This is a genomic window from Gemmatimonadales bacterium, assembly GCA_035502185.1.
GTDB lineage: Bacteria > Gemmatimonadota > Gemmatimonadetes > Gemmatimonadales > JACORV01 > Fen-1245.
In genome coordinates this window covers 1-57671 of record DATJUT010000067.1, presented here as the reverse complement: position 1 = coordinate 57671, position 57671 = coordinate 1, and the positions used below count along the sequence as shown (strand labels likewise).

The following is a 57671-nucleotide window of genomic DNA, read 5'->3' as shown; positions in this document are numbered from 1 at the left end:
TCGTCGTCGCCGACGCTGTTGGCGGGGAAGAGCCCGAATACGGCGCGCGCGTGCACGCGCCGCTCGGCGGCGACGCGCTCGAGCAGGCGCCGGGCGTCGTCGAACAGCCGTCGCGCCTCGGTTCCCTTCACCGGATCGTCGAGAATGTCGGGATACCGGCCGCGCAGCTCCCAGGCGGCGAAGAACGGCGTCCAGTCCACCGTCGCCACCAGATCCTCCACAGGGATGTCGTCCAGGCAGCGCACGCCCTCGACCGCGGGCTGCGGCGGGGCGTAGCCGTCCCACCGAAGCGGCAGCTTGTTGCGACGGGCCTCGGCGAGGCCCACCAGGCGCCCGTCGGCCCTCCGCGCCTCGTGCTCGCGGCGCAGGCGGCCGTATTCGCCGCGCACCCCCGCCACGAACTCCGCGCGCCGCTCCGGACTGAGGAGGTTGGCCACCACGCCCACGCTCCGCGACGCGTCGGCCACGTGCACGGTGGGGCCGTGGTACGCGGGCTCGATGCGCACCGCCGTATGGACCCGTGAGGTGGTGGCGCCGCCGATCAGCAGCGGGATGGTGAAGCCCTCCCGCTGCATCGCGCCGGCCACGTGGACCATCTCGTCCAGCGAGGGCGTGATGAGGCCGCTGAGGCCGACGGCGTCGGCGTTCACGCGGCGCGCGGTCTCGAGGATCGTGGCGGCGGGGGCCATCACCCCGAGGTCCACCACCTCGTAGTTGTTGCACCGCAGCACCACGCCCACGATGTTCTTGCCGATGTCGTGGACGTCGCCCTTCACGGTGGCGAGCACGATGGTGCCGTTGGTGCGCGGCGCGCCGCCGCCGGCCGCGCGCTCCCGCTCGATGAAGGGCACCAGGTACGCCACCGCCTTCTTCATCACGCGGGCGCTCTTGACGACCTGGGGCAGGAACATCTTGCCGGCGCCGAACAGGTCGCCCACCACGTTCATCCCGTCCATCAGCGGCCCTTCGATCACCTCGATGGCGCGGGCGCGGCCCCGGCGCGCCTCCTCGGTGTCCGCCTCGACGTGGTCGAGGATCCCCTCCACCAGCGCGTGGGCGAGCCGCCGCTCCACCGGCCAGCTGCGCCACTCCTCGGTGCGCGCCGCCTTCGGGGCGCCCGCCGCGTGCTCGGCGAGGGCGATCAGCCGCTCGGTGGCGTCGTCGCGGCGGTTGAACAGCACGTCCTCGACGGCCTCCAGCAGGTCCTTGGGAATGTCGTCGTAGACCGCGAGCTGGCTCGGGTTCACGATCCCGAGGTCCATGCCGGCGCGGCGCGCGTGGAACAGGAAGGCCGAGTGCATGGCGTGGCGCACGGCGGGGTTGCCGCGGAAGCTGAACGAGAGGTTGCTCACCCCGCCCGACACCAGAGCGCGGGGCAGTGTCTCCTTGATGGTGCGGCAGGCCCGCAGGTAGTCGACGGCGTAGCTGGCGTGCTCGGCCATCCCCGTTCCGACGGGGAAGACGTTCGGGTCGAGGATGACGTCCTCGGGCGGGAAGCCCGCCCGGTCGGTGAGCAGCCGGTAGGCCCGCGTGAGGATCTCCACCCGGCGCTCGTACGTGTCCGCCTGGCCGCGCTCGTCGAAGGCCATCACGACCACCGCGGCGCCGTAGCGCTGCACCAGCCGCGCGTGCGCGAGGAACGCCTCCTCGCCCTCCTTGAGGCTGATCGAGTTGACGATGCCCTTGCCCTGAAGGCACTTCAGCCCGGCCTCGATCACCTCCCAGCGGGACGAGTCGATCATCAGCGGGACCTTGCTGATCCCGGGCTCGCCCGCGACCAGGTTGACGAAGGTCCGCATCGCGGCGACCGAGTCCAGGAGCGCCTCGTCCATGTTGACGTCGATCACCTGGGCGCCGTTCTCCACCTGCTCCCGCGCGATCTTCAACCCGGCCTCGTAGTCGCCGCGCTTGACGCACTCGGCGAACCTGGCGGAGCCGGTGACGTTGGTGCGCTCGCCCACGTTCACGAACAGGGTGTCCGGGCCGATGGTGAGCGGCTCGAGGCCGGCCAGCCGGGTGTGGGGCGGAACCGGGGACACGCGGCGCGGCGGCAGGCCGGCGACCGCGCCGGCGATGGCCGCGATGTGCGCGGGCGTGGTGCCACAGCAGCCGCCCACGATGTTGAGGAGCCCGCTCGCCGCGAACTCTCCGAGCAGCTCCGCCATCTCGGCCGGCCCCTGGTCGTACTGCCCGAACGGGTTCGGCAGTCCCGCGTTCGGGTGGCAGCTCACCGGGACGTCGGCGATCCGTGCCAGCTCCTCGACGTAGGGCCGCAGGTCGCGCGCTCCCAGCGCGCAGTTGAGCCCGACGGCGAACAGGCCGGCGTGGCGGATCGAGTTCCAGAACGCCTCGACGGTCTGGCCCGAGAGGGTGCGACCGCTCCGGTCGGTGATGGTGCCGGAGACCATCACGGGCACGTCGAGCCCGCGCCGCTCGAGCAGGGCGCGGATGGCGAACAGCGCGGCCTTGCAGTTCAGCGTGTCGAAGACGGTCTCGACCATCAGCAGGTCGACCCCGCCCTCGAGCAGCGCCTCGGCCTGCTCGCCGTAGGCGGCGGCCAGCTGGTCGAAGTCGACCGCGCGGTAGCCCGGGTTGTTGACGTCGGGGGAGAGCGACGCGGTGCGATTGGTGGGCCCCAGGATGCCGGCCACGAAGCGCGGCCGGTCCGGCCGGCGGGCGGTGAACTCGTCGGCCACGCGGCGCGCGACCGTCGCGGCGGCGACGTTGAGCTCGCGCACCAGGTCCACGGTGCGGTAGTCCGCCTGCGCGATCGCGTTCGCGGTGAACGTGTTGGTCTCGGCGATGTCGGCGCCGGCCTCGAAGTAGGCGCGGTGGATCGCCTCGACCACGTCCGGCCGGGTGAGCGACAGGAGGTCGAGGTTGCCCTGGAGGGGCACCGGGTGCGAGCGCAGGCGCGCACCGCGGACGTCGTCCTCGCCCAGGCCGCGGCCCTGGATCATGGTGCCCATCGCGCCGTCGAGCACCAGGATCCGCGCCGCAAGGGCGCGCTGCAGCTGTTCGCGTCGGTCCGCTGTCCCCACTCCGGAGTCTCCACAATCGAAAAGCCCGGCGGCGCCGAAAGCAGGCACCACCAGGCCGGCTTTTTAGCGGAATGTTTAACGTGGCCGCAATACGCCGCAAATCGCCACGAGGTTCGGTTGTAGGGGCAACTTAACCAGGCCACCGCCGGCCGCGCCACCCTCCCACCGGCGCTGGCCCGCCCGGACGCACGCCACGGCCGGCGGGCCGCAGGCCCGGAACGGGCCGGCTAGGCGGTCAGCAGGCGGAGGGCGGCGTCCGCGCCGATCCCTTCGGCGAGGATCGTCTTGCGCCTGGCGGCGGCGCCGGCGGCCACCGTCACCGCCGTCCGCGGCAGCCCGAGCGTCCGGGCCAGGAACCGGGTGAGCTCCTCGTTCGCGGCTCCCTCGACCGGGGGGGCGGCGACGCGGATCCGCAACCGGTCCCCGGCGACGCCGGCCACCTGGCTGCGGGAGGCGCGGGGCGTGACGACGACGGCGATGCTCAGGCCGCGGGCGGTTTCCCGCAGCCACGGCGTCACCACGCGCGCAGCACCCAGTCCCGCACGAGCTGGAGCAGGAACCACGCGACCAGCGGCGTGAGGTCGAACCTGCCCAGAGGCGGCACGATGCGGCGCAGGGGCGCGAGCAGCCACTCGGTGAGGAAGACGAACGGGCGCATCCAGCGGCTGTAGCGGGACGCTCCGATCCAGGAGCCCACGACCCGCACCGCCAGGGCCAGGATGACGACGTTGAACGCCCAGTACACCGCCAGTCGCGCGGCGTAGCCGGGGCCGAGGCTGGCGGCCGCCGCCAGCGACCGGGCCTGGCCGGCGGCCCACGCGACGGCGGCGATCACCACGATGCCGCCGCCGACCGCGATCGCGATCAGCCACCACGGCGCCGATTGCGGATTGCCGCCGGTGAGCAGGATGCGGCGCTCGATCGGGGCGAGCAGCGGATCGGTGAAGGCGCGGATCGCGCGGGCGGTGCGGCCGAACGGGTTGATGGCGCGTGCCTGCACGGCCAGGGCGCCGAAGCCGCCGAGCACGGCGGCGGCGGCGGCCGCGAACACGACGTAGCGAAGCAGCACGGCGAGGTCGATCACGGCGTGGCGCCGGCGCGGCTCGGCGTGCGGGTCAGCTGACCCGCATCGTCTTGCGCTTCATGAAGTCCATGAGGATGAACTGGCCGAGGGTCATCGTGTTGGTGAAGTACGCCTTTCCCCGGCAGATCTCGGAGACCTTCTTGACGAAGTCCACCAGCATCCGGTCGCGCGCCAGCATGAAGGTGTTGATCATGATGTTGCTGCGCTTGCACAGGGCGACCTCGCGGAAGGTGGCCTGCAAGATTCTCGGATCCAGCCCCATCGAGTTCACGTAAACGCGGCCGTCCGGCAGGGTGAGGGCCGACGGCTTGCCGTCGGTGATCATGATGATCTGGCGCATGTCCTTGCGCTGGGCCAGCAGCAGCCGGCGCGCGAGCTTGAGGCCCTCGGCCGTGTTGGTGTGGTACGGCCCGACCTGGGCGTGCGCCAGCTTGGCGAGCGGGATCTCCTCCGCCGAGTCGTGGAACAGCACCACCCGCAGCGTGTCGCCCGGGAACTGGGTGCGGATCAGGTGGGTGAGGGCGAGCGCGACCTTCTTGGCCGGGGTGAAGCGATCCTCCCCGTACAGGATCATCGAGTGGGAGCAGTCGAGCATCAGCACGGTGGCGGCGCTGGAGCGGTACTCCGCCTGGTGCACCATCAGGTCCCGGTACTCGAGGTCGAGGGGCACGCCGAGTCCCTCGCGCTCGATGGCCGACAGCAGGGTCGCGATGACGTCGAGGTTCATCGTGTCGCCGTACTCGTACGGCCGGCTCACGCCCTCGGCTTCGACGCCGGTGGCGAGGTACGGCGTCTCGTGGCTGCCGTAGCTCGACCGGCCGATGCTGCCGAGCAGGTTGCGGAGTGCGCGATAACCCAGGAAGTCGATGCCCTTCTCGGTGAGGTTGAAGTGCACCTGCTGCGCGGCCGAGCGCGCCTGGCCCTCCGTCCCCTCGACCAGCTCCTGGCCGCCGGGCATGCGCGGCGCCTCGGCGACGCTGAGATAGCCCTGCTCGATGAGGCGCTGCACGATGGCGTCCAGCAGCTCGGCGAGCTGGCGCTCCAGCTCCGCGTCGCGATCCGCGTCGCCCGTGCTCTCGCCGCGCAGGACCTTGAGCATGTCCGGCGTCAGCATGCCGGAGTTCTTCAGCGCCTCGAGGATGGCGTCGTGGAGCGCGGCGAGGGAGCGGTCGCCCTGCTCCTCGCCGCCCTCGCCCCACAGGCGCTCGCCCGCGCCGCCCGCGAATCCGGACTGGAGCAGGAAGTCGGCGAGCTGGTCGAGCAGGTCCTGAAGATTGACCGCATCGGCCAGCTGGTCGATGTACTTGGAGAAGGTCGTGTAGCGCACGGGGCTCCCCGTAAGCTCGTCGGGGCCCCACATTCCGGCAATGCCCGCACCACGCGCCTCGCCGTTCGGAGCTCTCCGCCACCGCAACTTCCGGCTGTTCTTCTTCGGTCAGGGCACGAGCCTGGTGGGCACCTGGATGCAGATTGTCGCCCAGGGCTGGCTGGTGCTCGAGCTCACCAACTCTCCGTTCTACGTCGGCCTGGTGAGCGCCCTGGGCTCGCTGCCCATCATGCTCGTGTCGCTGCCGGCCGGCGTGTTCGTGGACCGCGTGAACAAGCGCCGGCTGGTGGTGCTCACCCAGACGCTGTCGCTGCTACAGGCCCTGGTGCTGGCGATCCTGATCTGGACGCACCGCATCGCGCTGTGGCAGGTGGCGGCGATCGCCGTCTTCCTCGGCACCGTCAACGCCTTCGACACGCCGGCGCGCCAGGCGTTCGTGATCGAGATGGTGGGCCGGGAGGACCTGGGGACCGCCATCGCCCTGAACTCGTCGGCCTTCAACGCCGCGCGCGTCGTGGGGCCCTCGTTGGCCGGGATACTGATCGGCGCCGTGGGCCTGGGCTGGTGCTACTTCCTGAACGCGGTGTCGTACGTGGCCGTGATCTGGGGCCTGCTGAAGATGCGCCTGGCGCCGTTCGTTCGTCCCGATCATTCGGGCGACGGGTGGGCGCAGTTCCGCGAGGGTGCGCGCTTCGTGAGGCGCGACCGGCGCGTTCTGGCCCTGGTGGGCATGATGGCGGTCGTCAGCGTCTTCGGCTTCCCGTTCCTGGTGTTGATGCCGGTCTTCGCGCGCGACGTGCTCCGGGTGGGGCCGTCGGGGCTGGGGTTCATGTCCGCCTCGGTCGGTGTCGGCGCCGTGATCGCGGCCCTCGGCCTCGCCATGTTCGGGCCGCGGGTGGGCAAGGGGCGCATCCTGATGTGGACCGGGCCGATCTACGGCGCCGCGCTCGTGTCGTTCGCGGCGGCGCCCGCGTTCGCCCTGGCCCTGCCGGCGCTGGCCTTGGCCGGCGCGGCGATGATCCTCAACAACGCGGTGACCAACACGCTGCTGCAGACCATCGTGCCCGACGCCCTGCGCGGGCGAGTGATGGGATTCTACGCGTTCGTGTTCCTCGGGATGGCGCCGTTCGGGGCGTTCCAGGCGGGGTGGCTGGCCGAGCACCTCGGCGCGCCCATGGCCGTCGCCGTGGGCGGCCTGGTCTGCGGGCTGTCCTCGCTGGTGATCTGGCGGCGGGTACCGGAGGTGCCGCTGCTGAAGTGATCAGGGCTCGGATGGCAATGGGCAGGTCAGTTGCCGGTCGCCAGGGGGAAGTGGTTACCAGTCGTGAGCAATCAGGGGCCAGTCCAGAGGTCAGTACTGACAACGGGACTGGCCCCTCACGTCTCGCGCCCTGGACCACTGGAGACTCGCCGTCTGGCAACTGCCCCGCCCACCGCGTTCCTTCTGCCGCTTACTCCATGCCCCTGCGCCGTGCCGCGTCGGCGATGATCTCCGCCGCGCCCTCGTAGCCCAGCCACGCGGTGTTGACGACCAGGTGGTAGTTGGCCGCCTCGTCCCGCCGGCGCCCGTACCAGTGCTCCAGGTACCGCTCGCGGGCGGCATCGACGCTGTGGATCTGCCGGGCCGCCTCCTCGCCGGTGACGTGCATCCGTTCGACGATGGTGCGGATGCGCGTCTCCCGCGGCGCCACGACGTAAACGTGCAGGACGTCCGCCGCCTCGCCGGCGGTGGCGAGGTAGGCCGTGGCGCCGCGCCCGACCAGGACGACGCGCCCGTGGGCCGCGGCCTCGGCGATGACCCGCTCGGTGATGCGATGCAGCTGGTCCTCGTCGGGCTCGGCCTGGGAGGCCGCGGCCTGAACGAACATCTCGGGCGCGGAGATCGCGAGCGTCCGCCCGAGGCGCTCGATCAGGGAGGGTGAGCGCTCCTCGCGCGCCGCGACGGCCTCGGCCGGCAGGCCCGCCCGCCGCGCCACCTCCCCCACGAACTCGTTGTCGATGACCGTCCACCCCAGGCGCTCGGCGACCCGCCGGGCGACCAGGGAGCCGCCGGAGCCGTACTGGCGCGTGACGGTGACGACGGCCATCCGCCGCTCAGCGCCCCCGCAGGCTGTTGCGGAGCGCGTTGATGTCGAGAATCGGCACGCCGCCCGTGGTCGGCACGAGGATCACCAGGTTGTTCGAGTTCTTCATGTCGTGCAGCACCTCCAGGTACTGCTTGGTCAGCTGCTCGGCGGTGAGCGTCTGGTTCAGGAGCCGCTGCTGCTCCGACTGCAGCCGGGCCACCTCGACCCGGTGGCGCTCGGTCTCGATCTGCTGCTCCTGGGCGATCTTGTTGTTGATCGCCTGCACCACCTGCTCGGGCGGCTCGAGGTTGCGCAGGAAGAACGCGGTCACCTGCGCGATGCGGAACGGCGGGCCCCCGGCCCGGGGCTGGGTGACCAGCGCCGAGTCCACGAGGGCCTCCATCGTCTGGGCGATCAGCGTGCGCTTGCTGATGTCGTTGATGGAGTACTGCACCATCCCGTCGCGGACCCCCTTGCGGATGGCGTTGCGCACCGCGCTGTGGATCTGCGCCTCGGCGCCGATCTCGGTGAAGATGCGCGGCGCCTGCTGGGGGTCGATCTGCCAGCGAAGGCCCGCGTCCACCTTCATCGCCATCTGCTCGCTCGACAGCGCGTCCATCGTCTCCCGCTCATCGCCGCCGACCTCCGGGAACTGCTCCTCGCGCGTGGAGAAGCGCTCGACCGAGGACCAGGGCGTGACCAGCCGGATTCCGGGCAGGAGCGGCTTGGGATCGACCGTGCCGAAGGCGTGGCGGACGCCGACTTCGCCGGGCTGGATCACCACCAGGCCCGAGCCTAGGACCAGCAGGGCCCCCAGCACGAGGAAGCCGATGGCCGCGGCGCGCAGGATTCCGCCGATGGGACGCGGGCCCTGGCTCTTGGTGGCGGCGGATGCGGTGGTGACGAGGAAGGAGACGGCGAGGAACACGAGACCGAGGACCAGCTCGCCCACGGAGGGCTCCAGGTGGCAGACGGCTCGAAGATACGGGCCGCGACCGGAGCGCGACAGGACGGGCGGGCGCCCCGGCGCGGCCCGCGGCCGGCCCGTCCGCGGCTAGGCGAAGGGGCTGCCGGGGCCCGACTTGGGGAAGGGTGGCTGCCGCTCGGGGCGGACGCGCGTGTAGCCCGCGTCCTCGCTGCGCGCGATGCGCCGCTCCGCCGCCAGGCCCTCCAGCACCAGCTCGCACGCGGCGACGGTCGTCGCCGGGTCCTTGCGCCGGGCCAGCCCCACCCGGTCCACCAGGTCCAGCAGGCCCGGCACGACGCCGAACCCCTTGAGCAGCGCGTCCGACCGCTCGTCGTGCGAGACCTTGAGGGCGCCGCCCTCGTCGAACCAGTGCACGATGTCGTCCACGTTGGCGCCCCCGGCGCGGTCGCCGAACGTGGCCCCGGCCGCGCGACGGATCAGCTCCCGCGCGATGACGTCGGCGCCCTGCAGCTCGCCCTCGTACTCCAGCTCCAGCTTGCCCGTGATGGCCGGCACCGCGGCGTACACGTCGGACACCCGCGGCACGATGGTCTTCTCCTTGTTGACCGTCGAGCGCCGCTCCGCGTTGGAGACGACGTTCTCGAGCACCGAGATGGGGAGCCGCTGGCTCACCCCGGAGCGCTTGTCCACGCGCTTGTCGCCGCGCGCCTCGAAGGCCACCCGCTCCACCAGCTCCGCGATGAAGTCGGGGACCATCACCGGCCGGCCGCCGCGCTCGAGCCACGCCTCCTGGTCCGTGATCGCCATCCCCAGCTCGAGGGTGCGCGGGTAGTGGGTGGTGATCTCGGAGCCGACCCGGTCCTTCAGCGGCGTGATGATCTTGCCGCGCGCCGTGTAGTCCTCCGGGTTCGCCGTGAACACCAGCGCCACGTCCAGCGAGAGGCGGATCGGGTAGCCTTTGATCTGGACGTCGCCCTCCTGCATGATGTTGAACAGGCCGACCTGGATCTTCGCCGCGAGGTCCGGCAGCTCGTTGATGGCGAACACCCCGCGGTTGGCCCGCGGCAACAGCCCGTAGTGGATCGTCAACTCGTCGGACAGCAGGTGCCCGCCTCGCGCGGCCTTGATCGGATCCACGTCGCCGATGATGTCCGCGATCGTCACGTCGGGCGTCGCGAGCTTCTCCACGTAGCGCTGGGCGCGCGACACCCACGCCACCGGCGCGCGGTCGCCGTGCTCCTCCACCAGCAGCCGCCCGTACTTGGAGATGGGGGCGAACGGGTTGTCGTTGACCTCGCTGCCTTCGAGAATCGGCACCTCCTCGTCCAGCAGGGCGATCAGCCCGCGCACGATGCGCGACTTGGCCTGGCCGCGGAGGCCGAGCAGGATGAAGTTGTGCCGCGACAGCACCGCGTTCACCAGCTGCGGCACCACCGAGTCGTCGTAGCCCACGATGCCCGGGAAGATCGGCTGCTCCGACTCCAGGCGGCACAACAGATTCGCCCGCATCTCGTCCTTGACGGTGCGGGTCCGGCGCTCCGGGGCGCCCCACTCGGACTGCGCCAGTTCACCCAGCGTGCTTGGCTTGCTCATATCCGGGATATTGGTACCCTGACCGTCCCCATTCAAGGCCCGCGGGAGAACCGCCTCGGCGTCGGGGCCGCGGTTCGCTGCGCGGGCGGCCCGCGGCGCCACCCGGGCGGCGCTCGTCGCGCCCCGGGATCCGGTGGAAACACCGCGGCCTCGGGGCAGGTATTCGGGACGCATCCGCTGCGCGCTGCGCGCCGCCCGGCGAAGGCGCCGAGAGTCGGCCGTCGGCGCGGTGCGGCGCGCGCGACCGGCGCCCCGGTAAGCCCCTGTGGCACAACCGCTTGCGGGGAGGCGGGCGGATCGCGTCCGCGGCGTGATTTCCCTGCCCGCGCCGCGGAGATGGGGACCGGCTTACCCTTGACAGTCTGCGGGCGTTGGGTAGCTTAGGCGCCGGTTGAGGCCGGCGGCAGCGGCGCACGGACCTCGTTATGTGTTCCGCTGAGAGATATTTCTAGTTTAAAGGAGATTCGATGAAGCGCTTGTTCCTGGCAGTTGCGGTGCTCGGGCTCATGGCGTGCGCGAAGAAGGAAGCGGCGCCCCCGGCCGAAACGCAGACTCCGGCCGCTGCGCCGGCTCCGGCGATGGCCGACACGACGAAGCCCGCCATGGGGGCGGACACGTCGAAGATGGCGGCTCCGGCTGCCGCTCCGGCGCCCGCGCCCGCGAAGAAGGCCGAGGCCCCGATGAAGAAGAAGGGCATGTAAGACTCGCTGCCCTCTTCGCACGAGGACCCGGAGCTCGCTCCGGGTCTTCGTGTTTTCAGGGGTACGGATCGGCCCGCGGCGGCGCGCGGAAGCTGGCGCCGGTGCGCTCGGCGGCGTCGGCCGCCGCGACCGCGGGACGCCATCCGAGCAGGCGCTCGGCGCGCGCGGAGCTGTAGCGGTTGTCGCCGGCCAGGAACTGCACGGCGACGGTGAGCGAGAGCGCGCCCGTAGGCACCAGGGCGCCGATGGTGGCGTCCCACGCACGCGCGGCGGACCACGCCAGGCCGCGGGGGATCCTGAGCCAGCGCGGCGTGACGCCGAGACCGGCGGCGAACCGCTCGACGAACTCGCGCAGGGTCAGCTGGCCGTCGTTGGTGACGTTGAACGGCCCCGTGGCCTCCGGGTGGTCGAGCGCGGCGGCCACGGCGGCGGCGACGTTGCCGGCGTACACCACCGTCATGCGGTTGCCCCCGTCGCCGATGAGCGGCACCCGGCCGCGGCGCAGGGCGCGGGCGATCCCCGGCGAGAAATAGCGATCCCCTTCCCCGTAGAGCACGCACGGCCGGAGCGCGACCGCGCTGAGCCCCGTCTGGCGGGTCACGCTCCACAGCGCCAGCTCCGCCTCGCGCTTCGACCGCGCGTAGCGCTCGCGGGTGAGCGGAGCCTGCGCGAGGTCGAAGCCCTCGTCGTTCCCCGGCCGGTCGATCGACGCGCAGCTGCGGCCGTAGACGGCGACGGACGAGAGGTGGATCATGCGGGCCCGGCCCCGCGCGGCGCTGCGCGCGACCCGTTCCGTGCCGAGCACGTTGACCTCGCGCCACGCGGCCCAACGGCCGCCGGCGAGCACCGTCGCCGCGGCGTGAACCACCGCGTCGCAACCGGCGATCGCGGCGTCCAGGCGCGCGGCGTCCGACAGGTCACCGCGCGCCGGTTCGGCCCCGAGGCGTACCAGCTCGGCGGCGCTCGCCTCGGACCGGGCGAGGGCGCGGACGGCGTCGCCGCGGGCGCGCAGCGCGGCGATCAGGTGGCGCCCCACGAGCCCGGTGCCGCCGGTGACGAAAACCTTCACGGCGCCCCCTCCGTTCCGCGCTCCTCCCAGGGCAGCTCGCGGATCGTCGCGACGGACCCGTCGGGCAGCTCGACTGCCGCGCCCGCCGCGACGCTCCGTCGCACGACGCCGAGCCCCACCCAGGTGTCACGGGCCGCCCACCAGCAGGCGCTGCTGAGGCGGCCGGCGGGCTCACCCTCCGCGACGACCGCCAGCGGCAGCGACGCAGGGTCACGCTCGAGCGCGAGGCCGGCGAGCCAGCGGTTCGGGTGCCCGCGGAAATGGACGCGCGCCACGGTTTCCTGGCCGAGGTAGCAGCCCTTCGTGTAGGAGACGGCGCCGAGGTCGTCGAGTCGCGCTTCCTGCGGCAGCGTGCGGTCGTCGATCTCGGCGCCGAGGCGCGGGAAGCCGGCGAGTATCCGCCGCTCCTCGAGCAGCGCGGGGGAGATGCCGCGGGCTCCGCGAGCCCGCAGCGCCGCGACCAGGGCGCCGGCGTCCGGGGCGGGCACGAGGCACTCGAAGCCGTCGAGTCCGCGTGCGGTCACGCGGCTCACGGCCACGTCCGCGCCGGCCCGTCGCAGCGATGCGGTCCGGCCGGCCTCTTCCGGCAGACCCTCCCCTGCGACCGGTGCCAGCACGTCCCGCGCCGCCGGGCCGTAGACGCCGATCGAGGCCGATGCGGCCGTCACGTCCTCGCAGCGGCACAGGCGAGGCGGCAGGGAGCGCTCGAAGGCGGTCGCCACGTCCGTCGCCGCGGCGCGTGGTGCCTCGACGATCAGGGCGTCGGCGAGGCGGGTGATCCACAGCGGCGCGACGATCATCCCTTTCGGCGTCAGCAGGGCGCCGAAGAGGTGACTGCCGTCGCCGGCCTGCTCCACGTCGCAGGTGACGAGGCCCTGGAGGCAGGTGACGCGCGCGCTGCCCACGAGCCGGTACCTCGCCAGTCCCGGCCGGCGGAGGACCCCGGCGCCGGTGGCCAGCGCCGCGCGATCGGCGGGATCGACGGCGTCCCGACCGACGAGGGGGGCGGGCTCAGGCATGCCCGGATGCCTCGATCTCCCGCAGCAGCGGCGACAGCTCGGCGGGCAGGTGCCCTTCGAACGAGTCCCACACCAGGTCGGCGCCGGCGAGAGTCTCGCGCGCGTGCGAGGTCGTGAGCGCGACGCAGCCCGCACCCAGGGCGCGCGCGGCGGCGAGCCCAGGCGTCGAGTCCTCCACCACGACGGCCCGCACGCGCTCCGGCGGGCTGGCGACGGCGGCCAGCGCGCGGCGGTGTCCTTCCGGGTCCGGCTTGCACCGCGTGACGTCCTCGGCGCTCACCACGCAGGCGACCACGTCGGCCAGGCCCGCGCGCTCGAGGCCGGCGGTGATCTCGCGGCGCAGGGCGCCGCTCACCACGGCGATGCGCGCGGCGGCCGCGGCGGCGCGCACGAACTCGCGCACCCCGGGAACCAGAGGCAGGGCGGCGCGGGCGCCGGCGGCGTAGCGCGCGGCCTTGTCGGCCGCGAGGCGGTCGAGGGCCGGCCGGTCCAGCGGCCGCCCCGAGCGCCGGAACGCCTCGCGAATGCACACGCGGTCGTCGAACCCGAGGTACTCCGTGTAGTACGTGGCCTCGTCGACGTCGATCCCCTCACGCCCGAGGACGTCGCGCAGCGCGGCGAAGTGGATGGGCTCGTCGTCCACGACGACGCCGTTGAAGTCGAGCAGGACGACGTCGGTCACCGGGCGCGCGTCAGTCGCCGTAGGCCAGGTCGAGCAGCTCGACCGGGTGCCGCAGCTCGACCTCCAATCCGGCCAGCAGCGCGCCGGCACCGATCTGCATCAGGCAGCCCGGGTTGCCGGTCGCGACGACGTCGGGTGCGGCGGCGGCGATGGCCCGGAGCTTCCGCTCCAGGACGTCCAGGGAGAGGTGGGGCTGGAGGAGGGAATACACGCCGGCGCTGCCGCAGCACCGCTCGCTGTCCTCCAGCGGCACCAGCTCCAGCCCGGGGATGGCCGCGAGCACGGCCAGCGGCGCTTCCACGACCTTCTGCGCGTGAAACAGGTGGCACGGCGCGTCGTAGGCCACGCGCCGCCGCAGGGGGCCGGCGCGACGGGGACCGCGCTCGGCGAGCACCTCGCTCACGTCGCGCACCCGCGCGGCGAAGGCGTGCGCACGCTCGGCCATCGGGTCGTCGGCCAGCACTTCCCCGTAGGACTTCAGCATCGCCCCGCAGCCGGCGCTGTTGGTGACCACCGGCAGGCCCGGAGCCGCGGCGTCGAACGCGAGCACGTTGGCCCGCGCGAGCGCGCGGGCCGACTGCGCTTCGCCGGCGTGCGCCGCGAGGGCGCCGCAGCAGGCCTGCCCCGGCACCTCCCGCACGCCCACGTCGTTCCTGGCCAGCGTGCGGACCGTCGCCCGGTGCACGTGGCCGAAGAGGCCGTCCATCACGCAGCCCCGGAACAGGGCCACGGCGTCGCCGTGGCCGGACGGCCGCCCGGCAACCGGGGGCCGACGGCCGTTGGAGTGCCCTGGACGGGAGGCCGCGAGCATGGCCAGCGCGAGCACGGCCGGCGGCGGCGCGACCGTCCAGTCCGGGAGGCCGGCCGCATTGCGGGCCGCGCCTCGCGCCAGCAGCTCGGGCATCCGGGTCGCCCGTGCGAGGCGCGCGAGCAGCCACAGGGGCCGCTGTCTGGCCGGGCGCGCCAGCACCCACAGGCCTGCGATCAGCGCCGCGCTCTGGCCGCGGGCGCGGGCGATGCCCGCGCGCGCCGCCTCGAGCGCGGGGCCGTAGACGACGCCCGAAGGGCACACGCTCTCGCAGGCGCGGCATCCCAGACAGCGGTCGAGGTGGCGGTCCAAAGCCGGGTCGTCGGCGGGGATCGCCCCGCTGGCCAGCGCGCGCATCAGCACGATCCGGCCGCGCGGCGAGTCGGCTTCGTCGGCGGTGACCTCGTAGGTGGGACAGGCCGGCAGACAGAACCCGCAGTGGACGCACGCGTCGAGGCCCGCCCACGCGCGCGCGGTCATGCGAGCAGCGGCGCGGCGAGGATCCCGGGCGGGTCGAACGTGGCCTGGAGCGCGCGGGTGATGCGCTCGACGGCCGGAGGGAGCGCGCCCCACACGCCGGCGGCCGTCCGGGTCGCCGGGTCGGCGCGCTCGAGGATCACGGGCCAGCCGTGGCGTGCGGCGTCCGCGCGCAGCCGCGCCATCGCATCGGCGGAGCAGCGCTCGACGCCGAAGCGGACCGTGCCGCGCGGGACGGTGGCGCTCGCGGCGAGCGGTGGGCCGAGGTGGCGCTCCGCCAGCTCCACCGCGCGCATCCACGTCCGCGGCTCGGCCCCGAGCCGCAGCACCACGGGCCACCGCCCCACCTCGACCCTCCACGACGTCCACGGCGCGTCGCCGTCGAGCGAGCGCAGCGCGGGCGAGGCGGCGGCACGAGCGATCCCTTCCAGCTCTTCGGCGACCCCGGGGCCGGGCCCCACGGCGCGTGCGGCCAGCGACCACCCGTCGCCGAAGCCCAGTCGCGCCGACAGCCCGGGGCTCAGCACCTCCAGGGCCGCCGGCGACGCAGCCCGGGCCAGCGCGGCCACGCTCGCGCGCTCCGCCCACGCGGCGCTGCCGCACCAGACGTCGGTGCGGTCGGCCCGCGGACGGGCACGCAGCCTCAGATGCGCCTCCGCGATGATGCCGAACGCGCCGTGGCCCCCGATCACCAGCTTGGCGAGGTCGAAGCCGGCGACGTTCTTCACCACGCGACCGCCGAGGCGCACCACGGTGCCGTCGCCCGCCACGACGGCGAGGCCGAGCACCTGGTCGCGCGCCGGCCCGTAGTGGGCGGCGAGCGGGCCGCCCCCCCCCGAGGCCAGGGCCCCGCCCACGGTGCGCGAGGGAGGCCCCGGCGGGTCGAAGGGCAGCCAGGCGCCGCGCTCGGCGAGGCGGGCGGCGAGCCGATCGAGCGGCGTGCCCGCGCCCACGGTGACCACGAGGTCCGCCGGATCGAAGTCGGAGACCGTGTCGAGGCCGCCGATGGGAAGGGCCCGCGCACCCGGGCGCGGCTCGGTCCACCAGCCGCCGGAGCCGCGCACCGCGAGCGCCGTGCCCTCCGCGGCCGCCGCCCGGACGTCGGCGGCGAGCGCCGCGAGGCCGGCCCGGCCGACTAGGCCGTCGAGCGCTTGCGGCATTCCTCGACCCCCGTGCGCGCGGACGCCGTGAAGGCCCGCGCCTCCTCGATCAACGGTCGCGCGTCCTCCGGCCGCCAGCCGGCGAATCCGCGACGGTCGCCCTTCATCTCGTACAGGGCGAGGAAGCCGCTCGGCAGCTCCGCGCGGATCAGCCGGCCCAGGTCCTCGTGGGTGCGCTGCGTGTGCCACGGCTCGTCGCGCAGCCAGACCCTCACGATCGCCGCCGCCATCACCCCCGGATACGCCTCCTCGATGGCCCGCGCACCGGAGCCGGCCGCGAGGTGCTGAGCGGCCGCCGCCAGCCGCCGCTCCGCGTCGGCCAGCTGCGTATCCATCTGCGACAGCCAGCGAGTCGGGATCGGCGCGGTCACGAGTCGCTCCAGGGCCGCCACTCGCGGCACTGCAGGGCGGGGACGACCTTGCCGGGGTTGGCCAGCTCGGCCGGATCGAAGACCCGTCGCACCGCCGCCATCAGGCCCAGCTCGTCGGCGCCGAACACCAGGGGCATGTAGGCGAGCTTGTCCAGGCCGACGCCGTGCTCTCCGGTGATCGTGCCGCCGGCCGCCACGCAGGCGCGGATGATCTCGTCGCCGGCGGCGTGCACCCGCTCGAGCTGGTCGGGATCGGACGCGTCGAAGCTGAGGTTGGGATGGAGGTTGCCGTCGCCGGCGTGGAAGACGTTGGTGACGCGCAGCCGGTGCCGCCGGCCGATCGCGGCGATCTCCTCCAGCACGTCGGGCAGCGCCGTGCGCGGCACGACGGCGTCCTGCACCACGAGATCGGCGCTGATCCTCCCCATCGCGCCGAACGCCTTCTTCCGCCCCTGCCAGAGCTTCTCCCGCTCCGCGGCGCCGGTGGCGACCCGCACCGTCCGCGCGCCCGACTCCTCGAGCAGGGCGAGGGTGTCGGCGGCGTCCGCCTCGACCGCCGCCGGGCCACCGTCCAGCTCGACCAGCAGCACCGCGGCGGCGTCGACCGGATAGCCGGCGGCGTAGACGCTCGACTCGACCATCTCGATCGCGTTGTGGTCCATCATCTCGAGCGCCGCCGGCACGATGCCCGCGGCGATGATCGCGGTCACCGCCTCGCCCGCGAGCCGCAGGCTCGTGTAGTCGGCGAGCATGGTGCGCACCTGCGCGGGCACGGGCACCAGCCGGACCGCGATCCGGGTGGCGATGCCGAACATCCCCTCGCTGCCGACGAAGACGCCGGCCAGATCCGGGCCCCAGGGCTCGCCGCCCGCGCCGCCCAGCCGCACCGTTTCGCCCGACGGCAGCACGACGTCGAGCCACAGCACGTGGTTGGTCGTGACCCCGTACTTGAGGCAGTGGGGCCCGCCGGCGTTCTCCGCGACGTTGCCGCCGATGGTGCAGGCGGTCTGGCTGGAGGGATCGGGCGCGTACATCAGGCCGAACGGCGCGGCCGCCCGGCTCAGCGTGGCGTTGACGACGCCGGGCTCGACCACGGCGCGCCGGTTGGCGGGATCGATCGCGAGGATGCGCGCCAGCCGGGTCAACGTGACCAGCACGGCCGGGGCCTCGCCCAGGGCTCCGCCGGAGAGGCCCGTGCCGGCGCCGCGCGCGACGAACGGGACGCCGCGCCGCGCCAGGGCCGCGAGGACGGCGCTCACCTCCGGTGCGGAGCCGGGCAGCACCACCAGCGCCGGCGTGCGTCGCAGGGTGGGCAAGCCGTCCGACGCGAAAGTGGCGAGCTCGGCCCGCTCGGTGCGGACGAAGCGCGCGCCGACGATGCCGGACAGCTCTTCGACGAGGCTCGCGTGTTCCATCGGGGTGAGGAGCAATGTAGCTTCCTCGCTCTGGCACCTCTAGCGACCGCGCTGATTCTCGCCGCCCTCCAGGCCATTCACCCTCCCGCACTGGACCTCAAGGTCGGGGGCGTCTGGGTCCCGTGGCGCGCCTACCAGCCGGGGACTCCGGCGGCGGTGGACCCGCTCCTGGCCCGCGCGGTCCGCTGGGAGGACGCGCGGCCCGGACTGCGGGTCGGCAGCTTCGAGGTGCGCGTGTCCGGGGGGCTGCTGGTCAACAGCGTGGCGATCGTCGAGGTCGATCCGGCGCGCTACCGGTTCGCCCTCGCCGCCGCCCGCGGCTTCGCGGCCCGCGCGGCGGACGCATGGATGGCCGACACGGGCGTCGTCGGCGCCGTGAACACCGGTCTGTTCCGCCCGGACGGCACGCCGCAGGGCCTGGTGCTGCTCGACGGCGTGCGGTACGGGCGGCGCGCCGCCTGGCTCGATGCGGCGGTCGTGATCGCGGACGGTCGCCCGCGCGTCGCCGAGCCGCCGGCGCTGGATTCGGTGACCGGGCCGGTGTCGGCGTTCCAGGTGGTCCCCTGGCTGGTGCGCGCCGGTCGCACGGTGCTCGGCGTCAGCTCGGGGCTGCGCCTGTCCCGCACCCACCGCGATCGGCGGCTCACGCTGTGCCTGGCGGGCGACGGCCCGGTGCGGCTGCTGCTCAGCAACTTCGAGGTGTTCGGAGGCAATGCCGGCACCATCCCGGTGGGCCTCACGATCCCCGAGCAGGCGATGATCGCGGCCGCGGCCGGCTGCGCCGACGCCGTGGCGCTCGACGGAGGGATCTCCGCGCAGCTGGCCGTCCGGTTTCCGCAGCGGGTGCGCCGGATGCCGGGCTGGCGCGAGGTGCCTCTGGTGATGTTGATTCGCCCGCGGTAGCATCGAGCTGGCCCGATCCTTCTGGAGGAAGCCAATGACGACACATCGCGCCCTGTGGGTGGCCGCGGGGCTCCTGGTCGGCCTCGCGCCGGCGCTGAGCGCGCAGGTGGAGCTGCGGGCGATCTTCGGCACGTCCCCGTCCGACGTCTGGGTCGTCGGCGAGGCGCCGGCCGCGCTGCACTGGGATGGCCAGGCGTGGAACGAGATGCCGTTCGGCGTCAGCCGGCCCGGCACGCTCCACGGCGTGTGGGCCAGCGGGCCGCGCGACGTGTACGCGGTCGGCGACGGCGGCGCGGTGCTCCACTTCGACGGCGGATCCTGGAGCCGGATGAGCGTCCCGACCAGCCAGCAGCTCGTGGCGGTGGCGGGCCGGGGGGCCGGCGACGTCTACGCGCTGGCGCAGTCGTCCAACGACCGGGAGGCGCCGCAGCTGCTGCATTTCGACGGCCGCACCTGGACGGCCACGCCCCTGCCGCTGCCGTTCCGCGCCAACGCGCTGACGCTGGCGGGCCGGGACGTCGTGGTGGCCGGCGTCGTGTACTACGATCCGCAGCCGAGCGAGCGCCGTCAGGCCGGCGTGGTGGCGCGCTGGAGCGGCGGGCGGTGGGCGACGACCGGCTGGGACGGGCAGAAGGTCGCCGACCCGGTCGCGGGCGCGGCGGGCTGGACCGGGCTGTCGGCCGCCGGCTCCACGCTGCTGCTGTTCGGTCAGCGCGAGGACGGTACCCGGGCGATCGCCATGAGCAGCGGCGGCTCCTGGACGCTGCTCCCGCCGGCGGCCTCCGCGATGTCCCGCACCCAGGTCCGCCTGGTGGCCCTGGCCGGCGACGCGTCCCCCGTCGCGCTGTACGAGGGCGACGGCTTCGCGCGCTATGCGGGCGGGCGTTGGACGGCGGTCTCGGGGCAGGCCGCGATGATGCAGATGATGTACGGGCAGCCCCAGCCGGGCGCGACCGCCGAGCAGCAGCAGCAGGCGGCGGCCCGGCAGCAGCAGCTGATGGCGCAGCTGCAGGCGAATCCGATGATGATGGCGCTGCGGATGCAGGCGTTCGATATGAGCCGCGCAGCGGCCGTGTGGGGCACGTCGGCGGGGGACTTCTACGTGGTGTCGGAGGGCGGACGCATCGTCCACGTCGTCGGGGACCAGGCCACGATCGCCTACGACGCGAGCTGCGCCGATCCGGCGGCGGCCGCGAATCCGATCTGCCAGGCGCTGCAGGCGAAGCAGTAGCGGGGCGCCGTCACCCGGCAGCAACAGGAAGGGCGCGCCGAACCGGGCGCGCCCTTCGTGTCACTGCCGTCTCCCCGCCTTGGGATGCCTTCCCCCGCCTCCCCGGCTACGCCGCCCTCCAGAACCGCATCAGCGCCTGTCCGTCCGGACACTCGCGGAGCTTCTCGAACGCGCGCTCGCGGATCTGGCGGATCCGCTCCCGGGTCACGCCCATCAGCGCCCCGATCTTCTCCAGCGTCATCGCCTCGGAGCCCTGCTCCAGGCCGTAGTAGAGGTACAGGATCTTCCGCTCCCGCGGCGTCAGGTACTTCTTGAACACGCGGTCGATGAACCCGCGCATCAGCTTCGAGTCGGTCGTCTCCTCGATCTCCCCGCCCTCGACGCCGGCGAACCGCTCGCCGAGGGTCGCGGCATCCCGATCGGTCCGGTCCACCGGGGCGTCGAGCGACACTTCCACGGCGGTCATCCGCCGGGCCGTGCGCACGTTGTCCACCGTGTCGCCCAGGGCGCGCGCGACCTCGCCGTCCGTCGGCTCCCGCCCCAGCTCCTGGGCGAGCACCATTTCGGTCCGCGACATCTTGATCAGCTGCGCGTTCTGATTGAGGGGAATCCGCACGCTGCGGGTCTGCTCGGCCAGCGCCTTGAGGACGGCCTGGCGCACCCACCACACCGCGTACGAGATGAACTTTACGCCCTGCTCCGGATCGAACTTCCGCACGGCCTTGAGCAGTCCCTCGTTGCCGATCGCCACCAGCTCCGAGAGATCGAGCCCGTGCCCCTGGTACTTCTTCACGTACGAGATGACGAAGCGCAGGTTCGCCGTGACGAGCCGCTCGGCCGCCGCCGGATCGCCCCGGCGCGCGAGACGCGCCAGCCGGCGCTCCTCCGCCGGGTCGTCGATCAGCGGCAGCTTCTGGATGTCCTGCAGGTACTGGTCGAAGGCTCCCGAGGCGCTCTGACGAAAGAAGCTCTTGGCCTTGCCGTTGTGACGCTCCAGCATGCGGGGCCCCTGTGCGTTCGCGATGGAGTGAGACGAATCGTGCTTCAGGGTGGCGTCGCGGGGCCCATAATAGGGAGCGCCGCCAATCCGTCAAGCGAAAGTTATTATCCACATCACTAAGTTGTTACTCTCGGGCCTGTTGGGACACTGCGTGCACACAATGCTATCGTCAAACATCGATTGATGCCGGCTCTCGCCTCCTAACGCACTGCGGCTGCAGGTGTTAGAACGGCACTGTCTTGATCATGTCGTGAAAATGTTTCTATGCTGGCGCTAGCGGCAGGCCTCGAGGGCGCCACGAACCTGCGCCGGGCTCATCTCCACCGTCCAGGCACCGTCCGCACCGTGCGCCATCCGGCCGATGGCGGCCGGGAGCGCGAAGCGCAGCGCGCCGGCGCGCACTTTCTTGTCCGCGCGCATGGCCTCGAGCAGGTCGTCGCACGCGACCGTCTCCGGCACCGTGGTGGGGAGGTCGAAGTGGCCGAGCAGCTCGAGCACCCTCGCGCGGGTTCCCGGCGAGGCGATCCCGGCCGCCTCGGCGAGCGCAGCCTCGACCGCCATGCCGATGGCGACCGCCTCGCCGTGGAGCAGCGCGTAGCCGCTCGTGGCCTCCACGGCGTGCCCCACCGTGTGCCCGAAGTTCAGCACCTGGCGGCGCCCGCGCTCGGAGGCGTCCGCAGCGACGATCTCGCCCTTGATGCGGATGCTCCGCTCGATGACCGCTTGCAGGGTGTCGAGGGTGCGCGAGAGGCACGCGGCGGCCGCGCGCCCGAGGTCGTCCGCGTAGGCGGCGTCGGCGACGACGCCGTGCTTGACCGCCTCGGCGCAGCCCGCGGCGACCTGGTTCCGCGGCAGCGTGGCGAGCGACTCGACGTCGGCCAGCACCAGGCGCGGCTGGTGGAAGGCGCCGACGAGGTTCTTGCCGGCCGGCAGGTCCACACCGGTCTTGCCGCCGATGGACGCATCGATCATCGCCAGCACGGTGGTAGGGACCTGGACCCAGGGGATGCCACGGTGCAGCGTCGCGGCGACGAACCCGGCGAGGTCTCCCACCACGCCGCCGCCGAGCGCCACGACCGCCGCATCCCGGCCGACGCCCGCCGCCACCATCCGGTCGCACAGGTCCGCCCAGGTCTCGCGGACCTTGTTCCACTCGCCGGCGGGGAAGACGAACGCGCGCGCCGTGAGACCGGCGGCCGCGAGGAGGTCGGCGATCCGCTTGCCGTACAGCGTGTCCACCCGGCTGTCGGTGACGACCGCGTACAGGTGGGCCGGGCATCGCTCGGCGAGCAGCCGGGGCAGGCGGCTCCACACGCCGCAACCGACGACGACCTCGTACGGCGTCCCCTGGTCCGCGGTGAGCGGGATGCGGACGGTCACCACGTGACGTCGGGCCGGCCCGCGCGCGCGTTGGCCTGGCGTGCGAGCACGAACAGCAGATCCGAGAGACGGTTGAGGTAGACGAGGATTTCCGGAGCGACGGGCTGCTCGTGCGCCAGATGGACGGTCGAGCGCTCGGCGCGGCGGCAGACCGTGCGCGCGAGGTGCAGGGCGGCCGCCTTCGGCGAGCCGGCCGGCAGCACGAACTGCTTGAGCGGTGCGAGGTCGCGCTCGGCCTCGTCGATGGCCTGCTCGAGGGCGCGGATCCGCTCGGCGCTCACGGCGAGCTTGGCACGCTGCTCGGGACGGAGCGAGCCGGGGTCGCGCGCGGCCAGGGCGCCGCCGATGGCGAACAGGTCGCGCTGGATCTGCGCCAGCAGCGGGTCCGCGAGCTCGGCGGGCGGGGTGGCGCGCGCGGCGCCGATGGCCGCGTTGGCCTCGTCCACGTCGCCGTAGGCGGCGACCCGCACGTCGTCCTTGGGGACGCGGGTGCCGCCGGCGAGCGAGGTCTCGCCCGCGTCTCCCGTCCTGGTGTAGATCTTCACGCGCGCAAGCTACGGCGGCGGCAGCCCGATCGCCAGCCACCCGCGGGCCGCACGAGCGGACAAGTGATTTCTGCTCAAGCAGTTGACATCATGCCGCAGGTGTACGAAAGTACGACAGTTCGCTCGCGCCGGTCTAGCCACGCGGTTCACGCGCCCTCCAGCCAAGGTCGTCACGCGCACACATGCCTCGGGTGCGGCAGCCAGTCCGTGATCGTCTCGTCGGCCCCTCGCCGGCAGCGTGAGACCGTGGCTCGTGATCGCCGTCGCGGTGCTCGGTGTCCGCGACCTCGCGGCCCAGGCGCAGGCTCCCGAGCGCACGGTCACGTCGGTGCGGTTTCGCGGGAACCACGCGATCGACATCCTCACGCTCGAGGCGGCGATCGCCACCAGCGCGTCGAGCTGGACCTACCGCGTGCCGCTCCTCAAGCACCTCGGGCTCGGCCAGCGGCGGCTGTTCGACGAGCTGGAGTTCCGCCGGGACGTGGTGCGCCTCCAGATCCTGTACCGCCTGCACGGCTTCTTCGAGGCCCGGGTGGACACGTCGGTGACCCGCACGGCCCGCACGGCGGACGTGGTCTTCCGGATCGACGAGGGGCCACCGGTGCTGGTGGATTCGATCGTGGTGCGGGGCGTGGATAGCGTGATGGACACGCACCGGCTGAGCGGGCGGCTGCCGCTGGCCGAGGGGAAGCCGTTCGACCGGGCCGAGTTCGACGCGTCCGCGGACACCGTGGCGCTGGCGCTGGAGAACCGCGGGTACCCGTTCGCCGCGGTGTTCCGCAACTACACGGTGGACCGGGCGGCCCGGACGGCGTCCGTCGAATACCAGGCGGTGCCCGGGCGACGCGCGCGCGTCGGCGACATCGTCATCGGCGGCAACCAGGCGGTGGGCGCCCGCATCATCCAGCGTTCCCTGGCCGTGCGCGACGGCGACTGGTTCAGCCAGGACGCGCTGTACGATTCCCAGCGCAGCCTGTACCAGACCGACCTGTTCCGCTACGTGAGCGTCGGCATCGCGGCCGACTCGGTCGTGGCGGGCGCCGACTCGCTGGTACGGGTGCAGGTGCAGGTGAACGAGGGCCCGCGCTCGCGGCTGCGGGCGGGGGTCGGCTACGGGACCATCGACTGCGTCCGCGCGCAGGCCACGCTGTCGACCGGCAACTTCCTGGGAAACGGGCTGCGGCTGGATCTGGCGGGCAAGGTCTCCAAGCTCGGCGTGGGGTCGCCCACCGACTGGGGGCTGAGCAACTCGATCTGCTCGGCGTTGTCGGGGGACCCGTTCTCGGAGCGGATCAACTACCTCGCGTCGGCGACCTTCACGCAGCCGGCCGTGTTCGGGCGTCGCAGCACGCTCACCCAGACCGACTTCGCCGAGCGCCGGTCGGAGTACAAGGCGTTCGAGCGGAACGGCATCGGCAGCTCGGTCGCGGCGTCGTTCGGGCTGGGGCGCGCCTCGCTCCTGACGGTGTCGTACCGCCTGACCTACGGCAGCACCACGGCCGACACCGCCGTGTACTGCGTGTACTTCGACCGGTGCGAGCAGCAGGCGATCGACGTGCTGAAGGAGCGGCATCGCCAGGCGGCGCTGTCCGTGTCGCTCGAGCGGAACACCGCGAACTCGCCGATCGAGCCGAGCGGCGGCTCGGTGCTCTCGCTCGAGCTGTCACACGCGTCCCCGCTCGTCGGGTCGGAGCAGCTGATCTCCTACAACAAGGCGGTGGCGGAAGGCTCGTGGTACTGGCAGCTGGAGCGCGGCTGGGTCGTGGCGCTGCGCGCGCGCGGCGGGGTGATCCGGCCGGGGGTCGCGTTCGTGGCGGACACGTCCATCCGCTTCGTGCCGCCGGAGGAGCGCTTCTACGCCGGGGGGCCGGCGTCGGTCCGGGGGTTCGGACGCAACGAGATGGGGCCGCTCGTGTACGTGGCGGACACGGTGCTCGTGGACTCCGTCACCGGTGCCAGCGTGCCGGTCAACCTGAGGATCTCGCCGGTCGGCAGCTATGCGATCGGCCTCGCGAACTTCGAGCTGCGCATGCCCTCGCCGGTGTGGCCGAGCCGGCTTCGGCTGGCGGCCTTCGTGGACGCGGGTGAGCTGTGGGACCAGACCTCGGCGGGGTTGATCCCGTCGGGGCTCAAGGTGACGCCGGGCGTCGGCCTGCGGGTGGGCACGCCGCTCGGACCGGTGCGGCTGGACGTCGCCTACAACGACTACCCGCGCCAGCGGGGCCCGCTGTACGAGGTCATCCGCACCTCCAGCGGCGCACCGCAGGAGCTGCGGCTGGTGGAGCCGGACTATCCCGGTCCCCCGCGCGGCACGGCGTTCTTCCAGCGCCTGCAGTTCCAGTTCAGCGTGGGGGAGGCGTACTAGTGGCGCGCCGGGTGCTGTTCCTCGCCGGGGTGGCGGCACTGGGCCTGGTCGTGCTCGGCCTGGCGGCGGCGACGCTGATCCTGGCGTCGGCCCCCGGGCACGCGGTCGCGCGACGGCTGGTGGTGGCCGCGCTCGAGCGCGCGGTGGACGGCCGGGTGCGGATCGGATCGCTCGGCGGGCCGCTGTGGCGGGAGCTGGATGCGCGCGAGATCGAGCTCGCGACGCCGGACGGCCGCCCGGTGATCCGCGCGGCACGCCTCACGGTCCGCTACACGCTGGCGGACCTGGTGCGGCGCCGGTTCGTCCTCACGCACGTCGCGATCGACGCGCCGGCGGTGACGCTCGAAGAGGGCGCCGACGGGCACCTCAACATCGAGCACCTGTTCCGGCTGCTCGGCCCGCGGTCGGGGCCGGCCGGCCGCCGCCCGGTAGTGGACCTGCGGGACGTCAGGCTGAGGCACGGGTCCTTGGTCCTGCGGGAGCGGAACGGGGACGGTGGCACGCGCGTGCGGCAGTTCACCGGCATCCAGATGGACCTGGCGCGGGTGCGTGCGTCGAGCCCCGATACGGCCGGGGTCCTGATCGACATCCGGCACCTGGCGGTCGCGATCTCCGACCCGGCGGCCCTGGTGCGCGACGCCAAGGGGCGCGCCACCGTGGAAGGCGATTCGGTGCGGTTCGATCTCCCGCGCCTTGCGCTGCCGGGCACGGTCGGCACGGCTCAGGGGGTGGTGCGATGGGGCCGGGCGGTGGCGGCCGGCCGGCCCAAGCTGGACCTCGCGGCCAACCTCCGCCGCGCGAGCTTCGCGGATTTCCGCTGGGCGGCGGGGGGGCTGCCCGCCTCCGGCGGCGGCCGGGTGCGCGTGCGGGCCCGGCTGCTGAGGCACGGGAGCGAGTGGAGCTTCGCCGACGCGGACCTGCGCTCGGGGCGGAGCGTCGTGCGCGGCTCCGTGGACCTGGTCGCGCCGCCCTCGGGCTCCGTGCGGCTCGGCAAGCTCAGCGTGGACGCGAAGCCGCTCGACCTGGGGCTGCTGGAGCCGCTGCTCGGCAAGCTCCCCGTCGGGGGCGTGGTGAGCGGACACCTCACGGCCTCGGGGCCGCTGACCGGCCTGACGGTCGGGGCGGACCTGGCCTTCACGGACGAGCGGGTGGCCGGCCACCCCGTCAATCGCGTGGCGGGCTCCGGCCTGGTCGCGCTGGGGGGGCGCGACGGCTTCACCTTCCATCACTTCGCGGTGACCAGCGCGAGCCTGGCCCTGGGGACGATCGAGCGGTTCGCGCCGTCGGTCGGGCTGAAGGGGCAGCTCGGTCTGGTCGGCGACCTCGACGGACCGTGGCGAGCCGCGACGTTCGGCGGCACGCTGTCGCACGACGACGGCCACGGCGACCCGTCGCGGCTCCGCGGAACGATGCGCCTCGGGCTCGCCGACACGCTGCGGGTGGACGCCGACGTGGTGGCGGACTCGGTGTCGCTGGACGACGTCTCGCGGTCGTACCCGGGCGTCGCGCTCGCCGGCACGGTGTCGGGGCGGGTTCGGCTCGCCGGCCCCGTCACGGCGCTCGCGTTCGAGGCCGCACTGGCGGGACCGGGCGGCGCCGTGCAGGCCAGCGGCGAGATCGCGGCGCGCGACTCGGCCGTGCACTTCCGGGGATCGGGCTCGCTGGCGGGGATCGACCTGGCGCGCCGGCTGCCGGGCGGACCCGAGTCGCGCCTCGACGGCACGTGGCGCGCGGACGTCGTGCTCCCATCGGCGAGCGGTCGAGAGCCGGTGACGGGCACGCTGTCCCTCGTGCTCGACAGCAGCGAGGTCGCGGGCATCCCCCTGGATCGGGCGGGCGCGGCGCTGACGTTGACGGCCCAAGGGCTCGAGGTCGACACCGCCTACGCCGAGCAGCGGGACGTCGGCCTGGTGGCGTCGGGATCGCTCGGGCGCCCCGGGGGCTCCGCCGGGCAGCTCCGCGTCGCGTTCCACGCCGATACGCTCGAGAAGATCTGGCCGCTGGTCTCGTGGGCGCGGAAGGCCGCGGGGGATACGACGCCCTTCGGCCTGGGCGGCGCGGGCCGCGTCAGCGGCCGGCTGGTCGGGACGACGGCGGCGTGGGTTGCGCAGGGCGACGTGTCGCTGGACAGCGTCGCGCTGGGGCCGGTGTCGGCCAGGGCCGCGCGCGTGAGGGGCTCGCTGGAGCGGACGGAGCGCGGCTGGGCGTTCGGGTTGCGGGCGGCGGCCGAGACGCTGGCCGTGGACGGCATGCGCTACGACGCGGTCGCGATCTCGGCGGATGGGCCGCTCGACTCGCTGCGGCTGCACGCGGCCGCCGCCTTCGGCCTCGGGTCCTCGGTCGAGGCGGACCTGGCGCTGGCGCTCGACTCGATCGGATGGGCGGCGCGCGTCAGCGCCGGGACACTGGCGCTGCCGCAGCGGGTGTGGCGACTGGCGCGGCCGACCTCGATCACGGCGTCCGCCGACGCCGTGGCCATCGACTCGCTGGAGCTGCGCGCCGAGAGCGGCGGGCTGGTGCGCATCGCGGGACGCCTGCCCCGGGCGCGCCCCGGCGACCTGTCGCTCGAGGCGGACAGCGTGCCGCTGTGGGACCTGTATGCGCTCGCCGAGCTGGACACGACGGGGATCGGCGGGTTGCTGGACGCCAGGGTCCACGTGGTGGGTCCCGCGGCCAGCCCGCGCATCGAGGCGGCGGCGGCGGTGTCCGACGGGCGGTTCGGCGAATTCCACGCGCCCCGCCTCGACGGGTCGGCGAGCTACGCCGACCGGCGGCTCGTCTTCAGCGGCGGCCTGGGCGGCACGGGCGGGCGCGTGGTGACGGCCTCGGGGTCGCTGCCGCTGGACCTGGCCTTGGAATCGGTGGCGCGGCGGCAGCTGCCCGACTCGCTGCGGATCACGGTGCGCGCCGACTCGGTGGACCTGGCGATCCTGGACGCGCTGACCCCCCTGGTGCGCGGCGTGAGCGGCCGGCTGGTGGCGGACGTCTCGATCGACGGCACCTGGGAGCGGCCGGACCTGACGGGCAGCGCCCGCGTCGTCGGCGGGGCGGTGAGCATTCCGGCGCTCGGTGCGCGCTACAGCGGCATCGAAGCGCGGCTCTCGCTGTCCGGCGACCGGCTGCTGGTGGAGGAGGCGCGGCTGCGGGGCGGCGCGGGCACGCTCGCCATCGGCGGTGACGTGCGCTTCGCCGCGCTCACGCACCCGATGCTCGATCTCACGCTCAAGGCCCGCTCGTTCAGCGCCTTCAGCCAGCGCGACTTCGCCGGGTTGACGGCCACCGGCGAGCTCAGGCTGACGGGGCCGGCGGTGGGCGCGACGCTCACCGGGGGCGTGGTGGTGGACGCCGGGTTCCTCGCCTTCGCGGACCTGGTGGAGAAGCGGATCGTCAATCTCGACGACCCGGAGTTCCGCGCCGTGGTGGACTCGAGCCTGGCCCAGGCGACGGGTCTGGGGCCGAGCGTCCAGAACGTGCTGCTCGACAGTCTGAGGATCCGGGATCTCACCGTGGCGATGGGGCCCGACGTGTGGCTGCGGTCGCACGAAGCGAACATCCAGCTGGCGGGCAGCTTCACGGTGGCCAAGGACGTCGAGGTGGGCACCAGCCGCTACCGGTTGGACGGCACGCTGCGGGCGGTGCGGGGCACCTACCGGCTGGTGGTGGGGCCGACGGCGAAGGAGTTCCGGGTCACGCGCGGCACCGTGCGCTTCTTCGGCACGCCCGACCTCAACCCGGTGCTGGACATCGCGGCCGAGCATACGGTGCGGTCCGTGAGCGGCGGCGACCTGGTGGTGCGTGCCGTCATCGGCGGCACGCTGCTCGTGCCCAAGCTCTCGCTGGAGAGCGACGAGCGGCCGCCGCTCTCGGAGACCGAGATCGTCTCCTACCTGCTGTTCGGGCGGCCGACGTTCGACCTGGCCTCCGGCGGAGGGACGGCGACGGGCACGAGCGAGCAGGCGATTTTCCAGGGCGCCATGGCGGGCCTGGCCGGCGCGCTGTCGGGCGAGCTGGAGCAGACGCTGGTCACCAACCTGGGCATCCCGGTCGACTACATTGCGATCCGCCCGGGCGGCGGCACCGTGGGGGACATCTTCAGCAGCACGCGCGTCGAGGCGGGGACGCAGCTCGGGGAGCGCACGTTCCTGACGTTGAACGCGGGCCTGTGCCAGGTGGCGCGGGGACTGTCCTCGCAGGCGCTCGGGGCGAGCGTGGAGCACCGGCTGACCGGGCGGTTCACCATGGAGGCGAGCATCGAGCCGACCGTCGAGGAGTGCCGTCCCGTGGGCTTCCAGATCCGGCCCCCGGCGCCGTACCAGATCGGCTTCGACCTGTTCTGGCAGTGGGGCACGCCGTGACCGACGCCCTGATCGTCACCAATCCGGCGGCGGCCCGGGCGGGCAAGCGGGGCCTGGCCGAGGCACGGCGCCGGCTGGAGGCGCGGGGGTTCCGCGTGGAGGTGGAGACGACGGTCGCGACGGGCGACGGCGAGCGGCTCGCGCGCGCGGCCGCGGCCGGCGGGACGCACGTGGTGATCGCGCACGGGGGCGACGGCACGGTGATGGACGTCGCCGCCGGACTGGTGGGCACCGGGCTGCCACTCGGCCTGCTGCCCGGCGGGACCGGCAACGTCCTCGCCGGGAACCTGGGCATCAGCCGCTCGTTCGTGGCGGCGGCCGAGACGATCGCGGCGGGGACCACGCGCACCATCGACGTGGGCCGGCTCACCACCGGGGCCGGGTCGCGGTACTTCGCGGTCAATTGCGCCGCCGGCTTCGCGGCCGATCTGATGGCGGAGACCGAGCAGCACCACAAGCGGCAGTTCGGCGTCGCCGCCTACGTGGCGCGGGCCTTCGTGATGGCGGCCCACCTGGTGCGCGCCGCCACGCGCGTCGAGGTCGACGGTGCCGTGCACGAGGGACAGGCCGTCACGGTGCTGGTGGCCAACTGCCGGCACATCGTGCCGCGGCTGCTGCCGCTGGCTGGGGACATCGCGCCGGACGACGGGATGCTCGACGTGGCCGTCCTCGACGCCGGCTCGTACGCGGCCGCGCTGCGGCTGGTGTGGCGCCTGGTGCAGCGCCGGCCCGAGGTCGACGCCGGCATCACGTTCTATCGCGGCCGTCGCGTGCGGGTCAGCAGCGAGCCCGAGCTGCCGGTCGAGGCCGACGGCGAGGCGCTCGGGACCACGCCGATGCTCGTGGAGCTCCTGCCGCGCTCGCTGACGGTCTTCGCGCCGCTGCCGCGCCATCTCGCCGGGGCCGGCGATGACCGCTAGCTTGGGCGCGATGACCTCCCCGCTCGCCGGCCGGCGCGTGCTGGTGGTGGACGACGAGCGCGCCATCGCCGCCGCGGTGGTGCGGCGGCTCGAGCAGGACGGCGCCGTCTGCGTTGCGGCCTACTCCGGCACCGAGGGCGCGGAGCGCCTGTCCGGGAGCGCCTTCGACCTGGTGATCACCGACATCGAGATGCCCGGCAAGTCCGGGCTCGATCTCATCACCGACCTGCGCGCGCTGCGCGAGCCTCCCACGGTCATCGTGATGGCTCCCGCCAGCGACGGTGCGGCGGTGGTCGAGGCGCTGGGCCGCGGCGCCGACGGGTACGTGCTCAAGCCCTTCCAGCCGGAGCAGCTCTCGCACGAGGTGGCCCTCGCGGCCGAGCTGCGCACCCTGCGCGCGACGGTGGCCGCGGGCGCGGCGGCGGCGGGGCCGATCCTCACGGTGCTCGGGGAAGTGGTCAATGCCTACGAGCGGGCCGATCCGTTCCGCGCCGGATACTCCGCCCGCACCGGGCGGCTCGCCGCCGCGTTCGGCGAGGCGCTCGGCCTGGACGGGGAGCGCCTGCTGCTGGCCGCCCGGGTGCACGACGTCGGCATGCTCGCCGTGCCGCAGGCCGAGCTGCACTCCGCCGTCACGATGGACCGCGCCGCCCAGCACCTGATCCGCGTGCACCCGACGCTGGGGGCACGCTGGATCGAGCGGCTGGGCGCCGACCGGGCGGTGGTGGCCGCCGTGGCGGCGCACCAGGAGCGCTTCGACGGCAACGGCTACCCGGGCGGACTGGCGGGCGACGACATCCCCGCCCTGGCGCGCACCCTGGGCACCGCCGCCGCCGTCGCCGCGATGTGCGCGCCGCGGCCGTGGCGCGCGCGGCGCGAGCCCGCCGCGGTGCTCGACGAGCTGCGCGCCGGCCGCGAAACCCAGTTCGGCGCCGCCGAGGCCGATGCCGCCGTCGCCGTGCTGCGGCGGTCGCCGGCCTTGCTGGCCTGAGGACGCATGTCCGACTCCGTGATGGTCGTGGACGACGATGCCGACGTGCTCAGGGCCGTGGGCGACTACTTCGAGCGGCTCGGGTACGAGGTGTTCCGCGAGGCGACCGGCGAGGCCGCGATCGAGGCGTTCCCGCGCCAGCGGCCCGACGTGGTGATCCTCGACCTCCGGCTGCCGGGCATGGACGGGCTCCAGGTGCTCGAGGAGCTGCGCCGGGGGGACGCCTCGGTGCTGCTGCTGACGGGCCACGGCGACATCGCGACCGCGGTCCGCGCGATGCAGCTCGGGGCGGAGCACTTCCTCACCAAGCCGGTGGACATGCCGCTGCTCGCGGCCGCCGCGGCGCGCGCCGTCGAGAAGGTGCACCTGCGCCGGCACAACGCCCTGCTGGTCGCCCGGCTGGCGCCGGCGGGCGGCGACGACGTGCTCGGCGTGTCGAAGCCGATGCGCGACCTCGCCCGCCAGCTGGTGCTGCTCGCCGAGTCGGACCGGACCACGGTGCTGATCACGGGCGAGAGCGGCAGCGGCAAGGGCTGGGTGGCGCGGCTGCTGCACCGGCTGTCCGGACGGCGCGACGCGCCGTTCGTGGACGTGAACTGCGCCGGCCTGTCGGCCACGTTCCTCGACTCGGAGCTGTTCGGTCACGAGAAGGGCGCGTTCACCGACGCCAAGGACCGCAAGCAGGGACTGTTCGAGATCGCCGATCGCGGCACGCTGTTCCTGGACGAGATCGCCGAGCTGGCGCCGGAGCTGCAGCCCAAAGTGCTCAAGGCGATCGAGGAGAAGAGCTTCCGGCGGCTGGGCGGCACGCGCGAGATCCAGGTGGACGTGCGCCTGATCGCGGCCACCAACCACGACATCGGCGACGCGGTGCGCCAGGGGCGGTTCCGCGAGGACCTGTACTACCGGCTGAACGTCATCCCGCTGCACCTGCCGCCGCTGCGGGAGCGGGCGCGGGAGGACCGGCTCGCGCTGCTCCGCCGCCTGTTCGGGGAGCTGCGCGCGGAGCTGCCCGAAAGCCCCTCGGACTTCGAGAGCGAGGTGCTCGAGCGCCTGCTCGAGTACGGGTGGCCGGGGAACATCCGCGAGATGCGGAACGTGCTGGAGCGCGCCCTCATCCTGGCCCGCGGCGCCCAGCGCCTCGGGCCGCAGCACCTGCCGGCCGAGGTCGGCCGGCGCCAGGCGCTGCCGCCCGGGCGCGAGGCGGTCTCGCTCGAGGAGGTGGAGCGCCGCCACATCGAGCGGACGCTGCGGCGCCACGGGGGCAATCGCACCCGCGCCGCCGAGGAGCTGGGGATCTCGCGCGCCACGCTGATCAACAAGATCAAGGTCTACGCGCTCGACGTCTGAGGCGCTTGGGGGGAGTCATGCCGGAAGTGGACATGATGGTGTGCCGGTCCTGCGGGAACCAGGAGCGCGCGTCCGAGGGAGCGCCGTGCGACGACTGCGGGACCTTCGTGTGCCTGATCTGCGGGTTCCGCGGCATCACCCTGTGCAAGCCGTGCCGCACCAAGCGCGGGCTGCCGGAGCCCGCGAACCTCCCGCCGCCGACGTCCCCGCAGCCGACCTAGGCCGTTCCCGCCACCTCCAGCACGAGGGCGGCGAACACCTTCGGATCGAGCATCAGCCCGACCAGGGAGCGCAAGTTCGCGATCGCCTCGCGCGGCTCGAGGGTCTGGCGCTCGGCCGTGGCCACGGACAGCTCGTCGTATACGCTCGCCGCGGCGACGATCCGCGAGCCGATGGGGATGTCCTCGCCCCGGCGGCCCTCGGGCACGCCCTTGCCGTCGTAGCGCTCGTGCTGGTAGCGCACGATCTCGGCCACGCCCTTGAGGTGGGCCAGGGGCTGGAGCAGGCGGAGCGCGAGATCCGGGTCGTCCTGCGGCGCGGCGATCTCGTCACTCGGCGGCGCGCTCAGCTCCAGGCCCGGCTCGCGCAGCGCGAGCTTGCCGACGTCGTGTACCCGGCCGGCGGCGCGCACGGCCTCGATCTCCTCGTCGGCCAGGCCGAGGCGCACCGCGATGCGGCCGCTCAGCTCGGCCACGCGCTGCGAGTGGCCCCGGAGATTCGGGTCCTTGCCCTCGAGCGCGTCGACCAGCGCGGCCAGGACGTTGACCGACAGCCGGCTGAGCTGGCGCGACTGCGACACCAGCTCCTTGGTGCGCGCCGCCACCTCGTGGGCCAGCCACTCCTCCAGCCCGCGCCGCTCGAGCTCGAGCTCCCGCTTGCGCAGGGCCGACTGCAGGGCGTGCTGCAGCTCCTCGAGGTCCACCGGCTTGATGAGGTAGTCGGCCGCGCCCAGCTTGAGGCAGGAGATCGCGGCGCGCGGCTCGTCCACCCCGGTGAGCATGATGACCGCGAGGTCGGGGTCGCTCGCCAGCGCCTTCGGCAGCAGCTCCATCCCCGACATCCCCGCCATCCGGATGTCGCACAGCATCGCCGCCAGTCGCTGGGTCGTGAGCAGCTCGAGCGCCTGCTCGGCGTTGTCGGTCTGGAGCACCTGGTGGCCGAGTCGCTCGAGGAACGCCGAGAGGGCGGACCGCAGGGAACGATCGTCCTCGACGATCAGGACGCGGGTCTTTCCCATGGGCGTCACTTCGCGAAGCTATGGCGGCCCGGCTGGAGCGGCAAGGCGGCCGGCCCCGAGCCCGTGTGGCCCCGGGCCCCCGGGCGGCGGGGCGCCGCCCCGCGCTTGACGCTGGCGCGCGCCGCGGGCTAGCGTTCGCCCGCGAACCCCATGACACCCGCCATCACCGACGTCCCCGGCATTCTGGTCGGTCACGCGACCGACGCGCCGGGAGGCACCGGGTGCACCGTCGTGCTCGCGCCTCCCGACGGGATGCCGTGCACGGCGTTCGTGCGCGGGCGCGCCACCGGATCGCGCGAGCTGGACGCATGCCGCCCGGAGTCGCTGGCGGGCCGCGTGGACGCCGTCGTCCTCACCGGCGGCTCCGCGTACGGGCTGGCTGCGGCCGACGGCGTGATGCGGTGGCTGGAGGCGCGGGGCCGGGGCTTCAAGGTCGGCAGCGGCGTGGTGCCGATCGTGCCCGCCGCGGTGGTGTTCGACCTGCTGCCCTTCGGCCGCTTCGACGCACGGCCGACGGCGGAGACGGGCACGGCGTGCTGCGACGCCGCGGGAACGTCCGTGGCCGAGGGCTCGGTCGGCGCCGGCACCGGCGCCACGGTGGGCAAGGCGCTCGGCCTGGAGTGGGCAATGAAGGGTGGCGTCGGCTCGTGGTCGGCGAGCGCCGGCGACGTCGTGGTCGGCGCGCTCGCCGTGGTCAACGCCTTCGGGGACGTGCTCGACGCCTCGGGTCGGGTGCTGGCGGGCGCCCGCCGCTCCGGCGGCGGCTTCGCCGGATCGGCCGAGTATCTGTCCCGCGGGGGCCTTCCGGGAGGCGCGCTCCGCGCGGCCCACCACACCACGCTCGTCGTCGTGGCGACCAACGTCGCCCTCGACCGGTTGGCGCTCGGCGGCGTGGCGCGCGCGGGCGCCGACGCCCTCGCCCGCCGGGTCGTGCCCTCCGGCACCGCCCTCGACGGCGACGTCGTCTTCGCCTGCTCGGTGGGAGCCGTGGCGGCCCCTGCGTTCCAGGTCGAGCAGCTCGCCCGGGCCGCGACGGAGACGGCCGTGGAGCGCGCGGTGCGGGCGGCGCAGGGTCGGGACGGCATCCCGGGGCTGGGGGACGGTGCGGGGGCGGGCGCGGGATAGACGGCGGGACGGAGCGGAGGCGGGCTAGCGCACCGCCCCGGTCACGTCGCCGTCAGCGTCCGCCCGCCGGAACTTGGCCAGCACGATGCCGATCCGGTCCTGCACGGCCCTGGCCCGGTTGATCCGGGGTGGGTCGTTGACGATGATCGAGAACGCGAGCTCTTCGCCGCCGGCCGCCGTCACGTAGCCGGTGAGCGCCGACGCGTCGCTCAACGTCCCCGTCTTGGCGCGCAGCTTCCCTTCCGCCGCGGTGCCTTCCATCCGCCGCCGCAGGCCCTCGCCGGCCACCGGCAGCGAGCCCCAGAACTGGTCCCCCTCGGGAACGCGCCGCTCGTAGGCGAGCAGCTGGACGAGCGAGCGCGGCGTGGCCTCGTCCAGCAGCGAGAGACCGGAACCGTCGCTGACCTGCACGCTCGAGGGCGCGATCCCGACCTCGTCCGAGAGGAAGCGCGCCACGGCGTTGGCGCCGCTCGCGAAGGTGCCGGCCCCGTCCACCGACCGGCCGATCGAGCGGAACACCAGCTCGGCCGAGAGATTGTCGCTGCGGTGGTTGATCATCGTCACCAGCGAGCCGAGAGTCGGGGACACGCGCACCGCGATGGTGCCGCCGAACGGCGGGCCGGCGGGTTCGCGCGTCCACGCCAGCAGCGCCCGGGCGCGCTCCGGTCCCTCGTCGGTGACGCCCCGGGTGGTGCCCTGCACCGTGACGCCGCGCGACGCGAGCAGCTGGCGCAGCAGGCCGGCCGCGAACACCGCCGGCTGGCGCACCACGATCTCGGTGGTCCAGCTGCGGCGGCGCGGCGAGATGGTCCCGCTGAGGGTCACCACGCCGGGGGACGGGCCGCGCCGCACGTCGATCCGGGTGCGGGTGCGGCTCCGGCCCGTGCGCACGAGGGTGGTGAACGTGTAGTAGTCGGTCGGCGGCTCGACGGTGACCCGGGCCGGCGCGCCCGGCCCCGCCCCCGGCTCGACGACGACGCGGATCCGGTTGGCCGCCGCGCCGAGCGCGGACGGCGGGGCCGCGAACGGCTCGTCGAGGTTGTCGGCCGACCACCCCGGTCCCGCGAGCTCGGCGCCGAGGAACGACGCGTCCCCCACCATGTCGCCGCGCACCAGGCGGATGCCGGCGCGCGCCACGCTGTCGGCGAACGGCGCCAGGTCGGCGGTGTCGAGCCCGAAGGTCGGGTCGCCCGTGCCGTAGAGGATCAGGTTGCCGTAGAGGGTGCTGTCCTGGACCGGGCCGTCACCGAACAGCACGGTGACGAACCGGAAGTCCGGGCCCAGGTAGTGCAGCGCGGCGGCCGTGGTGAACAGCTTCGCGTTGGAGGCGGGCAGGAAGCGGCGATCGGCGTGGTACGAGAACAGCGTGTCGCCGCGCGTGAGGCTCACGACCAGCGCCCCCCAGGTCGCGTGCCGCCACAGGTGGCCCCGGAACAGGGGTGCGATCGAAGGAGCGAGGACGCCCTGCGGCTCGTCCTGGCTGCGGGCGATCGCGGGGGGCGCGGCGGCGGTGGCACAGAGGCACAGCGCGACGAGGCGGGTCTGCACGCCGCACCTTAAGCGCGCCGGGGTCTCCCGGTCAACCGGCGAACCTGCGGCGCGGGACCGCGACTACCCGCGCGAGCTTCGGCCCCGGGCCCGGCCGACCACCACCGTGATGTTGTCCGTGCCCCCGCCCTCGAGCGCGAGATCGAGCAGCGAGCGGCACAGCTGCTCCGACGACTCCATGGTCCGCGTCTGTGCCGCGATCTGCGCGTCGGAGACGTGGGTCGTCAGCCCGTCGCTGCACAGCAGCAGGACGCAGCCCCGCTGCCGGATGTCGAATCGGGACACCACCGGACTCGCCTCGTCGCCGCCGATCGAGCTCGCCAGCACCCGGTTGAACGGCGAGGTCGCCGCGCGCTCGGGCTTGAGCACGCCGCTGTCCACCAGCTCCTGGGCGACCGTCTGGTCGCGCGTGACCTGCCGCAGCTCGCCGTCCCAGTAGTAATAGCAGCGGCTGTCGCCCACCTGGACGACGTAGGCCCACGGCCACACCGCGATGGCCAGCGTCAGCGTGGTCGCCATCGCGCGCGCCGGGGCCCCGTCGTCGCCGCGCCGGCCCTCGGACGCGCTGCGGACGGCCGCGTGCGCCTCGAGCGCCGCGGCCCTGAGCGCGGCGTGGAGCTCCGGCTCGTCGGCGGCCCCGGCCGCCTGGTAGCTCCGCAGCGTGGAGGCCACGTAGGACGCGACGGTTTCCGTCGCGAGCTGGCTCGCCCGTCCTCCCGCCACGCCGCCGCCGACGCCGTCGGCCACGAGCATGATCGTCGCCAGGCGCTCGCCCCGCAGCGGCAGCGCGTCGGAGCCGGGCAGACTGGTGCCGTGAATCACGACCTGATGGTGGACGGTGGCCAGGAGGAAGTGATCCTGGTTCTCCTTGCGCACCTTGCCGCGGTGGGTCACACCGAACAGGTCGAGCTCGTGGTCGCGGGGCCGCTCCCCGGGAGCGGGCACGACCGAGACGGTCAGCAGGTCAGCGAGAGCCATGGGTCCCCCAACGGCTGGAGCGGCGCGCGGTGCACCAGGCGCGCCCGACGACGACCCGTCGCTTGCGGGAACGCTGGAACATAGGGGTCCGCGGCGTGCCCTCGCCAGGGCGGATGGACGCGGTCACGACCGGGGCGTGGCCGGCGCCATGCACCGGAACCCGACCAGGGCGAAGGCGGCCGGGCCGGCGACGGCGGGCTGGTAGCCGCGCCAGGTCGCGTCGGCGATGGAGTCGGGCGTGTTGTAGCCGCCGCCCCGGATCACGTACGTGTCGGCGCTGCGGGGGGGCGGCGTGCCACCGGCGTACGCCTTCATCGGCGAGGCCGTCCATTCCCAGGTGTTCCCGATCAGGTCGTGCACGCCCTGCGGAGAATCGCCGAGCGGAAAGCTGCCGACCGGCGCCAGCCGGCCCCGCCCGGCCGACTGGACGTTGGCCGCCCCGGGTATCCTCGCGTCGCCCCACGGGAACCGGCGGGCGAGCGGGCCGCGGGCCGCGGCCTCCCATTCCTCCTCGGTGGGCAGCCGCGCTCCGGGGCCGTGCTTCAAGCCGCAGTACGACATGGCCTGCGGCCACATGACGCCCGTGATCGGGAGGAGCGAGTCCCCGGGGGTCGTGTCCGTCACGGTTCCCCAGACCGCCTGGCCGCCGGACGCGGCGGCGAAGCTCCGGTACGCCCCGACGGTCACTTCGGTCTTGTCGAGATAGAACGGCGGCAGCGTGACCTTGTGGGCGGGACGCGACCAGCGGGGGCCGTCGTCGCGCCCGATGGTGTAGGTGCCGCCCGGCACCAGCGCCATGCCGGCCGGGACGGCGGACCCGGCGGACGGCGGGGGCCGGCGCGCGCCGCGCCCGCGTCCCTGCCACAGGAAGACGACCGCGAGGAGCACCAGGGCCGCCCCGCCCACGAACCCGAGCCGGCTGCGCGCCCGCCGCGCGGCCCGCGCCATCTCGGCCGTGGTGTGGCCGCCGGAGATGGGCGTGGTGCCGCCCAGCGCTCGGACGATCTCGCCCCCGGTCGCGAACCGGCGCGCGGGATCCTGCTGGAGGCAGCGGTTGATGACGTCGGCCAGCGCCGGCGGCGCCTCCGGCCGCGCGCGCTCCACCGGCTCCGCCGCCGTGGCGACGCGCTTCATCAGCACTTCGGTCGGCGTGGTGCCGCTGAACGGCGGCCGGCCCGCCAGCATTTCGTAGCCCACGACGCCGAGCGCGTAGAGGTCGGCGCGGTGGTCGACCTTGTCGCCCACCACCTGCTCCGGGCTCATGTAGGTCGGCGTGCCGACCACCATCCCGGACGCCGTCAGCGAGGAGGTCTCCGCGGTGCGCGCGATGCCGAAGTCGGTCACCAGCGCGCGGCCGCTGTCCCGCTCCAGCAGCACGTTGTGCGGCTTGATGTCGCGGTGGATCACCCCGCGGCGGTGGGCGAGGTCGAGGGCGCTGGCGACCTCGCGGAGGATGCGGGCCGTGTCCTCGACGTCGATCCGCCCCTCGCGCTCGAGCCGGTCCGCGAGGCTCTCGCCGTCCACGTACGCCATCGCCAGGTAGAAGATGTCGTTCGCGTTGCCGATGAAGTGCAGCGGCACGATGTGGGGATGCGTGAGCTGCGCGATGGTCTCGGCTTCGCGCCGGAAGCGCTCCTGCGCCGTGGCCGACAGCAGCAGGTCGGGCGAGAGCACCTTGACCGCCAGCGGCCGCTTGAGCGTGAGGTCGCGGACCAGGTAGACGGCGGCGAACCCTCCCTGGCCGATGGGCCGCTCGACGGCGTACCCCTCCCCCAGGGCCGCCTGGAGGCGGGCGGCGAGGTCGTCCGGGCGCGCCGTCATGGCGCTCAAGTCTGCAGCCGAGGGGTGCCGGAAAGCAAAGGCCCGGGACGAGCCCGGGCCCTTGCCTGACGTGCGCTGCCGGGAATCGCTACTGGCAGTTGCTCACGTGATGGGTGACGAGGTTCAGGTTGCAGGTCTTGTTGTCGATCTTCAGCACCACGTTGCCCTGGTTGTCCGGCGGGAAGTCCACCTCGACGCGCTTGGTCACGTCGGTGGTGGAGGAGCGGGTCGCGCTGGTGAAGGTCGCGTGCACGGACACGTTGCGCACGATCTTGCCCGAGATCGGCCACGGGTTGTCGATCCGCGGCAGATTGTAGGTCACCGCCTCGACCGAGTCGCTGCCCGCCTCCTCGTAGAGGCGCTGCACGCTGGGACCGACGAACGACACGGTGTCGCTGCCAGTCGAGAGGCCGTCGTGCTGGCGCGACGTCTCCGTCGTGCCGGTGTAGATCCGGAACAGGGTGTCGAGCACGGTGCGGCTGATGTTGCCGGTGAAGATCGCGCCGTTCTCGGCCGTGTCGGCCCGGAACCCGGTGAAGGTCACGTGCAGCACGGCGGTGCGGACGGCCGAGGTGCCGCAGGTGGTCCCGGCGCCGGTCGAGTCGTAGCAGTTCCGGGTGCGCGTGTAGCTGATGCTGTCGCCGGAGACGGCCGCGGCGGACGCCTGGATCGGGGCCACCAGGCCGGCGAAGCCCTCGTTGGTCGACAACACCTCGACGTCGAGGGCCACGGCATCGCCCGAGCTGCTGGCGACGTCGGTCGTCAGCGTCGTCTGGTCGACCAGCGACGCCGGCGACGTGCTCTCGCTGCACGCCCCGAGCGCGAGCAGGCCCGCGGCGGCGGCGAGGTGTACGACGGTGCGGCTCTTCATGGTTGCATCCTCCAGCTGTTGACGAAGGGGGCGCCACCGGTGGCGGCGGAGAAGCTGTGTGACGGTGAGACGGCTACGCCGCCGGCCTGTTAACCGGGCCGCGCGGAGGTGTGACGCGGGTCACACCGTCCGGTGCTCGGTGCGCGCGATGATCTCGTCCTGGAGGGCGCGGCCGAGATCGCAGAAGTAGTCGCTGTAGCCTGCGACCCGCACGATCAGGTCGCGGTGCTCGTCGGGATGCGCCTGGGCGGCGCGCAGCGTGTCGGCATCCACCACGTTGAACTGCACGTGATGGCCGCCGAGGCGGAAATAGGTGCGGACCAGCGCGGCGAGGCCACGCCGGCCCGTCTCGCCGGCGAGCAGGGCCGGCGTGAACTTCTGGTTGAGCAGCGTCCCGCCGGTCCGCACCTGGTCCATCTTCGCGACCGAGCGCAGCACGGCGGTCGGCCCGCGGCGGTCGGCACCCTGCACCGGCGAGACGCCTTCGCTCACCGGCGTGCCGGCATGCCGCCCGTCCGGGGTGGCGCCGAGCACCGAGCCGAAATACACGTGGACCGTGGTCGGCAGCAGGTTGATGTGGTACGTGCCCCCCTTGGTGCTCGGCCGGCCGTCGACCGCCGCGTAGAACGCCTCGAACACGCGGACCATCACCTCGTCGGCCGCGTCGTCGTCGTTCCCGTAGCGCGGCGTGCGGTGGAGCAGCAGCTGGCGCAGCCGCTCGTGGCCCGCGAAGTCGTCCGCGAGGGCGGCGAGCAGCTGCTCCATGGAGACCGCGGCAGACTCGAAAACGTGACGCCGGACGGCGCTCAGCGCGTCGGTCACCGTGCCCAGGCCGACGCCCTGGATGTAGGTGGTGTTGTAGCGCGTGCCCCCGTCGTGATAGTCCCGCGCGTTCGCGATGCAGTCGTCGATCAGCAGCGACAGGAACGGCGCGGGCATCTGCTCGGCGAACAGGCGCTCGATCCGGTCGTTCCCCTCGGCCTTGACCCCCACGAGATGGCGGAGCTGCGCGTGGAAGGCCGCGAACAGGTCGTCGAACGCCGCGAAGCGGCGCGGGTCGCCGGTGGCGGGGCCGAGCCGGCGGCCGGTCCGCGGGTCCACGCCGTCGTGCAGCGCCAGCTCCAGCACCTTGGGCAGGCTGAGGTAGCCGGTGAGGTTGTAGTTCTCCTTGCCGAAGGCTCCGACCTCGACGCAGCCGCTCGAGCCGCCGTTGCGCGCGTCCTCGAGGCTCTTGCCCTGCCGCAGCAGCTCGCGGACGATGAGGTCGTGGTTGAAGACGGACGGCTGGCCGAAGCCGGTGGCGATGACGCGCGCCGCCCGGTCGAGGAACGCGTCGGGGCTCCGCTCGGTCACCTGGATCGAGGCGCTGGGCTGCAGCAGCCGCATCTCCTCGACCACGTCGAGCGCGAGCATCGTCAGCTCGGACACGCCGTCGCCGCCGTCGGCCGTCGTGCCCCCCAGGTTGACCTGCGCGAAGTCGGTGTAGGTGCCGCTCTCGGCGGCGGTGACGCCGACCTTGGGCGGGGCGGGCTGGTTGTTGAACTTGATCCACAGGCACTGGAGCAGCTCTTCGGCGCCCGCCCGGGTCAGGGAGCCGTCGGCGAGGCCCCGGCGGTAGAACGGCAGCAGGTGCTGGTCGAGCCGTCCGGGGCTGAAGGCGTCCCAGGTGTTGAGCTCGATGGTGACGCCGAGATGCACGAACCAGTACGCCTGCAGCGCCTCCCCGAAGTCCCGCGGCGCGTGTGCCGGGACGCGCGTGCACACCGCCGCGATCCGGGCCAGCTCCGCGCGGCGGCGCGGGTCCGGCTCGCTCGCCGCCAGCTCCCGCGCGCGCGCGGCGTGGCGCTCGGCGAACCGGATCAGCGCGTCGGCCGAGATGCGCATCGCCTGGAGCTCGGCCCGGCGCGCCCCGGCGGCCCCGTCGCCTCCGGCGCGCGGCGCCGCGAGCGCGGCGTCGATGTCGGCCTGGAAGTCGCGCAGGCCCCGCCGGTAGATCTTGTCGTCGAGCACCGTGTGCCCGGGAGCGCGCTGCTCCATGAACTCGGTGAACACGCCGGCGTCGTAGGCCGCCTGCCACTCCGCCGTCATCGCCCCGAACAGCCGGTCGCGGATCGAGCGGCCGCGCCAGAACGGGATGATCTCGCGCTCGTACAGCTCCCGGGTCTCGCGCGTCACCGCGAACGGGATCTTCTCCCGCGTGTCGAGCAGGTCGAGGTCCTCGAGGGAGTGGCAGCACAGCTCGGGATACGTCGGCGTCGCCTTGGGCGAGGGGCCCTTCTCGCCCACGATCAGCTCGCCGGCGCCGAGCCAGATGCTCTGGTGCTCCATCAGGTGGCGGAACGCGTGCGCGCGCACCAGCGGCGCGGGCCCCGTCGCCGGGTGTTCGCGGTAGAAGGCGGTCACCAGCCGCGCCCGCTCGGGGGAAATCGTCGGGCGGGCGGCGAGGCTGCGGCGCCGCAGGCAGGCGACGCGCTCGGTGATCACGGGGCCACCTCGCCGACCGGCACGCCGCCCGCGGCCAGGAAGGCCGCGATCTCGCCCAGCTGGGCGCGCGCCGGCGCGCGCGTGTCCGGGAGCCGGTAGGTCCGGTCGAGCCGCTCGTACTTGTGCACGCCGATGCGATGGTACGGCAGCAGGTCCAGTCGCACCAGATGCGGCAGGCCGGCGGCGAACGCGCGAACGGCGGCGAGGTTCTCCGGGTCGTCGGTGACGCCGGGGACGACGGGCACCCGGAGCACGATGCGGTGCCCGGCCTCCGAGAGCCGGCACAGGTTGGCGAGGATGCGGCGGTTGCCCACGCCGGTGTACCGGCGGTGGCGGTCCGCGTCCACCAGCTTGAGGTCGTAGAGGAACAGGTCCACGTCGCGGCGCAGCAGCTCGAAGCTCGCCCACGGAGCGTGGCCGCAGGTGTCCAGCGCGGTGTGGAAGCCGCGCGAGCGGGCGGCGGCGAGCAGGGCCGCGGCGAACCGGGGCTGCAGCATCGGCTCGCCCCCGGACAGCGTGACGCCGCCGGCGGACTGCTCGTAGAACGAGCGGTCGCGCTCGACGACGGCGAGCACGTCCTCGACGCTCATCGGGCGTCCCGCCACCTCGCGCGCCTCGGCCCAGCAGCTGCGCGTGCAGGCGCCGCACGCGCGGCAGCGCGAGCGGTCGGTGACCGGCGCGCCGTCCACCCAGGCGACGGCCCCGTGCGGGCAGGCATCGACGCAGGCGCCGCAGCGGATGCAGCGGCCCTCGTGCACGATGGTCTCCGGGCCCGGCGCCTGGCTCTCCGGGTTGTGACACCACCAGCACGACAGGCCGCACCCCTTCAGGAACACGGTGGTCCGGATGCCCGGGCCGTCGTGGATGGCGTAGCGGCGAATATCGAACACGATTCCGGTGATCAGGGAACCTCCGGCCTGAACACCCTCCGAGCCTCGCAAACCCCGGGCCGCGCCGTCCGGGAGGGCGATTGGCCGGGGGGGAGCGCGCGGTTAGGTTCGGTCCCTATGGCCGCTCCCCCGCCGCAGGCCGCTCCAAGCGCTCCGGCCGCCGCCGCGGCGGCCCGCCCGCCCGGCCTCACGGGGACCGACGGCCTGCTCGTCCTGATGACCCTGATCTGGGGCGTCAACTACATCGTCATCAAGGCCGAGTTCAAGGTCTTCACTCCGCTGTCCTTCAACGCCGTCCGCTTCCTCCTGGCCGCCGTCACGGTCGGGTTCGTCGCGTGGGGGGCCGGGGCCCGGAGGCCGGGGCGGCGCGAGCTGCTGCGGCTGAGCCTGCTGGGCGTGCTGGGCAATACCGTCTACCAGCTGTGCTACATCGAGGGCATGGCCCGGACCCGCGCGGGGAACGCGGCGCTCATCATGGCCGCCGTGCCCGTGCTCACCGCCGTCAGCAGCCACCTGCTGGGTCACGACCGCCTGCGGTGGCGCGACGTCGTCGGGCTGGCGCTCTCGACGGCCGGCATCGCCACCCTGGTCTGGGGCAGCGGGGCGGACGTGGGGGTGCGGGGCACGGTGGCCGGTGACCTGCTGATGCTGCTCGCCGTGGTGTTCTGGACCGCCTACACCGTCCTGGCCAAGCCGCTGGTGGACTCGCTGGGACCGACGGTGACCACCGCCTGGACGATGGGCCTCGGCGCGATCCCGCTGCTCGTGATCTGCGCCCCGGCCGCGGTGGCGCAGCGGTGGGGCGCCGTCACGCCTGCCGCGTGGCTCGGGGCCGGGTTCTCCTCCCTGGGCTCGCTGGTGCTGGCGTACCTGATCTGGTACCGGGGCGTCGAGCGGCTGGGCGCGACGCGCACGGCCTTCTACTCGAACTTCTCGCCCGTGGTGACCCTGCTCGCGGCCTGGCCCCTGCTCGGCGAAACCCCCACCCCGTGGCAGATCGTCGGCGCCGGAGGCATCTTCGGATCCTTGGCCCTGGTACGCTCGTGAAAGCCGTGCTGTTCGACCTCGACGGGACCCTGCTCTGGACCGACGGAGCGGGACGGCGTGCGATCCACCGCGCGCTGCTCGAGGTGCTCGCCATCGAGCGCCCCGCGGCGTCGTTCCGGTTCGACGGCCGGACCGACCCCGAGATCGTGGAGCTGCTGGCCGCGGCGGCCGGGCGGGACCACGGTCCCGACGTTGTCGCCGGCGTGCTGCGGGCGTACGTCAGGCTGCTCGACGAGGAGCTGGGCCGTCCGGGCCAGCGCACCACGGTGTACCCCGGCGTGCGCGAGCTGTTGGCCGCGCTGGAGCGGAGGAGCGACTGCGTGCTGGGACTGCTCACGGGCAACGTGAGGGAGGGCGCGCGGCTCAAGCTCCGGTCCGCCGGCCTCGACATCGCGCGGTTCCGGGTCGGGGCCTTCGGGTCGGATCACGGCGAGCGGAGCGCCCTGCCCGCCATCGCCCAGCAGCGCGTCCGCGAGGTGCTGGGGCTCGAGCTGGCCGGCCACGACGTCGTCATCATGGGTGACACGCCCGCCGACGTGACGTGCGGCCGGGGGATCGGCGCCCGCGCCATCGCCGTGGCCACCGGCTCCTACTCCGTCCCCGATCTCATCGCCGCGGGAGCGTACACGGCGTTCGCGGACTTCTCCGATACCGCGGCGGTGGTGGCGTCGGCGTTCGCGCCGTGAGCGCGCGCGAGGTCGAGCTCAAGGCGCTGGTGGAGCGGCCGGCCGAGGTGGCGGCGCGCATCGAGACGCGCGGGGCGGTGCGCACCTTCCGCGGCCGGATGTCCGACCACCGCTACGACCTGCCGTCCCGGGCACTCGAGTCGCGCGACGAGGTGCTCCGGGTCCGGACGTTCACGGCCGCTTGCGGCAGCGCTCCGCGCCCCGCCGAGGTCGCGTGGAAGGGCCCCACCCGCCAGGCGAGCGGCTACAAGGAGCGGGAGGAGCTGGAGTTCGCCGTCGCCGACTCGGGCCCGGTCGAGGCCATCCTCGCGCACCTGGGGCTCACCGTCATCGACGCCATCGACCGCTGCGTGGAGGTCTACCGGATGGACGACGCCGCGCTGCGCCTGGAGTGGTATCCCCGCATGGACGTGCTCCTCGAGGTCGAGGGCCCGCCGGCCGCGATCGAAGCGGCGGTGGCGGCCACCGGGATGCCGCGGACGGCCTTCACCGCGGACCGTCTGGTCGATTTCGGTGTCCGCTACCAGCGCCGGACGGGGACCGCGCCCGCGCTCAATCTCGAGGGGCTGGGCGGTGGACAGCCCGGGTGGCCGGCATGGGCGCGGTGACGCACCTCGAGAGCGGCGGCCGCGGCGCGGCGCGGTGCGCGAAGGGACCGACGTGGGCGTCCTCGGCGTAGGGATCGATCTGGTGCCGGCCTCGCGCGTGGACGCGATGATCTCGCGCCACGGCGAGCGCGCGCTGCGCCGGCTGTTCACGGCCGCCGAGCGCGAGCGCGCGGCCGAGTACGCCCAGGCCTCGCTGCATCTCGCGGCGCGCATCGCCGCCAAGGAGGCGGCCTACAAGGCCCTGGCCGGCGACTTCGGCGCGAGCGGGATCGGCTGGCAGGACCTGGAAGTGCGGCGCGCCGCCGACGGCCGTCCCGACCTCGTGTTCCACGGGGCGGCGCAGCGGCGCATGGAGGCGCTGGGCGCCACGCGCTGTCACCTCTCGCTCACCCACGCCGGAGGCGTCGCGGCGGCGGTCGTGGTCCTCGAATAAGGTCGAGTTGCAGGACCCGGAACGCCGGGCTACGTTGCGGCCTACCCCAGCCTGAGATCGAGTCCCGCTTGTTGAGTCGAGCCGCCGCCGTTCTGTTGCTCGCTTCGCTCAGTCGGCATCTCCCCGTCGCGGCCACCCAGACCTCGCCCCAGGCGCGCGAGGCCGCCCGGCGCATCGTCGCCACCACCCACCTCGCGGCGGAGGAGTACGCGCTGGCGTGGCAGGGCGGGGCGATCACGCGGCGCGAGGAAGCGGACGAGGCCCGGCTGTTCATCGGCGAGGCGCGTCGCGCCGTGGGAGGGCTGGCTCCGGTGCTGGCGCGGGACGTCGCGGTCGAGCTGGGTGCCATCGCACGCCTGCTGGACGCGGACGCGCCCGCGGACTCGGTCGCGGCTCACGCCGCCGCGCTGGAAGGCCGGCTGGCGGGCGCCGTCGGGGCATCGGAAGACGAGCGAGCGTCGCGCGGCCCGTCCCTCGCGGCGGGCGAGCGCATCTACGCGGCCCGGTGTGCCCAGTGTCACGGCGCCGGCGGTCGGGGCGACGGGCCGGCGGCGGCCGGCCTCACGCCGCCACCCGCCGATCTCGTCGCCCCTGCGCCGGCGGGGCCGCCCGGGCCGCTCGACTACTTCCGCCGGCTGACCTATGGCGTGCCGGGGACCGCGATGCCCGCCTTCGAGCCGGTGCTCTCGCGCGAGGATCGCTGGGATGTGGTCGCCTACGTCGTCGCCCTCTCGGACACCCTGGCGCGCCGGACCGGGAACGGCGCCGACGCCGTCAGCTTCGGGACGGTGCGGGCGACGCTCGCCGGGGCGATGGACCTCGCGCGCCGTGGGGAGGCGAGGCAGGCGGCGGACCGGGTGCTCGACGCCTATCTGGAGTTCGAGAGCGTGGAGGGCAGGGTCCGGATCGCGAACGCCGGTCTCGCCTCCCGCGCGGAGGCCCGCTTCGCGGCCCTGCGCGAGGCCGCGCAGGCGGCGGAGCCGGGGCTCGCGGCGCGGTACGCCGAGCTCGCCGCGACCGTGGACTCGGCCGAGGCTGCGCTCGGTCGCGGAGCGACGAGCTGGGGCTTCCTGGCCGAGAGCTTCCTCCTGATCGTGCGCGAGGGGTTCGAGGCGATTCTGATCGTCGCCGCCATCATGGCCGTCGTCCTGCGGAGCGGCACCGCGGGCCAGCGCGACAGCGTGCGCTGGGGTGTGGGACTCGCCATCCTGGCGAGCTTCGCCACGGCCGCGCTGCTGGAATGGCTGCTCGAGGGACGCGCCGCGCAGCGCGAAGCCCTCGAGGGCCTCGTGATGCTCGCGGCCGCCGTCGTCCTCTTCTACGTCTCGTACTGGCTGATCTCGAAGGTCGGGGTGGCGGTGTGGCAGCGCTTCCTGCGCGACAAGGTCGAGCGCGCCGCCGCCAGCGGCAGCGGCCTGGCGCTGGCGGCGGTGGCCTTCCTCGCCGTCTACCGCGAAGGATTCGAGACGGTGCTGTTCTACAAGGCGCTGTACGTGAGCGGCGGCGCCGCGGGCGCGGCTCCCATCACGCTGGGCCTGGTGCTGGGTGGCGTGGCCCTGGTTGCCGCCTACGTCAGCATCGAGAAGTTCGGCGTCCGGATCCCGCTGCGGCCGTTCTTCGCCGTGACGGGGGCGACGCTGCTGCTCATGGCGTTCGTATTCGCGGGCACCGGCGTGAAGGAGCTGCAGGAGGGCGGGTACGTTCCGTCCACGCTCGTGCCGGGAGCGCCGCGGAGCGATTTCTTCGGCATCTACCCGACCGTGCAGACGCTGGTGGTCCAGGGGCTGATCGTCGCGAGCGTGCTGGCGGCGGGCGTCTGGTGGCTGGCACGGCGTCGCGAGAGCCGCGCCCCCGCCGCGGCCGAGCCCGATCGCAGCGATTCGGCCGCGGAGGGCCGCAGCTCCCGGAAAGCACGATAGCCTGCCGCTAGGCAGGCTACCGTGGATGCCGGGGCGACGCCCCCCTCAGGAACTCCATCGCCACCGGAAGTCCTTCTTTGCCCTCGATAAGAGCATAGGCCGTGCCTACGGCCCATGTGGGACGTAAGCGCTTGGAATTGGAACGGTTAGATCGATTTGTGATGTGCAGAACTGCAGCCGCCGACCGGCTTCCGACTGTCGAGAATCACTACAGCTGTCAAGAGACTGGTCGGTCCGGCAGCGGCGGCGGCGTGGCCTCGGGCGTCGCGAGGCGTCGCATCGTCACCACGCCGACGGCGATCAGCCCCGCACTCAGGATCTGCGCGACGGTGATGGCGCCGAGCACGCGATCGTCCTTGGCGCGGAAGATCTCCACGATGATCCGCTCCGTGGCCATCAGCACCAGGCAGGCCCCGAACAGCCAGCCGGCGGCGTGGCGGTGCTCCCGCCGGCGCCACAGGAGCGCGAACACGACGAAGCTGAGCGCGATCTCGTAGAGCTCCGTGGGGTGGACGGTGAGTACGTCGCCGGGGTGCGCGCCCGCCGGGATGGTGGCGTGGAACTGCTGGCTCAGCACGGCGGCGGTGGATGGGGGCGAGCCCTGCGGGAACGCGACCGCCCACGGCAGGCGCGAGGGCAGGCCGTAGTCGTCGTTGACCATGAAGCAGCCGACCCTGCCCAGCAGATAGCCCACGACCAGCGACGGTGCGATGGTGTCCAGCAGCACCCGCACCGGCAGCTTCCGCAGCCACAGGTAGGCCAGCACGGCGAGGGTGCCGCCGGCCAGGCCTCCGTACCAGACCAGTCCGCCGCGCGAGAAGATCGCGCTGATCCGCCCCATGGCGATGGCGAAGTAGATCTTGGAGCCCACCAGGCCGCCGGCGACGGCGATGACGACCGTGTCCCACGCGATCGCGGAATCCAGGGCACGGCGCTTGAGCTCGCGGGCGTAGATCCAGCCGGCGACGAGGAAGCCCACCATCATCATGATGCCGTAGCCGGTGATGGTGAAGCGACCGAGGTGAATGAGCAGCGGGTAGACGGTCATGCGCGCACCAGACCTGGAAAGGGGAGCCGGGCCGCCGCGTCCACGGGCCGGCCGGCGTCGGCGGCGCGGAACAGCCCCGCGCGGGCGATCATTGCGGCGTTGTCGGTCGAAAGGCGGGGCGAGGGGGCGTGCAGGGTGGTGCCCCGCGCGGCGAGCGCCGCGGCCAGGGCGGCCCGGAGCGCGCGGTTGCACGCGACGCCGCCGCCGAGCACGACGCGGCGGCGGCCGCACGCTTCGGCGGCCCGCAGGGTCTTCGCCACCAGGACGTCGATGACGGCGTCCTGGAAGCCGCGGGCGAGGTGGGGCCGGTCGGCCGCCGGGTCGCGCGACGCTTTCACCGCGTGGATGACCGCCGTCTTGAGCCCGCTCATCGACAGGTCGAAGTAGTCGGCGTCACCGGGCCGCTGCCCCGCATGCAGCATCGGCCGCGGGAAGCGGAAGCGGGCCGGGTCGCCGCCTGCGGCCGCCCGCTCGACGGCGGGGCCGCCCGGGTATCCCAGCTCGAGCAGCGCGCCCACCTTGTCGAACGCCTCGCCGACCGCGTCGTCGCGCGTCTCGCCGAGCAGCCGGTAGTCGCCCCACGCGGGGACGTCGAGCAGCAGCGAGTGCCCGCCGGAGACGATCAGCGCGGTGAAGGGCGGCACCGCCGCGGGGTGGTCGAGCGAGGTGCCGAACAGGTGCGCCTCCAGGTGGTGGACGCCCACCAGCGGCCGGCCGGTGGCGAGGCTCAGTCCCTTGGCGTAGCTGACGCCCACCAGCAGCGCGCCGATCAGTCCCGGACCCTCCGTGACCGCGATCAGATCCACGTCGGCGAGCGCCGCGCCCGCGTCCAGGAGCGCGCGGTCGACCACGGGGCCGACGGCGACGAGGTGGGCCCGGGAGGCGAGCTCCGGCACGACGCCGCGGTACACGGCGTGCACGTCCTGCGAGAGGATCACGCACGACAGGGCGCGCGCGGTGCCGTCGCCGCCGGCGACGACCGCGGCCGACGTCTCGTCGCACGACGTCTCGATGCCGAGGACGTTCACGTCTTCTTGGTCTTGCCCGAGAGCGTGACGGCGAGCGGCGCGATCTGCAGCACCGCGTGGCCGGTCGTGTCGAGCGCGACGGTGCGCGCGAAGACGCCCGTGACGCCCTTGAGCTGGAGCGCCTCGGTGGCGATCGAGTCCAGTCCGCCCAACACGGAGATCGCCCCGCTGACGCGCACGGCGGCGGGCACCGCCGTCACGGGGCCGTCGAGCGCATAGCCGGACTCGGGCTCCACGACCGCGCGCACGGCCACCGGGACGGTGCGCTGCGCGCGGCGGTCGAGGACGACGTCCACCTCGCGCGGCAGCACCTCCTGCACCGATACCTTGACGTTGCGCGGCAGCTCGACGTCGCCCGGGGAGATCGCGAGCCGGTGATGGCTGCCGGCCGCGGAGTCGGGGATGGTCGCCCGGATCACCAGGGCGCTGACACCGAGCTTCAGGAACTCGCCGCGGGGACCGGCGATCAGCGCCTGGACGGGCGGCAGCGGCTGGGCCAGGGCCGCGGTGGGCGCGAGCGACAGCTCCAGCCGGACGTCTTCGAGATGGGTGGCCGGCTCCTCCAGCGCCACCACCACCCACAGGATCACCGAGAGGGCAAGCGCCGCCAGCTTGAGTGGCCAGTGGCGGACGATCGCCTCCCGGACCGACACCTCAGCCCTGCTGCGCCAGCAGGCGGCGCATGAGGTCCTTGTTCACCGTGGCGTCCCAGTCGGTGGCGCCGATCACCTTCTTCTCGATCCGGCCCTCGCGATTGATCACGAAGGACTCCGGCACGCCGGTGGTCTGGTAGATCGTCTTGATCCGGCCGGACTGGTCGTGGAGGATCGCGAAGGTCAGGCCGAGGTCGCGCGCGTACTGGCGCACCACGTCCGGACCACCCTCGTCGATGCTGACCGCGACGATCTTGAGTCCCTGGGGCCCCATGTCCTTCTGCAGCTGCTCGAGCGAGGGCATCTCGACCTTGCACGGCTCGCACCAGGTGGCCCAGATGTTGAGCAGCACCACCTGGCCCTTGTAGTCGGCGAGGGTCACGCGCTTGCCCGTCGCGAGGTCGGTCGCCACGAAGGAGGGCGCCGAGGAACCGACCTCGACGGGGAAGATCTCGGGCTTGAGCTTCAGCCCGAGGGCGAGGCCCGCGCCCAGGATGAGCACCACGACCGCCACGGCGATCCACTGCGTCTTCATTGCCTGACCGTCCTTCCGCCGGCGCCGGCTTCCGCCAGACGCCGCAGCTCTCGAACCTCGGCGGCCGCGTCGGCCACCGTGAAGATCGCGTTGCCCGCGACGAACGTGTCGGCGCCGGCCGCGGCGAGGTGGGGAATCGTCTCGCGCGCCACGCCCCCATCCACCTCGAGCCAGGCGCGGCTCTCGCGCTGCGCGAGGAGCGAGCGGGCCCGGCGCACCTTGTCGATCGCCGGATCCCAGAACGCCTGGCCGCCGAACCCCGGATTCACCGTCATCACCAGCAGCAGGTCCAGCTCGTCCACGACCTCTTCGACGGCCGTGAGCGGTGTCGCCGGATTGAGCGCGACGCCCGGACGCATGCCGTGGCGGCGGATCTCGGCCAGGTGCCGCTCGAGGTGCGCCGTCGCCTCGGCGTGGATGGTGAGGAACGTCGCGCCGGCGTCGGCGAACGGCGCGATGTACGCCTCCGGATGCTCGACCATCAGGTGGCAGTCCAGCGGCGCGTCGGTGAACCGGCGCAGGGCCGCCACGATCGGGGCGCCCCACGTGAGGTTGGGCACGAAATGCCCGTCCATCACGTCCACGTGGATCTGGTCGGCGCCGCCGGCGAGCACGCGCTCGACCTCGTCCATCAGGTGGGCGAGGTCGGCGCTGAGGATGCTCGGAGCGATGCGGACCGTCACCTGGGGCCTTTCGCGATGTGGAGTCGCACGCTGCTGCCGGCCGCGACGCTGTCGCCGGCGGCCGGCTCGGTCGCCGCGGCGGTGCCGGCGGGCTGCGTGCCGGGCACGGTGTCGACGGTGCCCAGGGTGAGCCCCGCCGCCAGCAGCAACTGCTGCGCGAGGTCCGGGTCGAGCCCCTGCACGTTCGGCACCACGCGCCGCGGCGTCCCTTCGCTCACCGTGAGCGCCACCGCGGAGCCGCGCGGCGCGGCCACGCCGGGCGAGGGATCCTGCCACGTCACCAGGCCGGCCGCGTACGTGGGATGCGGCGCGGAATCGGCGATCTCCGCCCGGAAGCCGTCGGACTGAAGCGTCTTCTGGGCTGCCTCCACCGCGGTGCCCGTGACCCGCGGCACCCGCCGCTCGTTCGGGAGCAGCGGAGCGGGGAAGATCAGCAGCGCCGCCACAAGATAGCCGGCGAGCGCGGTGAGGGCGACACCGCCGACCAGGACGGCGAGCCGGCGGAGCCAGCTCGGCCGGCGGCCGCCCCCGGATTCCGGCGCGGCCCCTTCGGGCGCCGCGCGGCGCGCACCACCGAACAGCCGTCTTACGAGAGCATCCCGGTGGTGGGGCTGGACGGAATGGCCACTTCGCGCCGCGGCATCCGCCCGGCGAGCCAGGCGGCGCGCCCGGCCTCGGTCGCCAGGCGCATCGCGTGCGCCATCACCACCGGATCCCGCGCTTCGGCGAGCGCCGTGTTCATCAGCAGCCCGTCCACGCCCTGCTCCATCGTCACGCACGCGTCCGACGCGGTCCCGACGCCGGCGTCCACGATCACGGGCACGGTGAGCCGCGACTTGATGGTGCGGATCGTGTACGGATTGAGGAGGCCGAGTCCCGAGCCGATCGGCGAGGCCAGCGGCATCACGGCGGCGCAGCCCGCGTCCTGGAGCCTCAACGCCGTGATGAGGTCGTCGTTGGTGTACGCCATCACGGTGAAGCCTTCCTTCGCCAGTGTCCGCGCGGCCTCGAGCAATCCCGCCACGTCGGGCAGCAGGGTCTTCTGGTCGCCGATCACTTCCAACTTGATGAACTCGTTGAAGCCGGCCTCGCGGGCCAGCCGCGCGTAGCGCATCGCGTCTTCGGCCGTGTAGCACCCCGCCGTGTTCGCCAGCAGGAAGAAGCGCGAGGGATCCAGGTGGTAGAGGATGCCCTCTTCCTGGCTGCGGTCGAGGCTGACGCGGCGCACCGCCACGGTCACCACCTCGGTGCCCGACGCGTCCAGCGCGCGCACCATCGTGGCGTTGTCTTTGTATTTCCCGGTGCCCACCAGGAGCCGGGAGCGGAAGGTGCGCCCGCCGATCACGAGCGGCGCGTCCTGGAAGACCGGTGCCGTCACTGTCGTTGTCATCGTCCGTTCTTTCACTGTGCGTCCGTGCGTCTGTGCGCCTGTGCCCCTGTGCGTCCGTCCTTCATCCGCCGCCCACGAAATGGACCAGCTCGATCACGTCGCCGCCGGCGAGCGCCGCCTCGGCGAGACCGTCGCGGCGCACGATGCGTCGGTTGTGCTCCACGACCACGGCGCGCGGGTCGAGGCCGAGCTGCTCCAGCAATCCGCGCAGCGTGGTACCCTCGGCCACGGCGCGCGATTCGCCGTTCACGGTGACGGCGAGCGACGTCGAGGCCGGCAGCACCGCGAGAAACTCGCGCGCCGCCTCCGCCGGGTCGGCGGCGTCCCACAGCGCGCGGATCGCGGCGACGCCCCAGGCCCCGGCGCGCAACGCGGCCGACGCGTTGCGGGGCGTGAGGCCGCCGATCGCGACCACCTGCAGCCCGCCCGAAGCCGCGGACTCCACCAGCGCGGGGCCGGCGGCGGCGGCGCCGGGATGGCTCGCTGTCGCGAACACCGGGCCGGCCACGAGGAAGTCGGCCCCCTCCACCTCGGCCGCCCGCGCCTCCGCCGCGCCATGCACGGCGCGGGAGACGGGCAGGCCGGGCGCCACGCGGCGCGCGTCGCGCACCTCCAGGCCGTTGCGCCCGAGGGCGAGCGCGGCGGCGTCCGCCGCGCGTGCCACGTCGGCCCGGCCGTTGACGACCAGCCAGCTGCCGTGCTCGCCGAGCGCGGCGCGGAGCCGCCGGGCCAGCGCGAGAAGCGCCGCGCCCTCGAGCGCCCGGGCCCTGAGGTGGACGCCCAGGCTGGGGCCGGCGACCGCCGCCATCGCCGCGGCTCGCTCCACGAGCCGCGCGTCGCCGACCACCCGGTCGTCGGTGACGGCGTGCAGCCGGGGCAGGCGCGCGATCATCGCAGCAGGTCTCCCGCCGCGACGCCCCGCCCGTTGACGAAGGCCCGCGCCGCCATGCGCGCGCGGCCCGCGGGCTGCACCTCGGTGACGGTCACGGTCCCGGTGCCGCAGGCGATGCGCAGGCCATCGCCCGCCTCCAGGACCTTCCCCGGCTCTCCGCTCGCGTCCTCGGCCCGCCCGCCGAACAGCTTCAGCTCCTTGTCGCGGCAGGTGGTCCACGCGCCGGGCTTGGGATCGAACGCGCGGATCTTCCGGGCCACCGCGTCGGCGGGGCAGGTCCAATCCAGGCGCTCCTCCTCCCGCCGGATCTTGGGCGCCAGCGTGGCCCGCGCGTGGTCCTGCGGCCGCGGCTCGAGGCCCGTTTCCTCCACCAGGGTCAGCGCCTCGATCAGGGCCTCCGCGCCGAGCTCGGCCAGGCGCACCGTCAGCTCGCCGCCGGTCTCGTCCGCGGCGACGGGCGTCGACACCTGATGCAGGATCGGCCCCGTGTCCATCCCCGCGTCCATCTGCATGATCGTGATGCCCGTCTCGGTGCAGCCCTCGAGGATCGCCCGCTGGATCGGCGCGGCGCCGCGCAGCGCGGGGAGCAGCGACGCGTGCACGTTCACGGACCCACGCCGCGGCACGTCGAGCAGGGACCGCGGCAGGATGTGGCCGTAGGCGGCGACGATCGAGATCTCCGGCGCGAGCGAGCGCACCTCGGCGAGGAACTCGGGCGCCGAGGGCCGCTCCGGCTGCAGCACCGCGAGCTCGTCGGCGAGGGCCGCGGTCTTCACCGCCGAGGCCGAGACGCTGGAGCGGTGCCTCCCGGTCGGGCGGTCGGGGCGGGTCACCACCGCGGCGATGTCGAACCCCTCGCCGATCAGGGCGCGGAGCGAAGGAACCGCGAACTCGGGTGTTCCGAAAAAGAGGACCCGCACGGATCACCTAGCCCAGCTTGGCCGAACCCTCCGGCACGACGTCCTTGAGGTATCCGGTGTCGCCCTTGCGCGACTTCTTCCAGTCGGCGAGCAGGCGCCGCCGCTTCAGCGGTCCCACCCGGTCCAGGAACAGGATGCCGTCGAGGTGGTCGATCTCGTGCTGGATGGCCCGCGCGAGCATGCCGGTCGCCTCGATGCGGCGGAGCACGCCTCCCTCGTCCAGCGCCTCGACCACCACGTGCTGCGCCCGCTCGACGTCGGCGAAGATGTCGGGGATCGACAGGCAGCCTTCCTCGCCCACCTGCTTGCCGTCGCCGGCGAGGACGACGGGATTGACGAGCACGTGCTCGCCCTCGCCCTCGACCGACACCACGGCGACCCGTCGCGCCACGCCGATCTGGTTCGACGCGAGGCCGACCCCGTTCGCCGCGCGCATCGTGTCGAACAGGTCGGCCACCAGCGCCCGCACGCCGGCGTCCACGCCGGCGACCTCGTGCGCACGCTGCCGCAGCACGGGTGAACCCAGGAGGTGCAGCTGCCGCAGGCTCACGTCGCCGCCGGCTCCTGGGCCGGAGCGTTGATCTTCGCGATCGCCCGGCGCTCGACCACCACCTTGGCCTCTCCGCTCTTGATCGTCACGCGGTCGTCCTTGACGTGCACCACCTCGCCGACCATCCCGCCCGAGGTGACCACCTCGTCGCCGCGCTTGATCTGCTTCAGCAGCTCCTCGTGGCGCTTCTGCTGCTGGCGCTGCGGGCGGATCAGGATGAAGTAGAAGATCGCGATGAACGCGGCGATCTGGAGGACGAACACCGAGATCGTGCCGCCGCTCTGCTGGCCCGACCCGACCATCGCGAACAATGGCAATCTCACGCCTGCTCCCTGCTTCCGTAGCGGGCGAGCCACGCGCGGCTCCACCCTGCGAAGGTCCCGGCCAGGATCGCGTCCCGGGCGCGCGCGGCGAGTCGAATCAGGTACCGCACGTTGTGCAGCGACAGCAACCTCAGCCCCAGCAGCTCCTCCGCCGCGAACAGATGCCGCAGGTACCCGCGCGAGAACGTGGTGCAGGTCTCGCAGTCGCAGGTCGCGTCGAGCGGAGCGTCGTCCTCGCGGTGCCGCGCGTTCCGGATGTTGACCTGGCCGTCGTCCGTGAATGCGGCGCCGTTGCGTCCCATGCGGGTCGGCGCCACGCAGTCGGCCAGGTCCATGCCGCGCGCGAGGGCCGCGACGAAATCGCCGGGAAACCCGACGCCCATAAGATAACGCGGGACCCGGGGCGGGAGCACGGGCTCCAGTCCGGCGAGCACCTCGTCCATCCGGGGCTTGCTCTCGCCCACCGACAGGCCGCCGACCGCGAGGGCCCGCCATTCTCCGGCGTCCAGCACCCCCCGGAGCGACTCCCGGCGCAGGTCGTCGAAGGTGCCGCCCTGCACGATGGGCACCAGCGTCTGCCGTTCCGGGGCCTCCCGCGCCAGCGCCGCGAACCGGTCGCGGCAGCGGACCAGCCAGCGCAGCGTCCGCCCGGCGGCGTCCTGGGCGGCCTCGTGGCCGCTGGGGCCGGGAATCACGTGGTCGAACGCCATCGCCACGTCGGCGCCGAGGGCCCACTGGATCTCGACCGCGCGCTCCGGCGTGAGCTGGCGGCGCGCGCCGTCCACGTGGCTCTGGAACTCGACGCCGTCCTCGGAAACCCGGCGCCGCCCCTCGAGCGAGAAGACCTGGAAGCCCCCGGAGTCGGTCAGGAGCGGCTTGGGCCACCCCATGAAGCGGTGCAGGCCGCCGAGCTTCGCGACGACGTCCTCCCCCGGGCGCACGTGGAGGTGGTACGTGTTGGCCAGGACCATCGTCGCGCCGCACGCCTCGAGGTCGCGGGGCGAGAGCGTGCGGACCGTGCCCTGCGTGCCGACCGGCATGAAACAGGGCGTCCGCACGTCGCCGTGGGGGAGGTGCCAGGTGCCCGCGCGGGCGGCGCCGTCCGTTCCGGATATCTCGAACTCGAACACGCAACCTCACGGCGAACGGAGGTCAGACCTGCGGAACTCAGAACAGTTGCGAGACGCCGAGTTGCGAGCGGTTGCGAGTTCTCAGTCTGCA

General features: G+C 73.6%; 52 protein-coding genes and 1 riboswitch (1 of these 53 running past the window's edge). Of the genes, 16 read left to right on the top strand and 36 right to left on the bottom strand.

Translation table 11 applies throughout. From position 1 onward, the window contains the following. From metH to VMF70_09155, 4 genes are all read right to left on the bottom strand, one after another. Positions 1 to 3041, bottom strand: partial view of a methionine synthase gene (metH, locus tag VMF70_09170; protein HTT68187.1) — the 5' portion only. Its footprint begins 661 nt before the window's first position; 3041 of the gene's 3702 nt are visible here — the first part of the coding sequence; its start codon is at positions 3039 to 3041; its stop codon lies off the left edge, out of view. A 43-nt stretch (positions 3042 to 3084) separates the two neighbouring features. Then, positions 3085 to 3159: riboswitch (SAM riboswitch) on the bottom strand. Between the two features lie 109 nt (positions 3160 to 3268). Continuing rightward, on the bottom strand, positions 3269 to 3562 hold the full coding sequence (locus VMF70_09165) for a DUF167 family protein (protein ID HTT68186.1): 294 nt from the start codon (positions 3560 to 3562) through the stop codon (positions 3269 to 3271). Then, positions 3556 to 4125 carry a YggT family protein gene (locus tag VMF70_09160; protein ID HTT68185.1) on the bottom strand — a complete coding sequence of 190 codons (570 nt, stop codon included), beginning with the start codon at positions 4123 to 4125 and terminating at the stop codon, positions 3556 to 3558. Before VMF70_09160 ends, VMF70_09165 begins: the two co-directional genes overlap by 7 nt. Positions 4126 to 4156: 31 nt before the next feature. After that, positions 4157 to 5452 (bottom strand): VWA domain-containing protein, encoded by a 1296-nt coding sequence (locus VMF70_09155; protein ID HTT68184.1) that lies wholly within the window; start codon positions 5450 to 5452, stop codon positions 4157 to 4159. Positions 5453 to 5492: 40 nt separating this feature from the next. On the opposite strand from VMF70_09155, the gene VMF70_09150 reads away from it, so the two are divergent. Further along, entirely contained in the window at positions 5493 to 6713 is a 1221-nt protein-coding gene (locus VMF70_09150) for an MFS transporter (protein HTT68183.1), read from the top strand. 190 nt (positions 6714 to 6903) lie between these two features. On the opposite strand, the gene VMF70_09145 is transcribed toward VMF70_09150, so the two are convergent. From VMF70_09145 to VMF70_09135, 3 genes are all read right to left on the bottom strand, one after another. Further along, positions 6904 to 7539, bottom strand: coding sequence for a cytidylate kinase-like family protein (locus VMF70_09145; GenBank protein HTT68182.1), 636 nt, complete (start codon positions 7537 to 7539; stop codon positions 6904 to 6906). 7 nt (positions 7540 to 7546) lie between these two features. Further along, on the bottom strand, positions 7547 to 8470 hold the full coding sequence (locus tag VMF70_09140; GenBank protein ID HTT68181.1) for an SPFH domain-containing protein: 924 nt from the start codon (positions 8468 to 8470) through the stop codon (positions 7547 to 7549). 102 nt (positions 8471 to 8572) lie between these two features. Beyond that, positions 8573 to 10039, bottom strand: a complete 1467-nt coding sequence (locus tag VMF70_09135; GenBank protein ID HTT68180.1) for a magnesium chelatase — start codon at positions 10037 to 10039, stop codon at positions 8573 to 8575. A gap of 467 nt (positions 10040 to 10506) precedes the next feature. Between VMF70_09135 and VMF70_09130 the strand changes: the two genes are divergently transcribed. Continuing rightward, the gene (locus VMF70_09130; GenBank protein ID HTT68179.1) at positions 10507 to 10740 is read left to right on the top strand and encodes a hypothetical protein; all 234 of its coding nucleotides are present in this window, start codon (positions 10507 to 10509) and stop codon (positions 10738 to 10740) included. Positions 10741 to 10795: 55 nt separating this feature from the next. On the opposite strand, the gene VMF70_09125 is transcribed toward VMF70_09130, so the two are convergent. From VMF70_09125 to VMF70_09095, 7 genes are read right to left on the bottom strand one after another with little or no spacing between them, the layout of a single operon-like run. Next, positions 10796 to 11809, bottom strand: a complete 1014-nt coding sequence (locus VMF70_09125; GenBank protein HTT68178.1) for an NAD-dependent epimerase/dehydratase family protein — start codon at positions 11807 to 11809, stop codon at positions 10796 to 10798. Further along, the gene (locus VMF70_09120; GenBank protein ID HTT68177.1) at positions 11806 to 12828 is read right to left on the bottom strand and encodes a hypothetical protein; all 1023 of its coding nucleotides are present in this window, start codon (positions 12826 to 12828) and stop codon (positions 11806 to 11808) included. The genes VMF70_09125 and VMF70_09120 overlap by 4 nt, the downstream gene beginning before the upstream one ends. Continuing rightward, entirely contained in the window at positions 12821 to 13510 is a 690-nt protein-coding gene (locus VMF70_09115; GenBank protein HTT68176.1) for an HAD family phosphatase, read from the bottom strand. The genes VMF70_09120 and VMF70_09115 overlap by 8 nt, the downstream gene beginning before the upstream one ends. 10 nt (positions 13511 to 13520) lie before the next feature. Continuing rightward, a complete protein-coding gene (locus VMF70_09110; GenBank protein HTT68175.1) occupies positions 13521 to 14798 on the bottom strand; it encodes a heterodisulfide reductase-related iron-sulfur binding cluster in 1278 nt (425 codons plus the stop codon). Beyond that, positions 14795 to 15955, bottom strand: a complete 1161-nt coding sequence (locus tag VMF70_09105; GenBank protein ID HTT68174.1) for an FAD-binding oxidoreductase — start codon at positions 15953 to 15955, stop codon at positions 14795 to 14797. Before VMF70_09105 ends, VMF70_09110 begins: the two co-directional genes overlap by 4 nt. Further along, on the bottom strand, positions 15931 to 16326 hold the full coding sequence (locus tag VMF70_09100; GenBank protein ID HTT68173.1) for a hypothetical protein: 396 nt from the start codon (positions 16324 to 16326) through the stop codon (positions 15931 to 15933). Before VMF70_09100 ends, VMF70_09105 begins: the two co-directional genes overlap by 25 nt. After that, the gene (locus VMF70_09095) at positions 16323 to 17741 is read right to left on the bottom strand and encodes an FAD-linked oxidase C-terminal domain-containing protein (protein HTT68172.1); all 1419 of its coding nucleotides are present in this window, start codon (positions 17739 to 17741) and stop codon (positions 16323 to 16325) included. Before VMF70_09095 ends, VMF70_09100 begins: the two co-directional genes overlap by 4 nt. Between VMF70_09095 and VMF70_09090 the strand changes: the two genes are divergently transcribed. Both VMF70_09090 and VMF70_09085 read left to right on the top strand, forming a co-directional pair. Beyond that, positions 17733 to 18644, top strand: a complete 912-nt coding sequence (locus VMF70_09090) for a phosphodiester glycosidase family protein (GenBank protein HTT68171.1) — start codon at positions 17733 to 17735, stop codon at positions 18642 to 18644. The genes VMF70_09095 and VMF70_09090 overlap by 9 nt on opposite strands. 34 nt (positions 18645 to 18678) lie before the next feature. After that, positions 18679 to 19875 (top strand): hypothetical protein, encoded by a 1197-nt coding sequence (locus VMF70_09085; GenBank protein ID HTT68170.1) that lies wholly within the window; start codon positions 18679 to 18681, stop codon positions 19873 to 19875. Positions 19876 to 19981: 106 nt separating this feature from the next. Here VMF70_09085 and VMF70_09080 read toward each other — a convergent pair whose 3' ends face one another. The 3 genes from VMF70_09080 to VMF70_09070 all read right to left on the bottom strand — a co-directional run bounded on the left by VMF70_09080 (position 19982) and on the right by VMF70_09070 (position 22800). Beyond that, complete coding sequence (locus VMF70_09080) at positions 19982 to 20875, bottom strand: RNA polymerase sigma factor RpoD/SigA (protein HTT68169.1); 894 nt, start codon at positions 20873 to 20875, stop codon at positions 19982 to 19984. A gap of 273 nt (positions 20876 to 21148) precedes the next feature. Next, positions 21149 to 22255: a 3-dehydroquinate synthase gene (aroB, locus tag VMF70_09075; protein ID HTT68168.1), complete on the bottom strand. Its 1107-nt coding sequence runs from the start codon at positions 22253 to 22255 to the stop codon at positions 21149 to 21151. Beyond that, positions 22252 to 22800 carry a cob(I)yrinic acid a,c-diamide adenosyltransferase gene (locus VMF70_09070; protein ID HTT68167.1) on the bottom strand — a complete coding sequence of 183 codons (549 nt, stop codon included), beginning with the start codon at positions 22798 to 22800 and terminating at the stop codon, positions 22252 to 22254. Before VMF70_09070 ends, aroB begins: the two co-directional genes overlap by 4 nt. Before the next feature lie 238 nt (positions 22801 to 23038). On the opposite strand from VMF70_09070, the gene VMF70_09065 reads away from it, so the two are divergent. The 6 genes from VMF70_09065 to VMF70_09040 are packed head-to-tail and all read left to right on the top strand — an operon-like array spanning position 23039 to position 33002. Continuing rightward, on the top strand, positions 23039 to 25165 hold the full coding sequence (locus tag VMF70_09065; protein HTT68166.1) for a BamA/TamA family outer membrane protein: 2127 nt from the start codon (positions 23039 to 23041) through the stop codon (positions 25163 to 25165). Beyond that, positions 25165 to 29520, top strand: coding sequence for a translocation/assembly module TamB (locus VMF70_09060; protein ID HTT68165.1), 4356 nt, complete (start codon positions 25165 to 25167; stop codon positions 29518 to 29520). Before VMF70_09065 ends, VMF70_09060 begins: the two co-directional genes overlap by 1 nt. Further along, positions 29517 to 30440, top strand: a complete 924-nt coding sequence (locus VMF70_09055) for a YegS/Rv2252/BmrU family lipid kinase (GenBank protein ID HTT68164.1) — start codon at positions 29517 to 29519, stop codon at positions 30438 to 30440. The genes VMF70_09060 and VMF70_09055 overlap by 4 nt, the downstream gene beginning before the upstream one ends. After that, complete coding sequence (locus VMF70_09050) at positions 30430 to 31431, top strand: response regulator (protein HTT68163.1); 1002 nt, start codon at positions 30430 to 30432, stop codon at positions 31429 to 31431. The genes VMF70_09055 and VMF70_09050 overlap by 11 nt, the downstream gene beginning before the upstream one ends. Before the next feature lie 6 nt (positions 31432 to 31437). Next, complete coding sequence (locus VMF70_09045) at positions 31438 to 32781, top strand: sigma-54 dependent transcriptional regulator (GenBank protein ID HTT68162.1); 1344 nt, start codon at positions 31438 to 31440, stop codon at positions 32779 to 32781. A 17-nt stretch (positions 32782 to 32798) separates the two neighbouring features. Next, the gene (locus tag VMF70_09040; protein ID HTT68161.1) at positions 32799 to 33002 is read left to right on the top strand and encodes a hypothetical protein; all 204 of its coding nucleotides are present in this window, start codon (positions 32799 to 32801) and stop codon (positions 33000 to 33002) included. Here VMF70_09040 and VMF70_09035 read toward each other — a convergent pair. Beyond that, complete coding sequence (locus tag VMF70_09035) at positions 32999 to 34018, bottom strand: HD domain-containing phosphohydrolase (protein ID HTT68160.1); 1020 nt, start codon at positions 34016 to 34018, stop codon at positions 32999 to 33001. The two genes, VMF70_09040 and VMF70_09035, sit on opposite strands and share 4 nt — an antisense overlap. Positions 34019 to 34168: 150 nt before the next feature. Between VMF70_09035 and VMF70_09030 the strand changes: the two genes are divergently transcribed. Then, positions 34169 to 35143, top strand: coding sequence for a P1 family peptidase (locus VMF70_09030; protein HTT68159.1), 975 nt, complete (start codon positions 34169 to 34171; stop codon positions 35141 to 35143). A 24-nt stretch (positions 35144 to 35167) separates the two neighbouring features. Here the strand turns inward: VMF70_09030 and dacB are convergent, their stop codons facing one another. From dacB to VMF70_09000, 6 genes are all read right to left on the bottom strand, one after another. Next, positions 35168 to 36691, bottom strand: coding sequence for a D-alanyl-D-alanine carboxypeptidase/D-alanyl-D-alanine-endopeptidase (dacB, locus tag VMF70_09025; protein HTT68158.1), 1524 nt, complete (start codon positions 36689 to 36691; stop codon positions 35168 to 35170). Between the two features lie 63 nt (positions 36692 to 36754). Then, positions 36755 to 37669, bottom strand: coding sequence for a protein phosphatase 2C domain-containing protein (locus VMF70_09020; protein ID HTT68157.1), 915 nt, complete (start codon positions 37667 to 37669; stop codon positions 36755 to 36757). A 123-nt stretch (positions 37670 to 37792) separates the two neighbouring features. Then, positions 37793 to 39490, bottom strand: coding sequence for a bifunctional serine/threonine-protein kinase/formylglycine-generating enzyme family protein (locus tag VMF70_09015; protein ID HTT68156.1), 1698 nt, complete (start codon positions 39488 to 39490; stop codon positions 37793 to 37795). A gap of 88 nt (positions 39491 to 39578) precedes the next feature. Next, positions 39579 to 40361, bottom strand: a complete 783-nt coding sequence (locus VMF70_09010) for a hypothetical protein (protein ID HTT68155.1) — start codon at positions 40359 to 40361, stop codon at positions 39579 to 39581. Positions 40362 to 40481: 120 nt separating this feature from the next. Then, on the bottom strand, positions 40482 to 42845 hold the full coding sequence (gene hypD, locus VMF70_09005) for a trans-4-hydroxy-L-proline dehydratase (GenBank protein ID HTT68154.1): 2364 nt from the start codon (positions 42843 to 42845) through the stop codon (positions 40482 to 40484). After that, positions 42842 to 43735: a glycyl-radical enzyme activating protein gene (locus tag VMF70_09000; protein HTT68153.1), complete on the bottom strand. Its 894-nt coding sequence runs from the start codon at positions 43733 to 43735 to the stop codon at positions 42842 to 42844. Before VMF70_09000 ends, hypD begins: the two co-directional genes overlap by 4 nt. Positions 43736 to 43852: 117 nt before the next feature. On the opposite strand from VMF70_09000, the gene VMF70_08995 reads away from it, so the two are divergent. The 5 genes from VMF70_08995 (at position 43853) to VMF70_08975 (ending at position 48428) form a co-directional block, all read left to right on the top strand. Then, the gene (locus VMF70_08995) at positions 43853 to 44782 is read left to right on the top strand and encodes a DMT family transporter (GenBank protein ID HTT68152.1); all 930 of its coding nucleotides are present in this window, start codon (positions 43853 to 43855) and stop codon (positions 44780 to 44782) included. Further along, a complete protein-coding gene (locus VMF70_08990) occupies positions 44779 to 45468 on the top strand; it encodes an HAD family hydrolase (GenBank protein HTT68151.1) in 690 nt (229 codons plus the stop codon). Before VMF70_08995 ends, VMF70_08990 begins: the two co-directional genes overlap by 4 nt. After that, complete coding sequence (locus VMF70_08985) at positions 45465 to 46076, top strand: class IV adenylate cyclase (protein HTT68150.1); 612 nt, start codon at positions 45465 to 45467, stop codon at positions 46074 to 46076. Before VMF70_08990 ends, VMF70_08985 begins: the two co-directional genes overlap by 4 nt. A gap of 34 nt (positions 46077 to 46110) precedes the next feature. Continuing rightward, on the top strand, positions 46111 to 46509 hold the full coding sequence (acpS, locus tag VMF70_08980) for a holo-ACP synthase (protein ID HTT68149.1): 399 nt from the start codon (positions 46111 to 46113) through the stop codon (positions 46507 to 46509). A gap of 71 nt (positions 46510 to 46580) precedes the next feature. Next, positions 46581 to 48428 (top strand): FTR1 family protein, encoded by a 1848-nt coding sequence (locus tag VMF70_08975; protein ID HTT68148.1) that lies wholly within the window; start codon positions 46581 to 46583, stop codon positions 48426 to 48428. Between the two features lie 217 nt (positions 48429 to 48645). Here the strand turns inward: VMF70_08975 and VMF70_08970 are convergent, their stop codons facing one another. From VMF70_08970 to tgt, 12 genes are all read right to left on the bottom strand, one after another. Then, positions 48646 to 49476 carry a prolipoprotein diacylglyceryl transferase gene (locus tag VMF70_08970; GenBank protein HTT68147.1) on the bottom strand — a complete coding sequence of 277 codons (831 nt, stop codon included), beginning with the start codon at positions 49474 to 49476 and terminating at the stop codon, positions 48646 to 48648. Next, complete coding sequence (tsaD, locus tag VMF70_08965; GenBank protein ID HTT68146.1) at positions 49473 to 50504, bottom strand: tRNA (adenosine(37)-N6)-threonylcarbamoyltransferase complex transferase subunit TsaD; 1032 nt, start codon at positions 50502 to 50504, stop codon at positions 49473 to 49475. The genes VMF70_08970 and tsaD overlap by 4 nt, the downstream gene beginning before the upstream one ends. Continuing rightward, positions 50501 to 51157, bottom strand: coding sequence for a YbbR-like domain-containing protein (locus VMF70_08960; GenBank protein HTT68145.1), 657 nt, complete (start codon positions 51155 to 51157; stop codon positions 50501 to 50503). The genes tsaD and VMF70_08960 overlap by 4 nt, the downstream gene beginning before the upstream one ends. 1 nt (position 51158) lies before the next feature. Continuing rightward, positions 51159 to 51692 carry a TlpA disulfide reductase family protein gene (locus VMF70_08955; GenBank protein ID HTT68144.1) on the bottom strand — a complete coding sequence of 178 codons (534 nt, stop codon included), beginning with the start codon at positions 51690 to 51692 and terminating at the stop codon, positions 51159 to 51161. Next, positions 51689 to 52375, bottom strand: coding sequence for a ribulose-phosphate 3-epimerase (gene rpe, locus VMF70_08950; GenBank protein HTT68143.1), 687 nt, complete (start codon positions 52373 to 52375; stop codon positions 51689 to 51691). The genes VMF70_08955 and rpe overlap by 4 nt, the downstream gene beginning before the upstream one ends. Further along, entirely contained in the window at positions 52372 to 52821 is a 450-nt protein-coding gene (locus VMF70_08945; protein ID HTT68142.1) for a PASTA domain-containing protein, read from the bottom strand. The genes rpe and VMF70_08945 overlap by 4 nt, the downstream gene beginning before the upstream one ends. Positions 52822 to 52961: 140 nt before the next feature. Then, on the bottom strand, positions 52962 to 53753 hold the full coding sequence (locus tag VMF70_08940) for a thiazole synthase (GenBank protein HTT68141.1): 792 nt from the start codon (positions 53751 to 53753) through the stop codon (positions 52962 to 52964). Between the two features lie 73 nt (positions 53754 to 53826). Beyond that, positions 53827 to 54657 (bottom strand): sulfur carrier protein ThiS, encoded by an 831-nt coding sequence (gene thiS, locus VMF70_08935; protein HTT68140.1) that lies wholly within the window; start codon positions 54655 to 54657, stop codon positions 53827 to 53829. Further along, a complete protein-coding gene (gene fmt / locus VMF70_08930; GenBank protein HTT68139.1) occupies positions 54654 to 55577 on the bottom strand; it encodes a methionyl-tRNA formyltransferase in 924 nt (307 codons plus the stop codon). Before fmt ends, thiS begins: the two co-directional genes overlap by 4 nt. Positions 55578 to 55584: 7 nt before the next feature. Then, on the bottom strand, positions 55585 to 56127 hold the full coding sequence (def, locus tag VMF70_08925; protein HTT68138.1) for a peptide deformylase: 543 nt from the start codon (positions 56125 to 56127) through the stop codon (positions 55585 to 55587). Beyond that, the gene (gene yajC, locus VMF70_08920) at positions 56124 to 56450 is read right to left on the bottom strand and encodes a preprotein translocase subunit YajC (GenBank protein HTT68137.1); all 327 of its coding nucleotides are present in this window, start codon (positions 56448 to 56450) and stop codon (positions 56124 to 56126) included. Before yajC ends, def begins: the two co-directional genes overlap by 4 nt. Continuing rightward, complete coding sequence (gene tgt, locus VMF70_08915; GenBank protein ID HTT68136.1) at positions 56447 to 57580, bottom strand: tRNA guanosine(34) transglycosylase Tgt; 1134 nt, start codon at positions 57578 to 57580, stop codon at positions 56447 to 56449. The genes yajC and tgt overlap by 4 nt, the downstream gene beginning before the upstream one ends. Positions 57581 to 57671: the final 91 nt, after the last annotated feature.

Coding starts and splice junctions, on each gene's coding strand:
- VMF70_09015 (HTT68156.1), bottom strand. CDS start 39,490: ATGACGGCGCGCCCGGACGACCTCGCCGCCCGCCTCCAGGCGGCCCTG.
- VMF70_08970 (HTT68147.1), bottom strand. CDS start 49,476: ATGACCGTCTACCCGCTGCTCATTCACCTCGGTCGCTTCACCATCACC.
- VMF70_09135 (HTT68180.1), bottom strand. CDS start 10,039: ATGAGCAAGCCAAGCACGCTGGGTGAACTGGCGCAGTCCGAGTGGGGC.
- VMF70_09030 (HTT68159.1), top strand. CDS start 34,169: ATGACACCCGCCATCACCGACGTCCCCGGCATTCTGGTCGGTCACGCG.
- VMF70_08995 (HTT68152.1), top strand. CDS start 43,853: ATGGCCGCTCCCCCGCCGCAGGCCGCTCCAAGCGCTCCGGCCGCCGCC.
- thiS (HTT68140.1), bottom strand. CDS start 54,657: ATGATCGCGCGCCTGCCCCGGCTGCACGCCGTCACCGACGACCGGGTG.
- VMF70_09110 (HTT68175.1), bottom strand. CDS start 14,798: ATGACCGCGCGCGCGTGGGCGGGCCTCGACGCGTGCGTCCACTGCGGG.
- VMF70_09145 (HTT68182.1), bottom strand. CDS start 7,539: ATGGCCGTCGTCACCGTCACGCGCCAGTACGGCTCCGGCGGCTCCCTG.
- VMF70_09035 (HTT68160.1), bottom strand. CDS start 34,018: ATGGGAAAGACCCGCGTCCTGATCGTCGAGGACGATCGTTCCCTGCGG.
- VMF70_09130 (HTT68179.1), top strand. CDS start 10,507: ATGAAGCGCTTGTTCCTGGCAGTTGCGGTGCTCGGGCTCATGGCGTGC.
- VMF70_09040 (HTT68161.1), top strand. CDS start 32,799: ATGCCGGAAGTGGACATGATGGTGTGCCGGTCCTGCGGGAACCAGGAG.
- VMF70_09080 (HTT68169.1), bottom strand. CDS start 20,875: ATGCTGGAGCGTCACAACGGCAAGGCCAAGAGCTTCTTTCGTCAGAGC.
- VMF70_08955 (HTT68144.1), bottom strand. CDS start 51,692: ATGAAGACGCAGTGGATCGCCGTGGCGGTCGTGGTGCTCATCCTGGGC.
- VMF70_09120 (HTT68177.1), bottom strand. CDS start 12,828: ATGCCTGAGCCCGCCCCCCTCGTCGGTCGGGACGCCGTCGATCCCGCC.
- VMF70_09150 (HTT68183.1), top strand. CDS start 5,493: ATGCCCGCACCACGCGCCTCGCCGTTCGGAGCTCTCCGCCACCGCAAC.
- VMF70_09045 (HTT68162.1), top strand. CDS start 31,438: ATGTCCGACTCCGTGATGGTCGTGGACGACGATGCCGACGTGCTCAGG.
- VMF70_09020 (HTT68157.1), bottom strand. CDS start 37,669: ATGGCTCTCGCTGACCTGCTGACCGTCTCGGTCGTGCCCGCTCCCGGG.
- VMF70_09095 (HTT68172.1), bottom strand. CDS start 17,741: ATGGAACACGCGAGCCTCGTCGAAGAGCTGTCCGGCATCGTCGGCGCG.
- VMF70_09085 (HTT68170.1), top strand. CDS start 18,679: ATGACGACACATCGCGCCCTGTGGGTGGCCGCGGGGCTCCTGGTCGGC.
- VMF70_09050 (HTT68163.1), top strand. CDS start 30,430: ATGACCGCTAGCTTGGGCGCGATGACCTCCCCGCTCGCCGGCCGGCGC.
- VMF70_09105 (HTT68174.1), bottom strand. CDS start 15,955: ATGCCGCAAGCGCTCGACGGCCTAGTCGGCCGGGCCGGCCTCGCGGCG.
- VMF70_09010 (HTT68155.1), bottom strand. CDS start 40,361: ATGAAGAGCCGCACCGTCGTACACCTCGCCGCCGCCGCGGGCCTGCTC.